This is a genomic window from Microbispora siamensis, assembly GCF_016863095.1.
GTDB lineage: Bacteria > Actinomycetota > Actinomycetes > Streptosporangiales > Streptosporangiaceae > Microbispora > Microbispora siamensis.
The window spans coordinates 112,913-160,081 of record NZ_BOOF01000032.1 but is presented as its reverse complement, the minus strand read 5'-3'; the positions used below and the strand labels follow the sequence as shown (position 1 = coordinate 160,081).

The window sequence follows — 47,169 nt, the reverse complement described above, 5'->3', positions numbered from 1 at the left end:
CGGCGTCCCGCAGGAACCCGCCGTGCCGCGTGTACGAGGTGCCGGGCCGCCCGGGGTCCGGGTCGAAGAGGGCGGCGAGGTCCCAGCCGCGGTCGGCGGGGAACTCGCCGATGGCGTCGACGCCGTTGGCGACCAGGTCCCACAGGTCCTCCGGCGAGGCGACCCCACCAGGGAACCGGCACCCCATCCCCACGATCACCACCGGATCGTCGTCCGCCGCCCGCACGGCCGCGGCGGGCGCGTCCGCGCGGGTGCCGCCGGCCAGGTGGCGGGCCAGGGCGGCGGGAGTGGGGTGGCTGAACAGCGCGGCGGCGGGGAGGTCGGCGCCGAAGGCGGCGTTCAGCCGGTCACGCAGTTCGACCAGGCCCAGCGAGTCGAGGCCGAGGTCCCGGAACGTCGCCTCGGGGTCGACGCGTCCCGGATCGGCGAACCCGAGCACCGCCGCCACTTCCTCGATGACGCGGCGCTCCCCGGCCCCGATGGAGGGTACGGCGGGAAGGGCGGTGGAAAGGGCGGGCGGCGCGGGAACCGGCGCAGGAGCCTGAACGGAGACCGGAGCGGGAGCAGCGACGGCCGGTACGTCCCCGCCCGGGGCCAGCCAGTGACGCTCGCGCTGGAAGGGATAGGTCGGCAACGGGACCCGGGGGCCGCCGGGCGGGAAGACGGCGTCCCAGTCGAGGCGCACCCCGGCGGTGAACAGTCTGCCGACGGCGGCTTCGACGTCGTCGTCCTTGCCGAGGACCGGCACGAACGTCGCCTCCGCCCCCAGGGTCTCCCGCCCGGCCGCGCTCAGTGCCGTCCCCGGTCCCGCCTCCACGAAGATCCCGGCCCCCAGCGCGCGCAGCCGGGTCAGGCCGTCGGCGAAGCGGACCGTACGGCGGGCGTGCTCCACCCAGTAGCCGGCCCAGTCGTCCGCGCCGGCGAGGTCGAGCGGTTCGCCGGTCACCGTCGACACGAACGGGATGCGGGCCGTGCCGTACGTGAGCCCGTCGAGCACCGCGCGGAACTCGCCGAGCGCGGGGTCCATCAGCGGCGAGTGGAAGGCGTGGCTCACCGGGAGCCGCCGGGTCCGGTGCCCGCGCGCGGCGGCGAGGGCGGCGACGGCGTCGAGCGCCGGGTCCTCCCCCGCGACCACGACCGACCGCGGGCCGTTCACGGCGGCGACGACCGCGAGGCCGTCCACCTCCGCGAGCAGCCCGGCCGCCTCGTCCTCCGGGACCCCGACGGCGAGCATCCCGCCGCCGGAGGGCAGCGCGTCCATCAGCCGCCCCCTGGCCGCGATCAACTCGGCGGCGGACGGCAGGTCGAGCACGCCCGCGACGTGCGCCGCGGCCACCTCTCCGATGGAGTGACCGGCGACGAAGGACGGCTCGACCCCGAGCGCCTCAAGCAGGCGGAAGGTCGCGACCTCGACCGCGAAGATCGCGGGCTGGGTGAAGGCCGTGCGGTCGAGGAGCCGGGCCTCCTCGCTGCCCGGCTCGGCCCAGACGACGTCCCGGAGCGGCCGGGGCAACCGCTCGCCGAGCGCCGCCGCGGCCTCGTCGAACGCGGCCCTCCAGGCGGGGTGGTCGCGGTGGGCCCGCCGTCCCATGCCGGGCCGCTGGCTGCCCTGCCCGGGGAACAGCACCGCGACGGGCGCGGTCCTGGCCCGGCCGGTGACGAGGCCGGCCGCCGGGCGTCCCTCCGCCAGCGCCGCCAGCCCCGCCGTCACGTCCCCCGTGATCGCCGCCCGGTGGTCGAAAGCGGTCCGGGTGGTCGCGAGGCTCCGCGCCAGGTCCGCGGCGCGCCGCCCGCCGAACGACCCGTGCCCGCGGGACGACTCCGACCCGCCGGAAGCATCGTTCGCGGTGGAAGCCGCGGCATCGCCGGAATCCTCACGCCCGGCGGACACCCCGTGCGCGGTCGAAATGTCAGGCGCGGCCGAGCTGTCCCGTCCGTCGACGAGGTCGTGCCCGGTCAGGAGGTCGCGCAGCCTCGCCGCCTGCTCGCGCAGCGCCGCGCCGGTGCGCGCGCTGAGCACGAGCGGGGCGTGCGCGAGCGAGTCGTGTGTGAGCGGGGCGGCCGCGCCCGGGGCTTGGGGGACGGCTCCCGGCGATCCGGCCTGCCGGGTGGAGGGTGCCTCGCTCTCCTGCCGGGGCGGTTCGGCAACCACGATGTGGCAGTTCGTGCCGCCCATGCCGAACGAGCTGACGCCCGCGACGAGCCGTTCGCCCTCGCGGGGCCACGCCCCGCCCGCGCTCCGGACGGACAGGCCCCAGCCGTCGAAGTCGATCTCCGGATTCGGTTCGGCGAAGTTGAGGCTCGCGGGCAGCCGCCGCCGGTCGACGCTCAGCACGGTCTTGATCAGCCCGGCGATGCCCGCCGCGCCCTCCAGGTGCCCGATGTTCGTCTTCACGGACCCGACCTGGAGAACCGGCCCGTCACCGAGGCGGGCCAGGCCCAGGCCACGCGCCTCCACCGGGTCGCCTACCCGGGTGCCGGTGCCGTGCAGTTCGACGTACTGCAGCTCCGAGGGCGCGACGCCGGCGGCCGCCCACGCCCGCCGGAGCACCTCTGCCTGGGCGCGCGCGCTGGGCGTGGTGAGGCCGTCGGTGCCGCCGTCGTTGTTGACCGCGCCGCCGAGCAGCACGGCGTAGATCCGGTCGCCGTCCTCGACGGCGTCGTCCAGCGCCTTGAGCAGCACCAGCCCGGCGCCCTCGCCCCGGACGTAGCCGTTGGCCCGGCGGTCGAAGGTGTGGCACCGGCCGTCCGGCGACAGCCCGCCGAACCGGGCCACCGCCGCCGTCCCGGCCGGGTCGACGATCAGGTTGACGCCGCCCGCGAGCGCGAGGCGCGACTCCCCTCGCCGCACGCTCTCCGCCGCGAGGTGGACGGCGACCAGCGATGACGACTGCGCGGTGTCGACCGCGACGCTCGGCCCGCGCAGCCCGAGCGTGTACGACACGCGGTTGGCGATGATGGCGCGGGTGGTGCCGGTGAGGGTGTGGCGGCCGATCGCGGATCCCCGCGACAGCACGGCGTACTCGTCGGCGATGGAGCCCACGAACACACCGGCAGGCGTGTCGCGCAGCGTGGCGGGCACCACCCCGGCGTCCTCCAGGGCCTCCCAGGCCAGTTCCAGGACGAGCCGCTGCTGAGGGTCCATGGCCGCGGCCTCGCGCGGGGAGATCCCGAAGAACTCCGCGTCGAATCCGGCGATGTCGTCGAGGTAGCCGCCGTACCGTACGCCGGGGTGCTCGCGGGCGAGGTCGTCCAGCAGCGCGGACCGCGCCCGTCCCTCGGGCACCTCGCGGACGGCCGTCCGGCCCTCCTCCAGCAGCCGCCACAGCGCGCCGGGACCGGACGCACCGGGCAGGCGACATGCCACTCCGACGACCGCGACGGGCCGGGACACCTGCTGGTCGGGGCTGATCACGTCGTGCCTCACTCTCAGTCGTGGTGCGGGCGGCCGGCGAGGGAGCTCAGACGGGTACGGCGAGCCCTCGCCGTACCGTCTCCGCGACGTCCTCCAGCCGCCGGGTCAGGTAGAAGTGATCTCCGGGCAGGACCGTGAGCCGGAAGGGGCCGGTGGTGTGCTCCCGCCACCGGTCGGCCTGGGCGATCGTCACCCGCGGGTCGCGGTCGCCGACCAGCGCGGTGATCGGGCAGCGGACCCGGGCGCCGGGTTCGGGCAGGTAGGCGCGCAGCGCCCGGTAGTCGCCGCGCAGCGCGGGCAGCACGAGCTCGCGCAGGTCCGGGCTCTCCAGCACCTGCCGGGAGGTGCCGCCGAGGAACAGCACCTCCTCCAGCAGGGAGCGGTCGTCCCGCAGGATCGCCGGGTCCACGCGGGTGAGGGCGGGGGCCCGCCCCCCGGAGACGAACAGCCGCTCCGGGGGCGTGCCGAGCCCCCGCTCGGCCAGCAGCGCCGTCTCGAACGCGACCAGGGAGCCCATGCTGTGCCCGAAGAACGCCGTGCGGGCGCCGTCCGGCTCCCCCGCGATCACCTCGGCCACCCGGCGGGCCAGCGCGCGCACGTCCTCCACGGCGGGCTCGCGCCGCCGGTCCAGGCGTCCGGGGTACTGCACGGCGAGCACGCGCACCGCCGGGGCGAGGGCCCGCGCGAGCGGGACGAAGAAGCCCGCCGAGCCTCCGGCGTGCGGGAACGCCACCAGGCAGGGGGCGTCCGGCGCGGCGGGGGCGTACTCGCGCAGCCAGTCGCCCCGGACCCACGCGGCGGCGGTCACCGGCCCGCCCCCGCACGGGCGGCCTCCAGGGCCGCGGTCAGCGCCGCGATCACCTCGGGATCGGCGTCGGGCCGCATCCGCTGCACGGCGAGCAGGCTCCACACCCGGGTCTCGGCGAGGTGGGAGGGGGCGCCGTGCACGTCGTCGTGCTCGACCAGCCGCAGGTCCCGTACGTGCCGTTTCAGGCGTTCGACGTCGCCGCGAGGGATGATCTCGTCGCGCCGGGCGGTCACCGCGGCGAGCGGCACGGTGAGTGCGGCCAGGTCGGCGTCGCTGAGGGCCCAGTCGCGCACATGGGCGAACACGGCCTCCGGCGGCACTCCGGTGAGATGCGCGAGGGTGTCGCGGGTGATCTTCGGCACCCGGGCCTGCCAGGCGGCGTCGGTGAAGAAGTCGTGGATCGGCGGCCCGTTGCCGACCACGCCCCGCACCCGCGGGTCGCGCAGCGCGGCGGTGATCGCCGCGTGGCCGCTGAAGCTCAGCGCGAGCAGGTACGTCTCGCTCACCCGGGCCCGGCCCTCCAGCGCGTCGAGGATAGCCGGGAACAGGGTCCAGGCGTCGGGGCCGTACCGGAGCGGGCTCTCGCCGACGCCGGGCAGGTCGGCCACGACGCCGGCCATGCCGAAGGACGCGATCTGCGGCAGCACCGCCCCCCACTGTTCCTTGGGGCTCACGATGCCGCCGGTCATCACCAGCAGCGGCCGGGGCCGCTCGGCCGACAGCCCCGCGGCCCACACCCGCACCGGGACCCCGCCGACCTCCACGACGACCGGTTCCAGGCCCGGCACGCCGCGCCGCCACCGGTCGAAGGCGTCCAGGCCGCGGGCGAGCGCCCGCTTGCGGCCCGGACCGTCGACGTACGGGAACCGGCCCATCGTGTAGTACTGGGCGGCGAGGGCCGTCTGTCCCGCCGCGTCCCACTCGTCGCCGGCGCGGATCCACTCGTACGGCCAGGAGCCCGGCTCGTCGCCCGCGTCCGTGGTGACGCGGTCCAGCAGGGCCGCGTAGTGGTCGGCGGGCAGACCCTGCGAGATCGCGTGCGCCACGACGAACCGCTTGAGCTCGGTCAGGTCGTTCATTCCTCGTACGCCTCCAGCGCGTCCTTGATCTCGGTGAGCACGTCGGCGGCCTCCGCGCCGTCGATCACGCGATGGTCGAAGGCCAGCGACAGGCGCATGACCGGGGCGATCACCACCGCCCCGCCCCTGGCCACCGGGCGGTCGGCGATCCGGCCCACCCCGAGGGTGATCGTGGTCCCGCCCACCGAGTGGAAGCCGTCGACCGCCCGGTGGCCGAGCGAGGTGACGCTGAAGGTGCCGGTGATCGCGGGCCGGCGGTCGAGCAGCCCGGCCGCCTCGCGGAACCGATCGAGCGCCTCCCCCCAGGGCAGCCGCCGCAGCGCGCGGATGCCGGCGAACTCCTCGGCGGTGCCGGGGTCGGCCGCCGCCGCCCGGTCCAGGTGGGCCTGCACGTCGGCGAGCGACGCCGACTCCAGCCCGGGGATCACGGTCGCGAGCACGACCCGGCGGCCCTCCCACGTCTTGTCGAGGGTGACCTTGGCCGCCACGGTGTCGTAGGACGCGACGACCGGGTCGAGCCCGCCGTGGATCGCGGCGTTGGCCTCCGGGTGCTTGGCCAGGACGCCGGCGGCCGCGTGCACGACATAGGAGACGACCGAGCGGCGTCGTCCCGCCCTGCGGGCCCGCTCGCGTCCGGCGACGATCGCGGTGGCGTCCACCTCCGTGTCGAGGAACACCGGCGAGAAGTCGCGGATCTGGTCGAGGAAGAACAGCGTGTGCCTGCGCTGCGGAGGGAACGGCCGCCCGGTCATCGGTTCACCAACTCGTAGATCGTCTCCAGGCTGGCCGCGTCGAGGAAGTCGGGCAGCGACAACGGACGGCTGACCCGCTTCTCCAGCAGCACGAGCATGGTCAGCAGGTGCAGCGAGTCCCAGCCCGGCACCTCGTCGAACGTCCGGCCCAGGTCCTCGGCGGCCACGGCGAGGCCGATCTCGTCCCGCAGCAGGTCCACGAACTCCGCCCGGCTGATCGCGGCCGTCATCACACACGCTCCAGGGCGAGACCGGACCTGATCCACTTGCTCGACTCGATCGCGACCGCGATCGCCCTCGACGGCCGCGCCATCGCGGGCAGCAGCCGGTCGAGCTGGAAGAACAGCAGGGCGTTGCCGTTGTTGCCGGTCTCGGCGACGCAGGAGACCTCCTCGGCCGCCGGGAAGGCGAGCCTCGCGGTGATCTTCGCGGTCATCGTGACGGACAACTGCGGCGGCAGGAGGTAGCCGACCTCCGCGCGATCCCAGCCGAGGTCGTCCAGCAGTTCGTCGGCCGTCTCCTCGGCGAGCAGCGGCACGTGCTCCTCGATCGCCTTGTAGTCCTCGCTGGCCGGGGCCTCGCCCGCGTCGCGGTCGGCCAGGCCGTACCAGCGCAGGGTCTGGCCGGGCGCGCGGCCGAGGCCGGACAGCCGGGTGAGCACCGACCGCAGCACCGGCGCCTCCGGGTGGTCGCCCGCGGCGAGTACGGCGGCGCCCGCGCCGTCGCCGAACAGCACGTAGTTGACGAGTTCGTCCGGCGGCAGCGCGGTCAGGTCCGCCTTGACGTCGTAGTGCTTGGCGATCACGTCGCCGCCGATCACCAGCGCCGTGCGGTACCGGCCGGTGGACAGCAGCGAGGCCGCGACGTCGAAGGTCTGCACCGCACCCGAGCAGCCCGACTGGAGCTGGAACGTCGGCACGCCGTCGATGCGGAGCCGGTCGGCGACGACGTTCACGGTCGCCGGCATGAGCGTGTCGGGAGTGGCGGTGCCGAACACGACCACGTCCACGTCCTCGGCGGACACGCCGGCCCGGGCGAGCGCCTGGGCCGCGGCGCGCTCACCGAGATCGGCCAGGCTCTCGCGCCGCTCGCCGGTGGACAGGTCGACCGCCAGGTGACGCGTCCGGGTCCCGATGAACGTGTCGACCCACTGCCGCCACACCTGGTCCATGCCGAACGCCGCGGCCAGGGCGGCGGTGTCGATGGGCGGGCCGGGCAGCGCCGTACCCACCGACAGAAGTCGTACCGGTATGTCCCCCATGCGCTCCTCCAACGAGTCGCGTCCGTGCCGCCCGCACACTGCGCGGCCATGGCCGGGATGGTGACCCGGATCTACTGATCACTGCTCAAACGCTAAGAGCGGCCACTAAAGCAGCCCTAAGCCCCGGATTTCGGGCACAGCAGTCACCGTGAGCGCAGTCACCGGAGCCTGGACCAGGGGGTGGAGAGTCGCGCGGCCCGCGCGCAGTGCCGCCCGCGCCGGGTCACCCTTCGGGCAGGATCCGCCTGATTACGGGACCGGCAGGATCTGCCGCGGGCGGCCCGGAGGGGTCGCCCGGAGCTTCCACTCGCGCGGGTATCCCACCGAGACCTCCTCGAAGCGGACCCCGTCGTGCCAGGTGGTCCTCGGGATGTGCAGGTGGCCGTACACGACCGTGGCCGCGCGGAAGCGCAGGTGCCAGTCGGCGGTGGCCTCGGTGCCGCACCAGATGGCGAACTGCGGGTACCGCAGGATCCGGGTCGGCTCGCGGACCAGGGGGTAGTGGTTGACCAGGATCGTGGGCAGCCCCTCCGGCAGGTCACGCAGCCGCCGCTCGGTCTCCTCCAGCCGCGCGGCGCACCACGCCTGGCGCGACGGGTACGGGTCGGGGTGCAGGAACCTCTCGTCGCTGCACACCACCCCGGTCTCGTACGCCAGGGCGAGCGCCTCCTCGGCGGTCCGCACGCCGGGGGTGCGGAAGGTGTAGTCGTACAGGACGAACAGCGGGGCGATGACGACGGGGCCGCCGGCGCCCTCCCAGACGGGATAGGGGTCCTCGGGGGTCGTCACCCCCAGCGAACGGCACACGTCGACCAGGCGGCGGTAGCGTGCCTCCCCTCGTAAGGTGACCGGGTCGCCGGGATGGGTCCACAACTCGTGGTTGCCGGGAGCCCACACGACCCTCGCCCAGCGTTCGGACAGCAGGCGCATCGCCCACTCGAAGTCGGCCAGGAACTCGCACACGTCGCCGGCCACCAGCAGCCAGTCGTCCGGCGAGGACGGCAGGAGGCCTTCCAGGATCGCCCGGTTCTCCGCGTAGCCGATGTGGAGGTCGCTGATGGCGAATAGCCGTGCGCTAGACAACGGCGGCCTCCGTGGACGCCCCCTCCGGCCGGTCGGCGCCGGTGACGTCGCGGGCGGTCAAGCCGGCCAGACCGGCCAGTGTGTACCGGAAGGCCAGTGTGTCCAGGAAGGCCAGGGCGTCCGGGAAGGCAGCCGGCCGCCGTCCGGGCGGCGCGCCGGGCCCGAGGGGAGACGGCCCGATGTCGATCGCCTCGCCGATCGCCACTTCCGCCTCCCGCCGTCGACGTTCGGACTGCCGGTCCGCATACTACTCGCCAAGATCGGACCAACGGTCCGATCATGCCTCGCGGTAGGCCTCCACGGCCTTCCGCACCGACGCCGGGCCGACGCGGCAGGTGGCGGCGAACGGCAGGCCGTGCGCCCCGTCCGCGCGAGGTCTGTCGGGCCGGCGGTCGGCTCGTCCCCTACGGCGGGTGAGGTGTCAGGGCTGGATGTTCTCCAGGTCCTCCAGGAGGCCGGGGTGCGTGGGCTGCCACCCGAGGACCTCCCGGGTGTGGGCGCTGGAGGCCGGCTGGTCCATGGCGAAGATCGGGCCGAATGGGCCGAAGTTCTCCTGCGGCACCGCCTCGACCGGCAGGCCGAGTCGCCGGCCGATGACGGCCGCGATGTCGCGTACCGCGTCGCCCTCGTCGGCCACGGCGTGCCAGACCGTCCCGGCGGGCGCCGACTCGAGAGCCAGCCGGAACAGGACCGCCGCGTCGAGCGCGTGTACGGCCGGCCAGCGCTGGGTGCCGTCGCCGGGGTAGCCGGACACGCCGGTGCGGCGCGCCTGATCCGTCAACAGGCCGGCGAATCCGCCCTTGCCCTCGTTGTGGACCGTGCGCGGCATGCGGACCGCCGTGGCGCGGACACCGCGCGAGGCCAGCTCCAGCAGCGCGTTGACCGAACGGCCGCGACCGCCCACCGGTCCCTCGGTCGGCGCGGGGTCGGCCTCGGTGGAGAGGCGGCCCGGCACCCAGGGCGTGCCCGAAACCGTGACGATCGGACGATCGCTGCCGAGCAGTTCCTCGCCCAGAGCGGCGAGAGCGGCACCCTCCTCGGCGATCGACTGCGCGACGGCCTCGTCAGTGCTGTAGTCGCCGCCGAACGCCAGGCTGATCACGCCGTCGCACTGTGCGGCGCCGGCCCGCAGGACGTCGAGGTCGGCCAGCTGCCCGCGCAGCACCTGGGCGCCGGCGTCCGTGAGGGCCTGCGCGGACTTGTCCGAGCGGGCCAGCGCGAGAACGGTGTGACCGTTGGCGAGCAGCTCGGCGACGACGGCGGAGCCGATGGTGCCGGTGCCGCCGGTGACGAAAACGTGCATGGAACTCTCCCGAAGTGACGAGACCTTTGTCCCATCACTCTACACACCGACGGGACACATGTCCCATCACCTATGATGTCCTCCATGGCCCGATGGCAACCGGAGACGACCCAGCGACTCGTGTTCGCGGCCGTCGACCTGTTCACCGAGCAGGGGTACGACGCCACCACGGTGGCGCAGATCGCCGAGCGCGCAGGCGTAACCAAGAGCACCTTCTTCCGGCACTTCGCCGACAAGCGCGAGGTGCTGGTCGCCGGCCAGGAGACCCTGAGCCGGTTGCTCGCCGAGGGGATCGCCGAGGCGCCCGCGAACGCCAGCCCGCTCGAGGCGGTCGCAGCCGGTCTCGAACGCGCGTCCAGCGTCATGGGGCTGGCGAACCGCGAACTCGGCCCCCGCCTGAAAGCAGCCGTAGCGGCCAGCGCCGAGCTCCAGGAGCGAGACGCCCTCAAGAGCGTCGGTCTCGCTGCCGCCATGACCGCCGCGCTCATCGCCCGCGGCGTCCCGGACCCGACCGCGCACCTCGCGGCCGAGCTGGGAGTCCTTGCCTTCAAGCGCGGGTACGCCCAGTGGTCCGAAGGCGATCGTGATGACGCACGAGGGCTCGCCCACCATGCGTTGGCCGCCCTGCAGGATCTGCGCGCGGCAACGGCGTCGCTGGGTTGATCAACGTCGTGCCGACCAGGAACCGGTGTAGACAGAGTTGGTGGCGATGACGCGGCGGCGGACCGCGTAGCCGTACCGGCTCGACCCCGCCGGGCGCCGAGGCGGCTCGCGGAGCCAGGCGGTAGTGGTTCTGTTCGCGGGAAGTGACCGCACCTGGCCGGTTACCGTTGCTTCGCATGACGCACACGGAGATCGAGATCACCGCGGAGCTGGTGCGGGATCTGCTGCGCGACCAGCACCCCGACCTGGCTGATCGCCCATTGCGTCTCGGCGCGCGTGGCTGGGACAACCAGCTGTGGCGGCTCGGTGACGACCTCGCCGTCCGGTTGCCCTGGGCGACGCGGTCCGCGGACGCGCTGCTGCGCAAGGAGTACGCCTGGCTGCCCGCCCTCGCCCCGCGCCTCCCGCTGCCGGTTCCCGTTCCGCAGCGCCTCGGCGAGCCCTCCGCTCTGTTTCCTCGTCCCTGGATCGTCACCACCTGGGTGCCGGGCGAGCCCGCCGACCGCGCCCCCGTCACGCGTGCCGCGGAGGCGGCCGGCACCTTGGCCGCCTTCCTGACGGCTCTGCACCGACCCGCCCCCGGCGATGCGCCGGCCGACCGCTTCGGCCGCGGCGGGCCGCTGGCCGATCACGCCGAGGGTTTCGCCAAACAGCTCGCCTCGGCCGCCGAGATGGGGCTCATCCCCGACACGGACGCCGTCCGCGCGGTCTGGGAAGAGGCCGCCGCCGCGCCGAACTGGGCAGGCCCGGCGCTATGGCTCCACGGCGACCTGCATCCCGCCAACATCCTCACCGCGGACGGCACCTTCTGCGGCGTGATCGACTTCGGCGACCTCTGTGCGGGCGATCCGGCCTGCGACCTCGCCGCCGCCTGGATTCTGCTGCCGGACGGCGCCGCCGACCGCTTCCATGACGCCTACCAACCGGCCCCGGACGCCGCGACCCTGCGCCGCGCCCGCGGCTGGGCGATGCTGCGAGCGCTCAGCGGCATCCTCATCGGCGAAGCCGGCGTACGCGGCCGCCCGGGCGGCAAGGCCACGTGGGGCCCACCCGCCCACGCGGCACTGCGACGCCTCGTCGCAACAGCCCATCGCTGATCGATGAAGTCTCTCGGGGCTTGATGACGAGACTCCTCCACCGAACCTTCGGGAGTGGAGAGGAGTCGAAGAAGACAGGGCGCAGCCGCGCCTTTTCCGATCGCCTTCGCCAAAGGAGCCTGTGACTGATGGCTCGGTGGTTGTCCCGGCGTTCCCACGCTTTGCAGGGTGTCGGGTCGGTCGCGTTCTTCACGGCCTGGTTCGGCATCCTGATCTCGATGCTCGTTGCTCAGGTCTTCGGCATCGTGTCGGCCCTGGACCTCGGGCGTCACGGCGTCCACACCACCGGCGTCGCGCTCTCCACCCGCTCGGAGACATGGAACGACGCCGACGGCGACCCCGTCACCGTCCACTACACGAAGATCGGTTTCACGGTGGGCACGGAACGGCACGTCGAGGAGATCTCCGGCCGGTACACGACCGGGGAGAAGGTGCGGATCGTCTACGACCCCCAGAGCGTGAACGTCGTCAGGAGCGAGGAGGACACCGGCCTCGGCGGACTGGTCGGGGATTTCGTAGGGGTTGCCGTCCTGCTCGCCATGCTCGTCTTCGGCGTCAGCTTCGCCATCTCCTGGTACCGGGAGTGACGATTCGTCAGCAAGCCCGGCCGGAGATCCGGCCGACCAGGTCGACGCTCACGACGGGCCCGGTCTCGTACTGCTCAACCTATGGGGACGCACATCGCGTAAAGTTCGACGCTGATCTTCTCGCTCATAGGGTTCACCACGACGAAGTCCCAGGCGTTCTGGACGGCACCGGGAGTGTCGCTCGTGCTGCCGGGCGCGCTAACCGGGAACGCCACCGGCTTGCTCACGTCATGGGCTCCGCGAAAAGCATGACCTCCGCCCACGGCCCGCAGACCCTTTCCGCACACGACGTTCGTCGACAGGATCCCCCTGCCGCTGACCCCTCGCGTCTCCTTCACCACGGTCACGTCCGACCCGTCGGACTGGTTCGCCGCAGCGATGCCGCCCAACGCGAGCCCCACTAGAGCCAGTGCTCCGACCCCGGCCAGTGCGATCTTCCCGCCCAGCTCTCCGTGAGATGCCATGACGCTCCCCCTGTCGTCCATTCCGTTGATCAAATCACACAAGGCGGGGATAGACACGGGCCGGACAGGACGGTTGTTGTGATCGTTAACATGGCCGAGGGCTCTCAGCCCTTAACATGGACATCCCTCGCATTGGTATCGTTCACATCGGCAGGGTCGGTGGGGAAAGGGTGTCTTGTGGCAGGTAGCCGTCGCTCGGGGCGTCCAGCGGTGATCGGGGACGTCGCACGACTGGCCGGGGTCTCCAACCAGACCGTCTCCCGGGTGCTGAACGAGCATCCGAATGTCCGGCAGGACACCCGCGATCGGGTCCTGGACGCGATGCGGAGGCTCGATTATCGCCCCAACCTGATGGCCCGCGGTCTGGTCCGGCAGAAATCACACATGCTGGGTGTGATCAGCTTCGACTCGGTGCTGTTCGGACCGGCCACGACCCTGCTCGGCATCGGGCGCGCGGCCCGGGCCCGCGGGTATGGGGTGACGATACTCACTCCGGAGAGCGGCGACCGGTCCAGCATCGTCGACACGGCCGCCTCGCTGGCGAGCCAGGCGGTCGCCGGGGTGGTCGTCGTCTTCCCGTCCCAGGCGGCCACGACGACCGCGCTGCTCAGCCTCCCCGCGGGGCTGCCCGCCGTCGCCGTCGAGGCGGCCCCGGACGACGCGATCCCGGCCGTGCGGATCGACCAGTTGACAGGGGCTCGGATCGCCGTCCAGCACCTGCTGGAACTCGGCCACGAGACGGTGTGGCACGTCTCCGGCCCCCGCGACAGGCTGGATGCCCAGGCCCGGGTCGACGGATGGCGCGCCACGCTCGAGGAGGCCGGCCGTACGACACCTCCGGTCGTCGTGGGCGACTGGAGCGCGGAGTCGGGCTATCGGGCCGGCCTCGAACTCGCCGAACGGCCGGGCATCACGGCCGTCTTCGCCGCGAACGACCACATGGCGCTCGGCCTGCTGCGCGCGTTCCACGAGCGGGGCATCCGGGTCCCTGAGGACGTGAGCGTCGTGGGCTTCGACGACATCCCGGAGGCGGGTTACCTGATTCCCCCGCTGACGACCATACGGCCCGATCACGAGGAGGTCGGGCGCCTGGCCGTGACGACCCTGCTCGGTCTCGTCGACGAGACCGAGCAGGACGCCACCGCTCCCCCGTACGTCGTCCCTACGCTGGTGCGACGCCGCAGCACCGCCGCACGCTGAGGGGCGTCACTGGATGCCTTCCTTCACGAGGGTCCACTGCTGGCAGGCGCAGCCGGTGTCGCCCCACTGGTCGGCGATGGCGCCGTCCGCCGTGGAGTTCTGGTAGATCTCCAGCAGCTTCCCGCTGTTGCGATTGGGGACCTTGTAGTAGCCGCTGTCGGTCGGCGTCAGCGACCAGTGCTGGTAGGTGGCGCCGTTGGAGGATCGCTGGTCGGCCTGGGTGCCGTTGGCGGTCGAGCCGGACGGGATCTCCAGCAGTTTGCCGCTGTTCTTGTTGGTGAAGGTGTAGTAGCCGGAGGTGCCCGCCGACGAGACCTTCCAGATCTGGGTCATGTGGTCGGTGTCGCCCCACTGCCCTGCCCCGGCCCCGTCCGTGGTCAGGGCGGACGCGATCTCGAGGTACTTGCCGCTGTTGCGGTTGACAATCTTGAACTCGCCCGGGACCGCGACTCCCGGCCGGTGGACGTCGATGAAGTCCAGCTCGGCGTAGGTGCCGTTGTAGGAGAACCGGATGGTGTTCGTGCCGGCGTTCAGGGCGGTGGTGAACTGCGCCCAGCGGAACCGGCCCCAGTCGTAGGTCGGCGGGTACGACAGGGTGAAGGCGGTGCCGCCGTTGACACTCACGAGGTGGCTGCTCGTCGCGCCCGTCCCGTTGTCGTAACGGACGTTGACCGTGTACGTCCCGGCGGCCGGCGCCTTCACGTCGAACTGCACGTAGCTGGTCGAGTAGTTGATGTTGCCGATCTTGGCGCCGTTCGAGGCGTCGGCGTGGGTGACGGTCGAGACGTTGTTCACCGTGGCCCGCTCGGCCTCATAGTGGTCGGCGTTCAGCGGGATCGTGCCGACCCGGATGTCGTTGTACGTCGTGGAGGCGTTCTCCACGTTGGTCGCCTGGTAGAGCGTCGTGCCGTCGGGGCTGACGTCGATGCCCTGGGCGAAACCGGAGAAGAAGCCGCCCTGGGTGTCGGAGGCGTCGTAGGTCACCGCGAACGGGAGCCGTTCCCAGTTGCCGAGCCCCAGGTTGTAGTTGACGAAGAAGTCCTGGCCGCCGTTGATGTTGCCCGAGCTGTCCAGGCCCCACTTCGACGCCACGACGATCATGCCGTTCGGGCCGCCGGCCGGCACCCAGCGCACGTACGGCGAGGACCCGATGCCCCGGCCATCGGCGAGCTTGATCTGCGTGCCCAGCCCGCTGGGCCAGGTGACGCCGTCGTCGGACAGCTTGTAGTAGACGGGGGCCGTGTTCAGCGTCTGGCTCGGCCGGTTGACCACCTCGTACGTGGCGATGTACTTGCCGTTCGGCAGCTTGGCCACAGTGATCATGCCCGGCCTGTCGCTCTTGTTGCCGACGGCGGCCACGTTCACGACCGGGCCCCAGGTCAGCCCGCCGTCGGTCGACTTGCGGTAGACGACCGCCTGCAGCACCCCGGACGCCTTCTGCCGCTCGTCGGAGAAGTAGCAGACGAGGTTGCCCGACGCGTCGATGTTGAACGACGGCTCCCACACGGTGGTGGTCGTCGACGTCGGGCTCGGGTCGTAGACGGCGGGACCGCCGGTGTCGACCGTGCTCAGGTACGTCCAGGTGGAGCCGCGGTCGGTGCTCTTGTAGAGCACGATCCTGCTGCTGGACCTGTCGGCCGGCATGAGGTTGCCGGCCAGCAGGACGGTGCCCGCCGCGAGGCCGCCCACGGCCTGCGGCAGCTCGTACAGGAACGGCTGCGAGGTCAGCGTGAGTGAGGGGAACGTCGAACTGGGGACGACGTCCGAGACGTGCGACCAGGTCGAGCCGCCGTCCGTGCTGCGGTAGATGGGGTAGACCTGGTGGCCGCTTACGTAGACGAGCTGGTCGTAGGTGACGAGCAGCTCGCCGTTGTGCGTCCCGTTGTTCTTCAGCGCGATGATCTTCGCGTACGTGGTGCCCGCCGCGTCGAAGGCGCTCCCCGCGGGCGGCGCGTAGACGAGGGAGCCGTTGCCGGTCGTCACGGCCTGCGCCGTGCCGACCGGCACCAGTAACGCGGCGAGCAGCACGAGCGTGGTGAGGATCGCTTTCACACTGTGTCCTTCCGTTCCATTCGAAGGGCGGTCCACGACTCGGGGGCGAGCCGCAGGATGGTGGCGCCGGCGTCGTCGGCGGCGTGAGCGGTGAAGGCCCCGGGTTCACCCGAGCCGGCGGCCGTGAGCGTCCAGCCGTCGAGCACGGCCAGCCGTCCCGGACCTGCCTGGGCCAGGCGCACCTCGGCGGGCTCATTCGAGCGGTTGGTGACGAAGACCGCCAGTTCCTCGGTCTCCTCGTCGTACGTGGCGGCGACGGCCACGGCCGGGACGTCCCCGTGCCGTACGGTCGCGACCTCGGGGCAGGAGACGACCGTACGCAGGCTCAGGCCGTGGGCGAGCCGGGCCGCCAGCGCCGTGGGGTAGAAGATGGTCTGCCGCCGGGCGGCCCCGCCCGCCTCGGTGAGGATCGGCGCGCTGACGTTGACCAGCAGGGACAGACAGCCGATCTTGACCCGGTCGGCGTTGTTCAGCAGGGCCACCAGCAGGTCGCCGACCACGACCGCGTCGAGCGGGGTGTAGACGTGCTCGGTGATCGGAACGGCCACGTCCAGTTCCCGGGCCGAGATGTCGACCACCGGGTCGCGGGTCCACACGTTCCACTCGTCGCAGGACAGGTTGATCTTCTTGCTCCGGCCGAGCCGCGCGCCGACCGCGTCGGCGGTCGCCACGACGTCCCGGATGAAACCGTCGAGGGCGGCGCCGGACCCGAGATACCCCGCGCGCTCCCCGTCGTTGAGGTAGTACGCGTGCAGGGAGACGTAGTCGGCGACGTCGTAGGCCTGCTCCAGGACGTCGGCCTCCCAGTAGCCGAACGTCGGCATGTGGCGGTGGCTGCTGCCGCAGACGACCACCTCGATCTCCGGGTCGATCATCTTCATGGCCTTGCCGGCCTCGCGGGCCAGCCGGCCGTACTCGGTGGCGCTGGTGTGCCCCGTCTGCCAGGGACCGTCCATCTCGTTGCCGAGGCACCACAGCGGGACCCGGTGCGGCTCCGGCGTGCCGTACGATCTGCGCAGGTCGGACCAGCGGGTGCCGCCCTCGACGTTGCAGTACTCGACCAGGTTCGCGGCGTCCTGGACGCCCCGGGTGCCGAGGTTCACCGCCATCATCGGGATCAGGCCGCCGCGCCGCGCCCAGCCGAGGAACTCGTCGGTGCCCACCTCGTTGGGCTCGATGCCACGCCAGGCCAGGTCGATGGTCCGGGGGCGGTCCGCGACCGGCCCGACCCCGTCCTCCCAGCGGTAGCCGGACACGAAGTTCCCACCGGGGTAGCGGACCAGCGTGGTCCCCAGCTCGCGGACCAGGTCGGCCACGTCGGTCCGGAATCCGTAGGGGTCGGCGCCGGGATGACCCGGCTCGTAGATCCCGGTGTAGACGCACCGGCCCATGTGTTCGACGAACGACCCGAACAGCCGCCGGTCGACCGGACCACGGTGGAACTGGGTGCTGATCGTGATGTCAGCGGTGAGCAATGAGACTCCCGGTTACTTGACGCTCCCGGCCAGCAGCCCCTTGATGAAGTGGCGCTGGACGAGCAGGAAGATGATCACGGTGGGGATCGTCGCGATGGTGCAGGCCGCCATGAGCTGGCCCCACAGGTCGAAGCCGCTGGAGGTGGACCCGCCGGTGACATTGGTGGCCAGGCCCGCCAGCAGCACCGACACCGTCTGCCGCGCCGGGTCGTTGACCGCGACGATGGGCCAGACCAGGTCGTTGTAGATGTTGAAGAAGGTCAGCACGGCGAGCGCGGCAAGGCCCGGCCGGATCACCGGGACCACGACCGACCAGAACGTCCGCAGCGTGCCCGCGGCGTCGATGGCGGCCGCGTCCAGCAGTTCGTCGGGCACCTGGCTGATCGTCTGCCGCATGTAGAAGACGCTGAAGGCGTCCACCGCGCCGGGCAGGATCAGCGCCTGATAGGTGTTGATCCAGCCGAGCTGCTTCATCTCCAGCAGCAGCGGGATGACCAGCGTCAGCGTCGGCAGCATGAGGGTCAGCAGGACGACGCCGAACAGCAGTTCCTTGAAACGGAAGCTGTACTTGGCGAAGCCGTACCCGGCGAGGGGGCACAGGACCATCGTGATGGCGCCCTTGACCGCGACGACCAGGACGGTGTTGCCCAGCGCCTGGCCGATCGGCACCGAGCCGAACATCGCGCGGAAGTTGTCCAGCGTGAAGGGGCCGACGCCGAGCGGGTCGTTCAGGATGCTCGCGCCCGGTTTGAGCGAGGAGACGACCATCCACCAGATCGGGTACAGGAAGACGACGACCGCCAGCGCGACGAGCAGGTAGCCGGCGCCCCGCCGCAGGCCGGTCATTTCGACTCCCGGAAGACGCGCACGGCCGCCAGCGAGAGGCCGAGCACCATGATCACCAGCAGGAAGGTGTTGGCCGCGCCGGTGCCGAGGTCCGAGGCGCCGATGTGCTGGAAGAGGTACAACCCGGTGGTCGTGCTGCTGTTGTAGGGGCCGCCCCCGGTCAGCACGTACGGTTCCAGGAACATCTGTGAGATCCCCAGGGTCGAGATGACCACGAAGAACGCGATCGCGTGCCGCATCAGCGGGACGGTGACGGACCAGAAGGTGCGGACGGGGCCCGCGCCGTCGAGCGCGGCCGCCTCGTAGACCTCGCCGGGGATGCCCTGGATCGCGGCGAGCATGATGATCAACGCGAACCCGCTGCTCTTCCACAGCACCAGCAGCGCGATGGTCACCTTGGACCAGCCGGTCGAGGTCAGCCACTCCACGGACGGCAGGCCGGCCATCCCCAACAGGTGGTTGACCACGCCGTAGTCCCGGTCGAAGATCAACACGAAGGCCTGGGCCATCGCCGCGAGCGGCGTCACGTACGGAATGATCACGGCGGTGCGCAGCAGCCGTTTGAACCGGAGCTTCGCCCTGGACAGCGCCCCGGCGGCCACGATCGCACCGATCGTCTGAGCCGGCACGATGAGCAGCCAGATGATCGCGCTGTTACCCAGTGCGCCCCAGAAGTCCGGATTGGTCAGCAGGTAGGTGTAGTTGCTCAGGCCCACCCACCTGTACGTGGCCCCGCCGTGCCAGTCGATGAAGCTGAGCTGGAGGGCGTAATAGAGGGGATAGGCGCCGAAGGCCGCGAAGAACACGAAGAACGGGGCCACGAGCAGCGGCCCCCTCCAGCCCGTACGCGGCCCGCGCCGGCCGCGCCGCTTGGACAGGGCGGCCACCTGTCGCGGGGCCGCGCGGTTCGCCAGGAGGGACACGGCCGGTCAGTTCCTGTCGATGAGGTTCTTCTTGATGTCGGCCGTGGATCTGGAGATCACCTCGTCGACCGACATCTTGCCGTCCATGAGCCGCTGGAGGTTCGCGCCCAGATACTTGGCGGCCTGGCCGTACCAAGTGGGGGCGGTGTAGCCGGCCGGGATGTCGAGCGCGGCCTTGGTGCTGATCGCCCAGTTGTCCACTCCCCCGAGCTGGGGGAGCCGCTCGACCAGCGGCTTGGCCGGGTCGAGGGCCGACTTGACGGACGGCACGACCGTGTTGAGGCCGGTGGGGTAGACCGAGTTCTTCGAGAACACCTTGCGGTAGCCCTCGGGGTCGTAGACGGCGAACTCGTAGAACAGCCAGGCGAGCTCGGGGTTCTTCGCCTTGGCCGGGATGACGAACGAGCTGCCGCCCATCAGCCCGGACCGCGCGCCGCCCTGGGTCCATGCCGGCAGGTTGGCCACCCGCCACTGCCCGGTGGTCTTCTTCAGTCCCGACTGGGGGATGAAGATGAACCAGATCGCCCAGGGGACGAGGGAGATGATCTGCTCGTCCAGCATGGTGATCTGGGCGGTGCTCGCGAACTTCTGCCGGGCGCCGAGTCCCTCGTCGACGACGGTCTTGATCCAGGTGAGGGCGCGCCGGGAGGCCTCCCCGTCCAGGGTCAGGTTGCCGGAGGGGTCGACCAGTCCGTGTCCCTGCTGCTGGTTCAGGAACATCGTGTACCACATCATGCCGAGCGTGTCGTCCTGCTCCAGCGGGATGGGGCGCGCCTTCGGGTTCTTCGCCTTGATCGCGCGTGCCGCGTCGAGCAGGGCGTCGTAGTCGGTCAGCGAGGCGGGGTCGACGCCGGCTCCGGACAGGACCGCGTCGTTGTAGTAGAGCAGACCGGGGTCGGTGTCCCACGGGACGCCGACGAGCCGTCCGCCCTGCGTGAGGACGTCGAGCTTGAACTGGATCGTGTCGTCCCGGTACTTGGCCATGAGGGCGGTCAGGTCGTAGAGGTGCTCGCCGTGCTGGCCGATCTGGTCGTCCTCCCAGAAGGACCCGTCGGGCAGCCCGGCGCCGCTGATCAGCGCCGGTGGGAGCTTGCTGTTGATGTCGACCCCCTTGAGGTCGACCTTCACATTCGGATATCTGGCGTTGAACGCGGGGACGACCGTGCGGAAGACCTTCAGCAGGTCGTCGTCGCGCATCCAGAGCGTCACCTGGCCGCGTACGTCGGCGCCGGCGGACGGGGCCGCCGACGAGCCGAGCGCGGCCGGCTTGTCCGATCCCGTCGGCACCCCGCAGGCCGCGAGCAGGCTCCCGGCCGTGAGGACGCCGAGGCCTCGCAGCACGTCCCGGCGAGACGTTAGCGATAACAATTGATCTTGAGGATAGGCCACGGCGATCTCCCTGATTACTGACGGGTGGCGAACCCGGCCTCTGTTCACAACGGCCCGACCCGGCCGTTGAGGCTCGATTGTTAACGATGCCAAACAGGAGCGTCAAGGGCTCGTTTCCTCAGGTTTACCGGGGTGCTCACCGTTGTTATCGTTATCAACCGTTGCCTTGACCCCGGGATGTCCCCGCTCGATGCTGGCGGGCGTGACGTCCGTGTCCCCTCTGGAGCGCAAGTGCTGGAAGCACGCCTCACGATCGACCCCGCATTCCGCGTCGCCCCCGTCCGGCGGCGGACGTTCGGCACGTTCGTCGAACATCTCGGCCGCTGCGTCTACACCGGCATCTACGAACCGGGCCACCCCACCGCCGACGAGGACGGCTTGCGCACCGACGTCCTCGCCCTGACCCGCGAACTCGGCGTGACCACGGTCCGCTACCCCGGCGGCAACTTCGTCTCCGGCCACCGCTGGGAGGACGCCGTCGGCCCGGTCGAGCGGCGCCCGGCCCGGCTCGACCTCGCCTGGCACAGCACCGAGCCCAACCGCGTCGGCGTCGACGAGTTCATGCGCTGGTGCCGCAAGGCCGGCCTCGAACCGATGATGGCCGTCAACCTCGGCACCCGCGGCGTGGGCGAGGCTCTCGCCCTGCTCGAATACTGCAACCACCCGAACGGCACCGCCTGGTCGGACCTGCGCGTGGCCAACGGCGCGAAGCGTCCGTACGACGTGCGTATGTGGTGCCTGGGCAACGAGATGGACGGCCCCTGGCAGATCGGCCACAAGAACGCGGCCGAGTACGGCCGCCTGGCCGCCGAGACCGCCCGCGCCATGCGGATGTACGACCCGGCCCTCGAACTGGTCGCCTGCGGCAGCTCCAGCTCGAGCATGCCCACCTTCGGCGCCTGGGAGGCCACCGTCCTGGAACACACCTACGACCTGGTGGACTACATCTCCTGCCACGCCTACTACGAGGAGAAGGACGGCGACCTCGGCTCGTTCCTCGCCTGCGCGACCGACATGCAGCACTTCATCGACTCGGTGACCGCGACCGCCGACGCCGTCGGCGCGAAGCTGAAGTCACGCAAGAAGATCAACCTGAGCTTCGACGAGTGGAACGTCTGGTACCAGTCCCGTTTCCAGAACGCGCCGGTTCCCGCCGACTGGCCCGTGGCACCCCGGTTGCTGGAGGACCACTACCACCTCGCCGACGCCGTGGCCGTCGGCTCGCTGCTGATCACCCTGCTCGCCAACAGCGACCGCGTCACCGCCGCCTGCCTCGCGCAGCTCGTCAACGTCATCGCCCCGATCATGACCGAGCCCGGCGGCCCCGCCTGGCGGCAGACCACCTTCCACCCCTTCGCCCAGGCCGCCCGCCACGCCACCGGCGACGTCCTGCGGGTCGAGACCGACAGCCCCACGTACGACACCGCCGACTACGGCGAGGTCCCGCTGCTGCACGCCACCGCCACCACCACCGGGGACCAGACCGTCGTCTTCGCCGTCAACCGATCCGTGGACCGGCCGCTCTCGGTCACCGTCGACGGCCCCGTCACGCGGGTCGTCGACGCCACCACCCTGACCGACCCCGACGTCTACGCCCGCAACAGCGCCGGCACCCCCGACCGGGTCACCCCCCGCCCCCTGCCGGCCGACGGTACGACCGTCACCCTGCCGCCCGTCTCCTGGAACGTCATCCGGTTCGCCTAGCGGGCGGGCCGGCCCTCGGCCGCACGGCTCCGATGCCGGAAGGGCTTTCGCGGCCGAACAGCGCCGTAGGAAGCCGCGAAACGAGGACGATGTCATGACGCCGATCGATCCCGAGCCCGCTCCACGATCCCGCGCCGCGGTGTTGGACGACGTGGCGGCCCTGGCCGGCGTGTCGGCGATGACGGTCTCGCGCGTGCTGAACTCCCCGCAGAAGGTGCGGCCCGAGACCCGGGCCCGGGTGCTCGCGGCCGTACGGGAGCTCGGCTACCTCCCCAACTTCGCGGCCCGCGTGCTGGCCACCGGCCGGTCCGGGATGCTGGGCGTGGTCAGCTTCGACACGACCCAGTACGGCCCGGCGTCCATCCTGCGCGCGATCGAACACGCCGCGATCGAACACGACTACCTGGTGAACATCGCCAGCCTCAGGGCGCTCACCCGCGGGTCGATCGAGGAGGGCGTGGAGCGGCTGCGCCGCCAGTCGGTCGACGGGATCGTCGTCATCGCACCGTACGAGTCTGCCGCCGAGGGCCTGCGGCACCTGCCTTCTGACCTGCCGGTGGTCAACGTCGGCGGCGGCGAGGAAGCTCCGGTTCCCACCGTCGCCGTCGACCAGCACACCGCGGCGGCGCGGGCCACCCGCCATCTGCTCGGCCTCGGCCACCACACGGTCTGGCACGTGGCCGGGCCGCCGAACTGGATCGACGCACGGGACCGGGCCGACGGCTGGCGGGCCACCCTGGAGGCCGAGGGGCGGGAGGTTCCCGAGCCACTGGTCGGCGACTGGAGCCCCGGAACCGGGTACGAGCTGGGCCGGCGCCTGGCCCGGCGCCCCGAGGTCACCGCGATCCTCGCCGCCAACGACGAGACGGCCATGGGCCTGCTGCGCGCGCTGCGGGAAGCCGGACGGCGGGTGCCCGGGGACGTCAGCGTCGCCGGCTTCGACGACATCCCCCAGGCCGCGTACTTCTGGCCCCCGCTCACCACCGTCCGACAGAACTTCGCCGACGTCGGCCGGCAGGCGTTCGCGCTCCTGCGCGAGCGCATCGCCGGCGGCCGGCCGGCCCGGCGACATCTGGTTCAGCCCGAGCTGGTCGTCCGGGAAAGCACCGGCCCAGCCACGTCTTGAGCTCCGGGTCGTCCGGTCTGAACGGCGTCCCGCGTTGAGCCGGCGGGTCTCGGAGATCAGGCGGGGGCGTCTTGTGCCAGCGCGTCGAAGGCGCTGGTCGCTTCCTGGTCCAGCTCGATCCGGGCGACTGCGACGTTGTCGGCCAGGTGTGCGAGGTTGCGGGTCCCGGGGATCAGCAGGGTGGCCGGGCTGTGCCCGAGCAGCCAGGCCAGTCCGGCCTGAGCCGGGGTGATGCCGAGGCGCTCGGCGTGCGCGATGACCACCGGGTTGCCGGTGACGCTGGGCAGCCAGTCGAAGGCTGATCCGAGCGGACAGTACGGCACCCAGGCGATGCCGTGCTCGGCGCACTCGGTCAGCACGTCCTCGTGGTCGCGGGTGAGGACGTTGTAGAGGTTCTGCACGCAGGCGATGCCGGCCGGGAGGGCCTGTCGCAGCTGGGCGAGGGTGACGTGGCTCAGGCCGATTCCGCCGATCTTGCCCTCGTCGCGCAGGGCGATCAGTTCGGCCAGTTGGCTGTCGAGGTCGACCACCTGGTCACCGGTGGCGGTGATGCCCGGCGGAGTGTCGGCCCGGCGAAGATTGACGACCGCGAGGTGTTCGGCGCCGAGGGTGCGCAGGTTCTCCTCGACCTGCGCCCGCAGTTGCGCCGGCTTCTGGGCGGCGACCAGTCGCTCGGTGGGATGGGTCACCGCGCCGACCTTTGTGACGATTTGCAGGCGGTCGGCGTACGGATGTAAGGCGGTCCTGATCAGTTCGTTGACCGGGCCGTAGAACTGGGCCGTGTCGATGTGGTCGACGCCGAGTTCGACCGCGCGGTGCAGAACCTTGACGGCGTCGGCGGGGTCGGCGTGTTCCAGTTGCATGGCACCGAAGCCGACCCGCAGGACATCGTGCTCGCCCAGCTTGCCGTACGCGTTCGCTTGGGATGTGGTCATGGTCGCGGCCCTCCGGATACGATGACCATAAGCGGAACCGATTCCGCTTGACTCAGGCCCACCCTAGCAGAACCGGAACCGATTCCGTTTGTGAGGTGATCGCAGTTTCCGAGCTCGAACGACGCCCCGGCGCGCGCAGGGACGCCCAGCGCAACCGGCAGCGCATCATCGACGCCGCCACCCGCGCGCTGACCGCCGGCGGTGCGGACCCCGTCAAGATCGAGACCATCGCCCAGGAGGCGGGAGTCGGCGTCGGCACTCTCTACCGCAACTTCCCGTCCCGCGAAGCCCTGGTCGAGGAGGTCTACCGCAGTGAACTCGCCCGTCTCTGCGCCATGGCCACGCGCCTGGTCGCCGAGCACTCGCCGGCCGACGCCATGCGCGAATGGATGCGCCGCTACCAGGACTTCGTCGCCACGAAACACGGCATGGCCGAGGCCCTGCGGGCGGTGATCGCCAGCGGTGCGATCAGCTCCGCCCAGACCCGCGAGCACCTCAACGGCGCCATCGCCGCCATCCTCGACGCCGGCCGAATCGACGGCAGCCTGCGTGCCGACGTCCAACCGGCCGACGTCTCGGCCAGCATGGCGGGCATCATGCTGACCGCCGCCGACAGCGACCAGGCCAGCCGAATGCTGCAACTCCTCGTCGACGGCCTGCTCGCCCGCGATCCCTCCTGAAGGAGCCGCGCCAGCCCGACCCCGACGAGCCACCCCTCTTCACGACGGTGGCCAGAACGGCACGGGAGAGATCTATGCCGACGTCCAGAGCGCCGGCGGCAAGCTGAGTTCGACGACCGTCCACCTCGAACAGCCGGACGGTGATGCTCTGCGTCCTGCCCCCATTACGGCCGATCCAGGCGGCGATGCTAGGTTTGCAAATGAAAACCGTTGTCATTACCGACAAGGATCGACATGTACGCCTCCCCCTTGCGTCGTCCCTCCGTGCTCGTCCTCGCCGGCCTGGCTTCTGTGCTGCTGACCGGGTGCGGGGGATCGTCCTCCCCCACGGGATCGGCCGAGCCGGACGCGAGCGGATCCGTCTCCCCCGCCGCGATCTCCGTGGTGACGTCCACCAACGTGTACGGCGACATCGTCCGGCAGATCGGCGGCGACAAGGTCGCGGTGACCTCGTTCATCGCCAGCCCCGACCAGGACCCGCACTCCTTCGAGGCCAATCCGCAGAACCAGCTGGCGCTGTCCAAGGCCAAGGTGATCGTCGAGAACGGCGGCGGCTACGACGACTTCATGGACACGATGCGCGACGCCGCCGGCAACACCTCCGCCCAGGTGCTGAACGCGGTCGAGCTCTCCGGGAAGACCGCGGCCGCCGGGGAGGAGCTCAACGAGCACGTCTGGTACGACTTCCCGTCCGTCGCGCGGCTGGCCGACTCCATCGCCGCCGCGCTGGGCAAGGCCGATCCCTCCGGAGCCGCCGCCTTCACCGCCGGAGCCGAGACCTTCAAGCAGAAGCTCAAGTCGCTGGAGGAGCAGGAGGCGGTCATCGCCCAGACCGCGAAGGGCACCGCCGTGGCGATCACCGAGCCGGTCCCGCTGTACATGATCGAGGCCTGTGGCCTGACCAACGCCGCCCCCGAGGAGTTCAGCGAGGCCATCGAGGAAGGCAACGACGTCTCCCCCCGCGTCCTGCGGGACACCCTCGCCCTGTTCACCGGCAAGAAGGTGCAGGCCCTGGTCTACAACTCCCAGACCGCCGGCCCGGAGACCGAGAAGGTCCGGGAAGCGGCGACCGGCAACGGCATCCCCGTCGTCCCGGTCACCGAGACCCTGCCCTCCGGGAAGGACTACATCGGCTGGATGACCGCCAACCTCGACGCGCTCGGCAAGGCCCTGGGCCGATGACCGAGCAGTCGGGCACCATCGCACCGCGGGCCGCCTCCACCGGCGGAACACCCGTCGTCCTCAGCCTGACCGATGCGGAACTGCGCCGTGGCGAGCGCGTGCTGTGGTCCGGGCTGGATCTGGAGCTGCGCCGCGGCGAGTTCGTCGCCGTGCTGGGGCCCAACGGATCGGGCAAGACCAGCCTGCTGCACGCCGTCCTGGGCCAGGTGCCTCTCTCCGCCGGGACCCTGCTGATCGACGGCCGCCCGCCCCGGCGGGGCGGCGATCTGATCGGCTACATCCCCCAGCAGCGCGCCGTCGCCCCGCACACGCCGCTGCGCGCCCGCGACCTCGTACGGCTCGGCGTCGACGGCCATCGCTGGGGCCTGCCCCTCGGCGGCAGAGGGCTGCGGCGTCGCATCGACGACCTGCTGACCGAGGTGGGCGCGCACGAGTACGCGGACATGCCCCTCGGCCTGCTGTCCGGCGGCGAGCAGCAGCGGGTGCGCATCGCCCAGGCCCTGGCCACCGATCCCGCGCTTCTGCTGTGCGACGAGCCGCTCCTCTCGCTCGACCCGCACCACCAGCACGCGATCGTCGACCTGCTCGACCGGCGGCGGCGCACCCGCGACACCGCCGTGCTCTTCGTCACCCACGAACTCAACCCGGTCCTGCCACTGGTCGACCGGGTTCTGTACCTGGCCGGGGGCCGATTCCGAGTCGGCACCCCCGACGAGGTGATGACGTCCGCCGTTCTGTCCGACCTGTACGGCGGCCCGGTCGAGGTGGTCCGGGCCCACGGCCGCTACCTGATCGCCGGCGCCCCCATCCCGCACCACGCCGATCCTGCTGGAGGCGTTCAGTCATGAGCACCGGCATCTGGCACCAGATCTTCAACTACGACGACTATGGACAGCTGCTGGCCCTCGTCGCCAACTCGATCATCGCCGCGGCCGTGCTCGGTGTGGTCGGCGGCCTGATCAGCACGTTCGTGATGATGCGGGACCTGGCCTTCGCCGTGCACGGGATCGCCGAGCTGTCCTTCGCCGGCGCGGCGGCCGCGCTCCTGCTCGGGGTGAACGTGGTGGCAGGATCCCTGGCCGGATCGATCCTCGCCGCCGCGGTCATCGGCGCCATGGGAGTACGCGTCCGGGACCGCAACTCCGCCATCGGCGTCCTGATGCCGTTCGGACTGGGACTCGGCGTGCTGTTCCTGTCGCTGTACAAAGGCCGCGCCGCCAACAAGTTCGGGCTGCTCACCGGACAGATCGTGGCCGTGGACACCCCGCAGACGGCCTGGCTGATCGGCGTGTCGGTCGTCGTCCTGCTCGCTCTGGCGGTCGTCTGGCGCCCGCTGACCTTCGCCAGCCTCGATCCGGACGTCGCCGCCGCCCGCGGCGTGCCCGTACGCGCTCTGTCCCCTGTCTTCACCCTGGTGCTGGGCCTCGCCGTGGCCACGACCATCCAGATCGTCGGCGCTCTGCTGGTGCTCGCCCTGGTGGTCACCCCTGCGGCCGCCGCCACCCGGGTGACCGCCTCCCCCCGCCTGATCCCCCTGCTCAGCGTCCTGTTCGCCGTCACGTCCGTGGTCGGCGGCATCCTCATCGCGTTGGGCAGCAGCATCCCGATCAGCCCGTACGTCACCACCATCGCCTTCGTCATCTACCTGGCCTGCCGCGCCGTCGGCGCCGTACGCGCCCGTACCGGCTGGTCACGCCGACGCGCGACTCCGGTTGCCGGTCTCGTGCGACCCTAGGATCACCGGGAAGTTCTGCCAGGATGAGGCGCATGTCAGACCGGGTCGCGGTGGAGTCGTCGACAGAGATACCACCCCCGGAATGGGGACGCAGATCGGCCGCACCTCCGGCGGCACCCCGGCTGTTCGCGCTGCTCGCCGCGCTTCTCGTCGTCGGCCGCCTGGTGCTGACCCCCCTGCTCACAGCCCCGGCGCTGCAGACCTGGGCGACCGTCTTCGTGGCGATCTGCGTGCAGGCGCTGCCGTTTCTCGTCTTCGGCGTGCTGCTGTCGGCGGCCATCGCGGCCTTCGTCCCGCCGTCGTTCTGGACGAAGGCCCTGCCCCGCAATCCCTACGCCGCCGTCCCTGTAGCGGGGGCGGCCGGAGCGGTGCTGCCGGGCTGCGAGTGCGCCTCGGTCCCGGTCGCCTCGGGGCTGATGTCGCGTGGGGTCACCCCGGCGGCCGCGCTGGCGTTCCTGTTGTCGTCGCCCGCCGTCAACCCCGTGGTCGTGGTCGCCACGGCCGTGGCGTTCCCCGGACAGCCGATGATGGCCGTGGCCCGGTTCGCCGCCTCGCTCCTGGTGGCGGTCGCGGCCGGCTGGCTGTGGCTGCGCTTCGGCCGGTCGTCGTGGCTGCGGGTGCCGTCCCGTACGGCCCGGGGCGGCTCGAAGTGGGCCGAGTTCCGCGATGCCATGCGGCATGACCTTCTCCACGCGGGCGGGTTCCTGGTGATCGGCGGGATCACCGCGGCCACGCTCAACGTGATCGTGCCCCGCACCTGGCTGGCCTCGGTGGCGGGCGTCCCGGTGCTGTCGGCGGTCGTGCTCGCGCTTCTCGCGGTCGTGCTGTCGATCTGCTCGGAGGCCGACGCGTTCGTCGCGGCCTCGCTGACCGCGTTCTCCCCCACGGCGAAGCTGGCGTTCCTGGTCGTCGGGCCGATGGTCGACCTGAAGCTCATCGCCCTGCAGGCGGGAACCTTCGGCCGGGCCTTCGCGATGCGGTTCGTCCCGCTGACGTTCCTGCTCGCCGTCATGGTCAGTTCGGCGCTCGGAGGAGTCCTCCTGTGAGCCGCATGTCCCAGAGTCTCGTGCTGACCCTGCTCGGCGGCGTCGTGCTCTGGATAACCGCCCTGACCAGGTCGTACCTCAACTACGTGAAACCCGGCTTCCGCCCCTTCCTGCTCGCCGCAGGGGTGGTCGTCCTCGCCCTCGGGATCATCGGCCTCGTCCAGGAGTGGCGGCGTCCGTACGCGAACGCTCACGACGAACACGTCCACGAACAGCGGGGGAAGCACGCCGAGGGCCACGACCACACGCAGGCGCCGAAGGTGGGCTGGCTGCTCTCCCTGCCCGTCTTCGCGATCATCCTGATCGCGCCTCCCGCGTTGGGCGCCTTCGCCGCTCGTGGCGAGGACGCGCCCATCCGGCCGCCGGCGACGGCCGGCTCCTACGTCCCGCTCTCCGGCGAGAAGATCACTCCGATGGCCGTGGGCGAGTTCATCGGCCGGGCCTGGGACTTCCGCAAGCGCACGCTCACCGGCAAGAAGGTCCGCCTGACCGGCTTCGTCGTACGGTCGAAGAAGAAAGACCGCTGGTACGTCACCCGCATGCAGATGAGCTGCTGCGCGGCCGACGCCATCGCCCTCAAGGTGGCCGTGCTCGGCGCCGCTCCACCGCCCGACGACACCTGGGTCGAGGTGACCGGCACCTGGGTCCCGCCACGATCCCGCAAGATCCCGAACGGTACCGTGCCCCCGGAGATGACCGCCGGCCGGGTGACGCAGATCCCGCAGCCGAGCGAGCCGTACGAGTAAGCCGACATCACGCCCGGTGGCTTGGCGCGCAGACGTGCCGTATTCGGACAGACCCTGGCCCGGGATGACCGCAATTACTGCGTACTGCGGTTAAAGCTGGCCGGAAAAATTGTCAGAATCGCCCAAAAAGCTATGGAAGCGCAGATACGGGACAACGCTCCGCAACTTCTCGCACGTCTCTTCGTATTCACGCTCAGGGGCGGACTGCCCCATCACTCCGGCTCCGGCACGAAGCCAGGTGCGCGCTCCCCGGCCGAGCAGCGTCCGCAGGACCAGCGCGGCATCGAGTGAGCCGTCCGTCCCCACCCGGAACACCGCTCCGCCGTAAAGCCCCCTGGGCTCCACCTCATGCCGGGCCAGGGCGGTGAGGGCGGCCGCTCTCGGCACACCGGTGGCCGTGATGGCCGGGAAGAGAGCCGCGAACGCCTGCCAAGTTCCGACGGCCTCCTCCAGGCTCCCGGCGACCCGGGAGGCGAGGTGCTGTACAGAACCACGCTCCTTGACCGTCATGAACTCCTCGACGATCACCGATCCTGGCCTGCAGATCGACTCCATCTGCTCGCAGGCGAGCCGTACGGAAATCGCGTGCTCGTGCACCTCCTTCGCATCCGTGAGGAGCTCACGGCGCAGACGCTCGTTCTCCTCCGGATCCGGCCCCAGAGCACGGGTCCCCGCGAGTGGCTGGGTGGAGACGCGCCCGCTCGGGTCGACCTCGACCACGGTCTCCGGACTGAAGCCGGCCGCCTGCCAGCCGCCGAGTTTCAGCAAGAAGGATCGCGCGGGGGTGTTCGCCCGGCGGCCCGCGAGGTAGGAGGCGGCGAAGTCCGGCACGCCGCCCGGAGGCAGAGGCACAGCCCGCGAGAGGACGGCCTTGCCGACGAGGCCCGCGTGAATGTCGGCGACGCCGCGGGCGACCGCCTGCCGGTAGGCGGGCCCGCCCACGGCGATGAGCTTCTCGGCGTCGGGCAGCGCCGGAAGGGCCACCGCCGCCTCGGCATCGGGCGCGGCCGCGTCCGCGAGGAGGGCGCAGACCTTCCTGGTCCAGGTGTCGCCGATCGAGCGCACCTCGGCCTTACCGGGGCGCAGCGCGACCTCGACGCTGGGCACGATGAGGTGCAGGAGCGGCTCGGTCCCCGCCTCGGCGGGGTCGCCATGGAGCATGTGGGCGAGTTCGAAGGCGGCCCACCCGTACAGGTCTGCCGCGCCGGACTGCCCCAGCGCCGCGACCGCATCGGCGACCAGGTCCAGCGGCGGGCCGTCAATAGGCACGGTCCAGGAGCGGCCCCGGGCACGGGCGACCACCCGCACCGCGTCCACGGTGAGCGTGACGGCGCTGCCCGCGGCGAAATACCAGATCCCGGCCTGCTCATAGACCACGTGTTCCTCGTCGAGCCCGGCCCGCGCGAGCCGTACCGCCGCGGCGGCCGGGTCGTCGGGGGCGTCGTGGACGACCGAGTGCCCGAGGGTGGGCACCGCTCGTGCCCAGTCCGCCCACATCGTGGCCGGTTCGATACTCATCGTCGTGCTCCTTGTCATGTGGACACCGTCGGCGCCACCGGTCGTCGTTGTCGGGGTGGGCAGGTTCATCGAGCGGGCTCCAACCGCCATCCCTCGGCCCTGCTGCGCTGGTCCCAGAAGGCGGCGTAGGTGCCGCCCAGGGCCATCAGCTCGTCGTGCACGCCGCGTTCGGTGATCCGCCCGCCTTCCATGACGAGCACCTGCTCGGCGGTGAGCACTGTGCTGAGCCGGTGTGTGATGACGAGCAGCGTCTTCTGCGAGGCCAGCGCCTGCAGGGTCGAGGTCAGCACCGCCTCGCTTTCGTGGTCGAGAGCGGCGGTCGCCTCGTCGAGCACGAGGATCGGCGCGTCCTTGAGGAGGGCCCGGGCGATGGCGACACGCTGGCGCTGGCCACCGGACAGGGCGGTTCCGCCTTCTCCGACCACTGTCGACCAGCCGTCGGGCAGCGTCCGGACCACTTGGTCCAGTCCGGCCAGGGTGGCCGCCCGGTGGAGTGTCTCCTCGCTCGCCTCCGGGTCGCCGATGCGCACGTTGTCTTCGATCGTGCCCTCGAAGAGGTAGACATCCTGGAAGACGATCGAGACCGACGCGGCCAGATCCTCGGGAGAGATGTCCCGCACGTCGACGCCGCCGATGCGTACTGTGCCACCCGTCGTGTCCCAGAAGCGGGCGAGCAGGCGGGCGACCGTGGTCTTCCCGGCTCCGGACGGGCCGATGAGCGCGGTCATGCTGCGCTCGGGGATGCGGAAGCTCACGTTGGCGAGCAACGGGTCCCGCCGCCCTGCGGACGGGCCCAGCCCCACCGGCGTGTTCTGCGGGTAGTCGAAGCTCACCTGATCGAATTCCACGTCGGCCCCGTCGGGCAGCCGGGGCTCGGCAGGCCGGGGAAAGGGGCGTGTGTCGAGCACGGCGCGCAGCCGCAGGAGACTGCCCCGCGCGATCCGCATCCCGGCACCGAGATCGGCCGCGGTGGACACGCTGTCAGTGAGCCTGCCGACGAGCACCAGCAGGGCGGGCATGGTCGCGACGTCCAGGGAGCCGTCCAGCGTCCATGACACCGACAGGGCCAGCAGCAGCGCGAAGACCATCCGGGCGGCGAAGGCGAAGGACACGAGGCCCGGGGTGCCGCGCTGGATGAGCCGGCGATCCCCCCGGGCCTCCCCCACCAGGGCGTCGTCGAGCGCGCCGTAGCCTTCGGCCGTCCTGCCGAACGCGCGCAGCACCGACTGGTTCCGCACGAACTCCAGGACGCGGTCGGCCGACTCCGCGATGGCGCCGTCGCGGCCGTCGTCCAGCCTGCGCACCACGGAGGTGCTCCACAGGTGGACGGCCAGCAGCACGGGCGCACATAGCACCAGCACGAGCGCGACCCGCATGTCGAGGAAGAGGCTCGCCACGACGATGGTGACCGGCGTCAGCACCGAGGTGATCAGCGGGCGCAACAGGTGGGCCGGCATGTTCATCACCTGGATGACGTCCTGCCCGGCCAGCCTGCTGAAGCCAGCGGCTCGCCCGGCCGTGAACCAGCCGAGAGGCAGGTTCAGGGCGTGCTCGGCGAGACGCCGGTGCAGCACGCGAGACAGCCGGGAGCCTGCGGTGAAGCCGCGGCTGAGACCGATCGCCTGCAAGATCGCATACCCGAGCGAACAGATCACGAAGGCGGTGAGCCACGGCCAGGCCTCGCCGGAAGCGTCACCGAGCAGGGCCCGCAGGAGAGGCACCAGGAGGGCGAAGGCGACGCCCTGAAGGGCGGCGGCACCGGCCTGCGTGACGAGAAGGCGGTTCAGCAGGCCCGATCCTTCGGATCCGAGCACACGGTGAAGATCACGGATCATCGCGGGGTTCCCTCTCGCGCGTCGTCGGATCGGCCGAGGCCGGCCGGAGACGGAACGGGCGCCTGTTCACCCGTCTCGTCTCGCCCGGTGGACTGTGCATTTCGTCCGGTGGACTGTGCCTTCCACAGGGAGGCGTAGCGCCCGCCCGCGACCAGCAACTCCTCGTGGCCGCCCCGCTCGGCGACGCGTCCGCCGTCGAGCACGACGATCTGGTCGGCCTGGCGGATCGTCGACAGCCGGTGCGCGATGACGAGGACCGTACGGCCGGCGGCCAGCGTAGACAGCGCGGTCTGGATCAGAGCCTCGGAGTGGGGGTCGGCATGCGCCGTCGCCTCGTCCAGGACGAGCACGGGCGCGTCGGCCAGCAGAGCGCGGGCGATGGAGACACGTTGCGCCTCCCCGCCGGAAAAGGTGACCCCGGTTCCGACCTCGGTGGCGTAGCCGTCGGGCAACGCGGCGATCCTGTCGTGGATCTGGGCGGCCCGTGCCGCCCGTTCGACCTCCTCATCGGTAGCTGTGGGACGGCCGAGACGGATGTTGTCGGCGACGGAGGCATGCAGCAGTCGCACGTCCTGGAGGACGAAGCCGACATTTTGGTAAAGGCAGGCGGATGACATGTGGCGGACGTCGACGCCCCCGATAGTCACGGCCCCGGCCGTGACGTCCTGGAAGCGGAGCAGCAGGGAGGCGAGGGTGGACTTCCCCGATCCGGAGGGTCCGACGAGCGCGGTGATCGTTCCGGGCTTGAGGTCGAGATCGACGCCGCTCAGCACGTCGATGTGCCCGTCGTAGGAGAAGGAGACTCCGCGCATCGACACGCGGGACCCCTTTGGGGTGAGGGGCTTGTCGGCCTGCGGCAGGGCCGGCCTGCCGAGCAGGGCGGAGATCCGAGCCGCCGCCGCCTGGCCGGCCCTGATCTGCTGGACCCGGGTGCCGACCACGCTCATCGGGGCGGCGACAGCGGGCCCCAGCAGCATGAACGGGACGAGGTCCGCGCCGGTCATCCACCCGTTGGCCACGAGCACGGTCCCGGCAGTGGCCAGCAGGAGCAGCACGAGAACCGGGGAGACGACGAGCAGGGCTCCGGTGGAGGTGACCAGCGTGGTCCGGACCCAGGTGGTGAAGAAGTCGGCGAAACCGTCGGTCGCCGTGAGGAACCGATCGTGGCCCTTGCGTCCTCGGCCGAAGGTCTTCAGCACAGCGATGCCGGTGACGTACTCGACGGCGGTCGAGGAAATCCGGCCGAGTGCCGCGCCGTACTCGGCCATCTGGGCCGCCGCCCCGGACATCGCCCGGCCGAACAGGTATGCGCCAAGGGCGAGCGGCAGGATGCTGAGCAGCGCGAGACGCCAGTCGACGGCGAACAGATAAACCAGCGCCGCGGCGGGCGCGACGAGCAAGGCCGTAACGTCGAGCAGGGTGTGGGCGACGAGCGTGTGAAGTGCGCGGACGTCGTCCTGTACGGCTCGCTTGATCTGACTCGCGCCTCCGGCGCTGATCCAGCCCAGCGGCAGGCCGCCGGTGTGGGCGGCCAGCCGCCGGCGGAGGGCGAGTTGCAGGTCGTTGTCGGCGATGTGGCTGACGAACCCCGCCGCCGAGCCCAGCACGAGGGCGGTGAGCCCGGAGACACAGGCCACGGTGACCAGGGGCCACAGGTCGTCGGCCTGGGGACGGGAGTCGCCGGTGAGGTGGACGGCGATCCGCGCCACGGCGACGAAGGGAGTGACACCGGCCACCGCCGCGGCGGCTTGGAGGACGACGGCCGTGATGAGGCGGCCCCGAACTTGGCGGAGAATGCCGCGCAACGGAGGCGGCGGAGTGTCGTCCGGCGGGGAGGGCCGGTTCGCGACCGGATGTGACGGCTTTCGCATCACTTGACGAGAACTCCGATCTCGGGAATGGCCTGCCCGGCCGCCTCGGTGATGCGGCGGCTGGTCATCCCGGCCTCACGGGCGAGGCGGGCGACATCGAAGGTGTGCCAGATGTAGTCGTCGGCGACCTCGCGTACGGTCCGGCCGTCCCGGAGCACCTTCCAGGTGGTGGTGAAGCGCATGGCGTCTCCGTGCGCGGGCTCGCCGCCGATCCACCACTCGTAGGTCTGGCGGCCGATGGTCTCCCGCAGGGACATCACGGGCGGAATGACACGCGGCGAGGACACGCCCATGAGCTCGACGACGATGAGGCCGCCGTCGGGCAGCCTGTCGGACAGCCGCCGCCACAGCGAGCCCCGCTCGGCGGGGGTCAGGTGCCCCGCCACCCCGAAGATCACAACCGCCGAGAGCCGTTCGGGCAGTTCCATGTCCTGCGCCGAGCCGTCGACGACGGTGACACGGCGGCGCAGGTCCGGATCGCGCGCGATCCGTGAGGTGAGCACGGCGCGCATGGTGGCGGACGGCTCGGCGGCGACGATGTCCGCCTCGGGCAGCGCGGAGGCGATGACCTCGGTGATCCGGCCGGTGCCGGCGCCGATCTCCAGCACGGGCCCGTGCGAGACATCGACGTCGGCGAGCACTCGGGTGAGGGGCGGCCCGCTGCTGGCCGTGTGGCGTGTGGCGACCATTTCATAGAACTCGGCGGACGGCGAGTAGTAGTCGATCACGGTTGCTCCTGGTCGTGGCGGACGGTCACGGGGTGCTCGGCCAGGTCTGACCGTTCGGTGCAAGCGATGGGTCCAACCGGCGCAGGACCGACGCGACCACCTCTCGTCGCCGGCGGTTGAGGTAGAAGTGGTCCCCCGGGAACACGCGCGTCTCGGTGCCCGCGGTGGTCAGGTCCGCCCACCCTCCGGCCCGCTCGTTCACTGTCTCGGGCGGCAGCTCCGGGTCCGCGTCCCCGGTGAACACGTCGATCGGGCAGTGCAGCGGAGTGTGGCGCTCAGGACGGTAGGTCTCGATGAGGCGGTAGTCGTTGCGCACGCACCCGAGCACCACCGCGCGCAGGCCGGGATCGGCCAGCACCTCCCCTGTGGTGCCGCCGAGCCGCTCGAGTTCCCTGTGAAGGGCCTCGTCCGGCTGCCGGTGGACCTCGCCCGTGGTCGCGGTCCCCGGAGCCGCGCGGCCCGAGGCGAACATCCGGCGCGGCTCGGAAGCCCCGCGCCGGCGCAGCTCTAGGGCAAGCTCCCAGCCGACGGCCGAACCCATGCTGTGACCGAACAGCGCATATGGACGGTCGAGAACCGGCCGCAGGTCGTCGGCGATCCCCGCGACCAGATCCGCCATGTCGTCCACCATGGGGTCGTCGAAGCGGTCCTCCCGCCCCGGGTACTGGACGACGAGGAGCTCGACCTGCGGCGGCAGCAGTGCCGCCCACGGCCGGTAGGAGCTGGCGCCGCCTCCGGCGTGCGGAAGGCAGACCAGGCGCAGACGGGCGGTGGGGCGGGGGCTCCAGCACCGGAGCCATGGCCCGAGCCGCCCCGTGCCCGCTCGTGCGTCCCGGTCTTCCCGGGAGATCCAGACGTTCACCATGTCACCGGCATCCGTTCGATGCCGAACGTCGCCGACTCGTGCTTGAACTCGACCTCCTCGTAGGGCACCGCCAGGCGGAGCGTCGGAATGCGGCGGATCAGCGTCCCCAGGGCGACTTCCATCTCCAGCCTGGCCAGGTGCTGGCCGATGCACTGGTGCATCCCGTAGCCGAAGGCGACATGGTGGTTGTCCGGGCGGTGGAAGTCGACGCGGCCGGGGTCGGGGAACTGCTCGGGGTCGTGGTTGGCCCCGGCGAGCAGGCCGATGACGCCGTCGTCCGCGGGGATGACGTGGCCGGAGATCTCGATGTCCCGGGCGGCGACCCGCAGCGGGATGGAGTCGGCGATCGACAGCACCCTCAGGAGCTCGTCGACGGCAGCCGGCATGAGGGAGGGATCGGCGCGCAGTTCCTGCGCCAGTTCCGGGCGCCGGATGAGCAGGAGTGCGCTCAAGGCCAGCATGTTCGTGCTGGTCTCGCGGCCGGCGTTGATGGTGATGCCGACGGTGGACAGCAGCTCGTTCAGGGTGATGTCACCGGTCTGCAGGTGGTCGACGACGAGCTTGGACAGCAGGTCGTCGCGGGGCTGTTCCTGGCGCTGCGCCACCAGGTCGGAGATCAGTGTGAACAGGCCGCCGAGCGCTTCGGCGACCTGCTCGGCGGTGCTGCTGCGGGAGCCGGAGATGCGGGTGACGTCGCGGAAGAACTCGAGGTTCTCCTTGGGGATGCCCAGCAGCTCGCAGATGACCGAGGTGGAGACGGCGTTGGCGTAGGCGGGCACGAAGTCGACAGGTCCCCCGGACGCGAGCATGGCGTCGATGAGGTCGTCCACGATGGCCTGGACGGCGGGCCGCATCGCGCGGGTCTTGCGTACGGTGAATTCGGGGAGCAGCATCCGGCGGTAGCGCGTGTGCTCCGGGGCGTCGGTGCGGATGAAGGGCCGCAGTCGCGCCCCGATCTCCTGTTCGCCCTCGCCGAGCGCGGGGAAGTTGGCGCGGCGGATGTCGGCGCTGATGCGGGGATCCGCCAGGAGTTCTCGCACGTCCTCGTAGCGGGTGACCACCCAGGCCTCGCGTCCCGTGGGCAGGGTGACCCGGGCGACGGGCTCCTCGGTGCGCAGGCGCGCGTAGTCCTCGGGCGGAGCAAATGGGCAACCCCGCCGTATGGGGAAGTCGCGGGGCCGGGCCATACAGGGCGCGGAGTCCTCGTGGTTTCCCGAGCCGGAAGGACCGGTAGGGATGGTCGTGCTCATGGGTTGTCCTTTGCCGTAGACAGGCGGGAGGGTCATCGGGAGGTCGTGGCCGGCGCGCGGGTGAGTACTGCGAGCGGCGGCATACCAGGCCGGGTGGACAGGGGCCGGGCGTGGAGCCCGGACTCCGCCGCGACCTGGCTCAGCCCGAAGGGGATCCAGTGATAGGAGTCGTGCACCTCGCGCAAGGGCCGTTCGTCGTGGTCCCGGTCGTCGTGGTGGCGGTACACCCGCCAGGCGCTGTGCAGCCGCATCCTCGTGGTGTCGGCGCCGTCGGGTGCGCCCGACAACCACCATTCGTAGCGGTGGTGTCCGGCCCTGGCGGTGGCCAGCCGGGTCTCGGGGAGGACCAGGGGGTGGTCCACTCCCATGAGTTCGACGACCACGACTCCGGAGGGGGACAGCCGGGGCAGGATCCGCTCCCAGAGCCGCCGGCGCTGATCGGCGTCCAGGTGACCGAGCACGCCGCACAGCAGGACGGCGCCGATCCGGTCGGGGAGCTCCAATTCGGGGGCCGCGTCCGCGGTGATCGTCACCCGGGAGCGCAGGTACGGGTCGCTGAAGACGCGGCTGGTGAGTACGGCTCTCATGGCGACGGCCGGCTCGCAGGCGAGGATCTCCACGCCGGGCAGGGCCCGGGCGACGGCCTCGGTGACCAGGCCGGTGCCGGCGCCGATGTCGACCACCGGCCCGTCGGACGGGTCCACGTCGGACAGCGCGTCCGCGACGGCCGCCGCGCTCGCGGTGGCGGTGTGCTCGGCGGCCACGAGGTCGAAGAACTCGGCGGACGGCGTGTAGGGGGCCGGCGTGTCGCCGTCCGCCGGCCGCGTCGATCCTGATGAGGCGGCGGGTCCCCGGCCGTTCGGCAGGGTATCGGGAAACAGCTCCCCGGCTGGAAGAGGGCGGGGCGCGGGCGGGCGGACGACGTCGGGCGGCCCGAGCCGTGCGGCCAGGTCCGACCAGATGCGGCACACCGCGAGGTCGTACTGCGCGGCGCCCAGCGCGTCCCGCCCTTCGGCCACCGCGTCCTTGAACCCATCGAGGGCACGGGCGATGGCCTGCGGCCACAGCTGCGCGAACACGTCGCGGAACGTCCCGGTATGGCCGATCACCGAGGTCGTGGTGAGGTCAAGGTGGTCGGCGTCGGGTGCGTCGAGCACGAACCGGTGGTCGGCGTCTCGTCCGACATGCAACCGGGGGCTCCACAGCACGGGTCCGTGGGTGTCGGCGAGTGTGAGCACTCCCCCTTCGGTGCCGATGGAGACCCGATGCCAGTGCAGGGCGTGGTTGTCCCGGTCCGCCGGATCCATCTGATGATGCACGCGCAGCGTCAGAGGCACGCCGCCGAGCGTGCCCTGCACCGTGCGGAACGGCTGCGGGCCGAGCCGGTCGGGCACGACGGGCGGGTCGGCGAACCCCCATGGCCGCAGCGAGCCGAGCGCCCGGCCGAGGATGTCCATCATCGGCTGCATCAGGTGAACGGGGGTGGCGGCGTCCACGAACAGGGGCCGCTGCCTGCCGGCGAGCCTGCGGGCCGCCTCGCTGAACGCGCGCACCGGTTCCACATGCGGATAGTGCGTGTTGACGCGGTACTGCACCCCGTGGCGGCGGGCGAGCTTCAGGCACGCCGTCATCTCGGCGAGATGGACGGGATGCTCCTGCAGGACGTGGATGCCGCGCCCGATCAAGGACATCGCCAGTTCGGTGCCGGCCCCGCCCGAGATCGACGAGCCGACCACGACGCACGCGACGTCCACGTCGTCCGGCAGCTCATCGACATGGGTGTAGTGCGGCACGCCGAGACGGCGTGCGTGGTCGCGGGAGGCGGCCGATCCGCGGCTGACGATCCCGGCGAGGACGTAGCCGGGATGGCACAGGACGGCCTCGGCGTAGAAGCGGCCGAAGTTGGTGCCGCACACGACCACTCGCAGGGCCCGGCTCACAGCACACCTTCCTCAGCCAGGGCACCGGCCAGTTCCCCCTGGAAAGCACCGGAGAACAGCTCGAACCTCTCGCCGACGTCGGCGCGGAGTCGGGCGACGACGGCCTCGGGGTCGAGCACGTCGCAGGCGAAGTGCACACCGGGTGGCACGATTCCGCGCGTCACCGCGTCCACCGCCAGCGCCCCGACGGCCGCCGTGAGCCGGTAACTGCTCCCGGTGCGCACGGTCAGGCGGCGCTGCGCCGGTCCACCCGCCTCCGTCCCGGTCATGCGGAAGTCGAGCGCGTAGAAGGGCGTGCGTCCGGCGAGGTCGAGATCGGCCGCGAGGATGAGCCGGTCGGCCAGCTCGTCGAGCCCCGCGCCCGCGGCCAGGCGGGCAGGCAGAAGGTTGAGCACGGCGTGGACCTGGGGACCCGGGTGGACGTTGAACCAGTCCACCCGGGCCAGCCCGAGACGCGTGGCGAGGCGCTCGGTCTCGCCGCTGAGATACGGCTGTACGGCCACGCGACCGGGAAAACCGTCGAGCACCGTGTCCTCGACGGCCCGCAGGGCCCGCGAGACCCGCCGGCCCCCGCGGATGGCCGCCAGAGCCTCACCGTAGGCGGCGCCGTCCGCGCCTCCGGCGGTGAGCGAAAGCATCAGGTCCACTGCCACGGTCGGGGAGCAGGGCTCCAGCCCGCCGCAGTAGGCGACCAGCCCGGACACGCTGTCGAATCCCTGCCGGGCAAGCCATCGGGGCAGGATGGCAGACAGTCCGGGCAGCGCACCCGCGGACAGGACCACGGTCCTGCCGTCCTCGGCGGGGTCGCCCGCGGCGAGGAGGTCCTCCGCAGCGGGGTCGTCGCCGGCGACGTCGACGCAGTGCGCTCCGGCGGCCAGCGCTGCGGAGGCCACGGTGGCCCTCAGCCGGTAGGTCGGGCCCGCGCAGTTGAGCAGGACGTCGCATCCTTCGGCGAAGGCGGCCAGGCTCCGGGGGTCTTCCAGATCCGTCCGCACGATGTCGCCGACGGGGCCGTCGTGGTCGTTCACCTCCCGCAGCGCGTCCACGCGGCGGCCGCCGAGACGCAGCGCGGTGTGGCCGAGGTCCCGGAGTTCGCGCACGGCGGCCCGGCCCACCGCTCCGGAGGCGCCCAGCACCCCTACGACACGCTGCCCCGTCATCGGATCACCGCCCCGCCGGTCAGCTCGCCGAGGATCTTCAGGATCGCGGGGGCGTGTTCGACCGACAGGCAGCTGAAGTGGTCGCCGCCGATGTCGACGATCTCCAGGTTGCCGAGCGTCAGCTCATCCCAGTACTCGGTGACGGCGGCCTTGCTGCCGGGGAAGGGATACGCCCCGTCGTGCCGGAGGAAGGTGATGTCACCCGCGTACGGCTCGGCGTTGTAGCGGGTGATGGCGAAGACGCTCTGGCGGAAGGCGGAGAACAGCCGGGTCATGTGGTCCGGCTCGTAATTCCCGGCGGACGCGGGCACTGCTTCGCACATCCGGGCGATGCGGGTGGCGCGCGGCACTTCGGCGAGAGCGCGGAACCGCTCGGCGACGTCGGAGAATTCACCGGTGAGGGCGGCGAGCCCGCCGTCGGGCAGGACACCGGGGCTATCGGCGAGAACGGCGTCCGCGGCGGCGGCCACCCGGTGCTGGTCACCGGGGAAACCGAGGTCGGCCGGATCGATGCCCATCATGACGGCGAACGCGTACTCCGACAGTAGCTCGTCGTCGAGGCGGAATCGGGGGCTGTGGCTGCTGATCACCGTCAGGGTCTCCACCTGCGCGCCCGACTCGGCCAGGTTGCGGGCGACCTCGGTCGCGATCAGGCCGCCGAGGCAGTAGCCGACGACGTGGAAGCGGCTGCCGCCGGCCACTTTGAGCGCGCGGGCGTAGTCGGCGGCGAGCCGCTCGATGAGTCCCTCGGGCGGGGCGGCCAGGTAGCCGTCGAGCTCGGGCACCTCCACACCCACGACGTTCGCGACGCCCGGGGAGCGGCGCCTGATCTCCGTGATCAGCGCCCGGTACGGCATGATCGTCCCGGTGCCCGCGTGGACCAGGACCGTGGTGGTTTCGTCGGCCGAGCGGGCGCCGTGCAGGTGGATGACGGGGTCGCGCGGTCCCTCGGACCCGGCAGCCGGGGATTCGCCGGTCAGGCCGCGCAGGAACGCGGCGAGCCCGGCCACCGTGGGCTGTCGCAGCATGTGGCGGAGCACGAGCTCCCACTCCAGTTCGGCGGCCTGAGGGATGCGCTCCCGCAGCCGGCCGACCATGCGGGCGACGAGCAGGGAGTCCCCGCCCAGCGCGAAGAAGTCGTCGGTGCGGCCGACGTGCTCCGTCGCGAGCAGCTCCGCCCACAGCTCGGCGAGCCTGCTCTCCAGCTCGTCCATCGGCCGGTCGTCGGCGGGCGGAGCGGCCTGAGCGGCGTCGCGGGGCAGCCAGGAGCGCAGCAGGGCCCGGTCGGTCTTGCCGTTGGCGGTGCGGGGAAGCGCGTCGACGATCTGCCACACCGAGGGGACCATGTACTCGGGCAACCGGGTCGACGCGCCGCGGGCGAGTTCTCCGATGGTCGTATGGACGCGGTCGGTCTTCATCCGGGCCAGGAACAGCTCCTGGCCCGTCGCGATCAGCGGGTCGCCCGGCTCCGGGAGCGAGACGACGTCCGCGGCGCCGTGGCGGGCCAGCACATCCCTCCACTGCGAGGCGGTGAGGAAGGACTGCCCGGTGTGCTCGCGGAGGTCCGTCCAGGTGCGCCCCGCGACCTCCAGGAACTCCATGGACACCAGCAGCGGCGCGTGGTCGTCCTTGGTGTTCTCAACGAACACCAGATACCCTCCGGGCACCAGCAGCTCACGCAGCCGCGACATCGCCGCCTCCGCGTCGGACGCCGCGTGCAGCGTGTTGGCGCACACCACGACGTCGAAGGAGTTCGGCGCGAATCCCTGTTCGCGGATGTCCTCGTCGACGTCGAAGCGTTCGTAGCGCACCCAGGGATGGTCAGCGAACCGTTCCCGCGCCTCGCTGAGGAAGAACGCCGAGGAGTCGGTGAACAGATAGTCGACGCCGAACTCCGCGAGCGCCGGCACGAGCTCGCCGGTCGTGCCACCGACGCCGCCGCCCACCTCCAGGACGCGCAGCCGCTCCTCCCCCGCGTGGCCCGCGGCGATCTGCCGGACGGCGGCCACGACGGCCTGGTTGAGGTGCCTGATGGCCAGGTTGTCGCGGTAGGCCGCGTCGGCCGCGTCCGTGCCGGCCCCGGGGAAGAGCAGCGTGCGGATGTCGACGTCGCCGGCCACCAGGTCGGCGAGCCGATCGGCACAGGTGCGCATCACCTCGAGCAACTCGGTGCTCCAGCCCACCTCGCGTTCCAGGTCGGCCGCCCGCCGCCAGGCCTCGTCCAGCTCCTCGGCGGAGGCGACATGTAAGAGGCCGAAGGCTCCGGTGCCAGTGTCGAATTTCAGGCGGCTCCGGCCGGCGAGCACACGCAGCCAGCGGCGCACGATGTGCCGGTGACGGGGAGTCGAGCGCAAAGCCGCGCACACCTCGTCGGCCGTGTGCGCGGCGCCGTCGGCGAACAGCCCGGCCCCGACGAGCACCCGGGTCATCACCGAGAGCGCGACCTCGTCGAGCGCGTCGAGGAAGGCGGCGAGTCGTTCGGCGTCGACCTCCGCGGAGGCGCGCCGTACGGCGTCGGCCGCGGCCTCGTGGACTCGGGCGGCGGCCCGGGATCCGGAGGCGCCGGGGTCGCGGCGCGCGGTCTCGACGAACGCCGCCAAGCGGCGTCCACCGGCGGCCGAGTCGTCGACGACGACCGCCCCGGCGGCGACCGCCGGGTGTGCCTGCACGGCCGCCTCCACCTCGGCCAGCTCGATCCGGTAGCCGCGAATCTTCACCTGGGCGTCCTCGCGGCCCAGGAACTCGATGGTCCCGTCCGGAAGGTAACGTCCGAGGTCGCCGGTGCGGTAGATCCGCGCACCGCCGGCGGGGTCGGTGACGAAGCGCTCGGCCGTACGGAGGTCGTCGTTGAGGTAGCCCATGGCCACTCCGGCGCCGCCGATGTACAGCTCCCCGGTGACCCAGTCGGGCCGGGGCCGCATGGCGTGGTCGAGCACCGTGAAGTACTGGTTGGTCAGGGGCTTGCCGTACGGGATGCTGGGCCTGGCGGTGTCCACCTCGTCGACGGGGTGGGCGATCGACCAGATGGAGCCTTCGGTGGCGCCGCCGAGCGAGACGACCCGCAGGCCGGGGAGGAGCGCGCGCGCCTCGTCGGGCAGGCTCACCGGGATCCAGTCCCCGGACAGCATGGCCAGGCGCAGCGTCTGGCCGTCGCTCGGGGGCTCGGAGCGCAGCCAGTCGCAGAGCATCTGCATCTGGCCGGGGACCGAGTTCCATACCGTGATGTCCCGGTCGGAGATGAGCTCCGCCCAGTGAGAGGGGTCGCCGCGGCGTGCCGCGTCCGGCAGCACGAGGACGCCCCCGGCCGACAGCGGGCCGAAGATGTCGTAGACCGACAGGTCGAAGCCGAGACCGGCGATGCCGAGCACGCGGTCGTCGGCGTTGACGCCGTAGCGGCGGTTGATGTCCTCGACGGTGTTCAGCGCGGCCCGGTGGCTGATCATCACCCCCTTCGGCGTGCCGGTGGAGCCGGAGGTGTAGATGACGTAGGCGAGGTCGTCGGGTGCCACGCGGCGTACGGGCGCGGTGTGGGACAGGGCGCCTTCCGGCAGCCCGTCCACGACAACGGCCGACACGCCGGCGGGCAGGTCGCCGAGCTCGGCCAGCCACGACTGGGTGAGCACGATCCGCACCGCGGCGTCGGCGAGGATGGTGTCGCGGCGGGCAGCGGGCTGCGCGGTGTCGACGGGCAGGTAGGCGCCGCCCGCCAGCAGGGTGCCGAGCACGGCGACGATCTGCTCCCAGCCCTTGTCCATCCACACGGCCACCGGTTCGGCGGGGCGCAGGCCCGCCGCGGCCAGCTGATCCGCGACCACCGCCGCCCGCCCGAGGAGCTGGCCGTAGGTCAGCGTGCGGTTCGGCGTCTCCACGGCGGTCGCGCCGGGGGCGGACACCGCCCGGGCGAGGAAGGCTTCGTGGAGCAGCGCCTCCGGCAGCGGACCATCGGTGGCGTTCACCTCGGCCCGCCGCGCGACCTGGGCCGGGGGCAGCTCGACGCGGGCCGGGGCCCGCCACGCGTCGACCGCCTCGCCGCCCTCCGCGCCCAGGAGCTCCACCAGGGCGACGTAGCTCTCGAACATGTCGTCCGCGAGACCGTCGGGCAGGACGCCGTCGCGGAGGTCCCAGGACAGGACGAGGGTGTCGCCCCGCTCCATGACCTGGCAGTCCAGCCACACCTGTGGGGTCTGGGTGATCGCGTAGGAGACCTCCGGCGGCTTCCCGGCCGGTGCGGCCGTCCCGAGGGCGCTGGTGAAGACGACCGGCATCAGCACCGGCGCGCCGGCCCGGCGGGACAGCTCAGCCAGCACCTCGGAGCCGGTGAACAGGGTGTGCTCCAGATCTTCGAGCAGGCGGGCGCCGACGGCCCGCACCCGCTCGGCGAAGGCGACGGGCTCGGTCAGGTCCACTTCGAGCAGTTCGAGCGTGGTGAAGTCGCCGACGATCCGGTCGATGTCCTCATGCAGCGGCGGGCGGTCGACCGTCGGGACGTTGAGGGTGAACCTGGCGCCTCGCGACCAGCGGCCGACGACTTCGGCGTACGCGGTGAGGAGCACCGTCGGCAGGGTCAGGCCGTGCTCGGCGGCGCGCCGGATCAGGCGTTGCCGGGCGGCCGCAGGCAGCCGGCGTTCCAGACGGCGGAACCGGACACTGCCATCGGCGGGCCGGTCGGCGGCGGCCCAGGGCTCGGCGAGCGGCAGTTCCGGAGCGGGCGGGAGAGACTCCAGCCGTCCGGTCCAGTACTCCCGGTCGCGGGCGTACGCGGGAGTGTCGGCGAGGGCCCGCCGGGCGAGCACAACGTCGCGGAAGGTCACGGCGAGCGGCGCCGGCTCGTCGGCGCTCCCCTCGTACAGGGCGTGGAACTCGGCGAGGAGGATCCGCACGCTGGCATGGTCGACGGCGAGCATGTCGAACGACAGGTGCAGGACCGCCCCATCGGGTCCGCGCGTGATGTGCACGTCGAACAGCGGCCACCGGTCGGCCGGGCTCCGGCGTGTCGACATCCTGGCACGGGTCTGCCTACGGGCCGCCTCGGCCTGCGACGCTTCGGCCGTGTGCGTGGTGGTGACGATCAGGTCGGGCACCTCGGGCAGGACCCGCTGGTAGCCGTCGGTGTGGACGACCGCGCGCAGCATGTCGTGTCGTGCGATGAGGCTCCGCCAGACCGCGGCGACCCGCTCCTCGTCGAGTTCGGGGTAATCCAGCTCGACGTAGGCGTGGCAGGCGACGCCGCCGTACGCGTAGGCGTCAGCCCGGCCGATCAGGTAGGCGGCCTGGACGCTCGTCAGGGGGAAGGCGTCGTGACGCGTGGCCTTGTCGTGGCGAAGCGTGGCGGCTTCCTCCGTCTCGGCCAGGTGGCGGAGAATCGCGTCCTTGTGCGAGCGCAGCTCCGCGCGCCGTTCCTCGGTCAGGTAACCCTTCGGCGCACGGAACCGCAGTTGGCCGTCCTGCGCCCACAGGTCAACGCCGTCACGTGCGTACCGGGCCAGCAGCTCGGTGATGGTCACAGCTCCCCGCTTTCGGTCTCGGCCGCGCCGGCGGCCAGGGTCTTGGTGATCTCGGCGCCCAGGGCGGCGATGGTCGGTGCCGCGAGGAACCTGCGGATCGGGACGCCGGCCCCGAACCGTCGTTCCACGGCGGCGAGAAGGCGGATCGCGGACAGGCTGTCCCCGCCGATGGTGAAGAAGTTGGCGTTCCGGTCTCGTGCCGCGCCGGGCAGCCGGGCCTCCCACAGCTCGGCCAGAGCGGTTTCGACCTCTCCTTGGGGAGGTTCGGCGCCAGTGGACCGCGCCTCCTGCACGGCCAGGGCAGTCAGGGCGTTGCGGTCGACCTTGCCGTTGGCCGTCAGTGGCAGGGCGGGCAGCGTCAGCACCTGGGAGGGGACGGCGTAGGCGGGCAGGTGCTCGCCGAACCAGGCGTACAGCCCGTCGGCAAGGGCAGCTGAGCCGTCCCGGTCCGGAGCACCGTCCGCATCGTCGCGGACGACGGCGAAGGCGACCATCCGCCGGGCGGTGCGTTCCCCCACGGCCACCACCGCGGCACGTGAGACGTCCGGGTGGGCTTCGGCGACCGCCTCGACCTCGCCGGCCTCGATCCGATGCCCGGCGATCTTCAGCTGGGTGTCCATCCGGCCGAGGAACTCGATGAGCCCGTCCGGCCGGAAACGGCCGAGGTCTCCCGTGCGGTACCAGCGCTCCTCGTCCCGCACGACGAACTTCTCCGCCGTTCGCCGTGGGTCGCCCTGATATCCGTCGGCGAGTCCGGCGCCGCCGATCCAGAGTTCCCCTGCCGTCCAGTCGGGGCAGTCGCGGCCGCCGCCGTCGACGACCCGGTAACGCTGCCCTGTCAGCGGGCGCCCGTACGGGATGGACGCCCAGCTCGGGTCCACCTCCTCCACAGTGAAGGTGTTGGACCAGATGGACGCCTCGGTCGCGCCTCCCATCGCGACGAACCG

Annotated in this window: 38 protein-coding genes (1 of these 38 running past the window's edge); 12 read left to right on the top strand and 26 right to left on the bottom strand. The window is 71.7% G+C overall.

Annotated elements, in window-relative coordinates; all coding sequences use genetic code 11:
• The 9 genes from Msi02_RS26760 to Msi02_RS26720 all read right to left on the bottom strand — a co-directional run.
• Positions 1–3,415, bottom strand: a 3,415-nt coding sequence (locus Msi02_RS26760; protein WP_204050814.1) for a type I polyketide synthase, incomplete at its 3' end; no start/stop codon positions are given.
• A gap of 46 nt (positions 3,416–3,461) precedes the next feature.
• Positions 3,462–4,223, bottom strand: a complete 762-nt coding sequence (locus tag Msi02_RS26755) for a thioesterase II family protein (RefSeq protein WP_079314735.1) — start codon at positions 4,221–4,223, stop codon at positions 3,462–3,464.
• A complete protein-coding gene (locus tag Msi02_RS26750) occupies positions 4,220–5,302 on the bottom strand; it encodes an alpha/beta hydrolase (protein ID WP_204050813.1) in 1,083 nt (360 codons plus the stop codon). Before Msi02_RS26750 ends, Msi02_RS26755 begins: the two co-directional genes overlap by 4 nt.
• Positions 5,299–6,054 (bottom strand): 2-oxo acid dehydrogenase subunit E2, encoded by a 756-nt coding sequence (locus Msi02_RS26745; protein ID WP_204050812.1) that lies wholly within the window; start codon positions 6,052–6,054, stop codon positions 5,299–5,301. Before Msi02_RS26745 ends, Msi02_RS26750 begins: the two co-directional genes overlap by 4 nt.
• The gene (locus tag Msi02_RS26740) at positions 6,051–6,284 is read right to left on the bottom strand and encodes a phosphopantetheine-binding protein (RefSeq protein ID WP_079314737.1); all 234 of its coding nucleotides are present in this window, start codon (positions 6,282–6,284) and stop codon (positions 6,051–6,053) included. Before Msi02_RS26740 ends, Msi02_RS26745 begins: the two co-directional genes overlap by 4 nt.
• Complete coding sequence (locus tag Msi02_RS26735; RefSeq protein WP_204050811.1) at positions 6,284–7,315, bottom strand: 3-oxoacyl-ACP synthase III family protein; 1,032 nt, start codon at positions 7,313–7,315, stop codon at positions 6,284–6,286. The genes Msi02_RS26740 and Msi02_RS26735 overlap by 1 nt, the downstream gene beginning before the upstream one ends.
• 249 nt (positions 7,316–7,564) lie before the next feature.
• Complete coding sequence (locus Msi02_RS26730) at positions 7,565–8,398, bottom strand: metallophosphoesterase family protein (protein ID WP_204050810.1); 834 nt, start codon at positions 8,396–8,398, stop codon at positions 7,565–7,567.
• Complete coding sequence (locus Msi02_RS26725; protein ID WP_204050809.1) at positions 8,391–8,603, bottom strand: hypothetical protein; 213 nt, start codon at positions 8,601–8,603, stop codon at positions 8,391–8,393. Before Msi02_RS26725 ends, Msi02_RS26730 begins: the two co-directional genes overlap by 8 nt.
• Positions 8,604–8,819: 216 nt before the next feature.
• Positions 8,820–9,701, bottom strand: coding sequence for an SDR family oxidoreductase (locus Msi02_RS26720; RefSeq protein ID WP_204050808.1), 882 nt, complete (start codon positions 9,699–9,701; stop codon positions 8,820–8,822).
• An 84-nt stretch (positions 9,702–9,785) separates the two neighbouring features.
• Between Msi02_RS26720 and Msi02_RS26715 the strand changes: the two genes are divergently transcribed.
• The 3 genes from Msi02_RS26715 to Msi02_RS26705 all read left to right on the top strand — a co-directional run bounded on the left by Msi02_RS26715 (position 9,786) and on the right by Msi02_RS26705 (position 12,048).
• Positions 9,786–10,364, top strand: a complete 579-nt coding sequence (locus Msi02_RS26715; protein ID WP_204050807.1) for a TetR/AcrR family transcriptional regulator — start codon at positions 9,786–9,788, stop codon at positions 10,362–10,364.
• 176 nt (positions 10,365–10,540) lie between these two features.
• The gene (locus Msi02_RS26710) at positions 10,541–11,461 is read left to right on the top strand and encodes an aminoglycoside phosphotransferase family protein (RefSeq protein WP_204050806.1); all 921 of its coding nucleotides are present in this window, start codon (positions 10,541–10,543) and stop codon (positions 11,459–11,461) included.
• A 128-nt stretch (positions 11,462–11,589) separates the two neighbouring features.
• Positions 11,590–12,048, top strand: a complete 459-nt coding sequence (locus Msi02_RS26705) for a hypothetical protein (protein ID WP_204050805.1) — start codon at positions 11,590–11,592, stop codon at positions 12,046–12,048.
• A 74-nt stretch (positions 12,049–12,122) separates the two neighbouring features.
• Here Msi02_RS26705 and Msi02_RS26700 read toward each other — a convergent pair whose 3' ends face one another.
• Complete coding sequence (locus Msi02_RS26700; protein ID WP_204050804.1) at positions 12,123–12,512, bottom strand: hypothetical protein; 390 nt, start codon at positions 12,510–12,512, stop codon at positions 12,123–12,125.
• A gap of 210 nt (positions 12,513–12,722) precedes the next feature.
• On the opposite strand from Msi02_RS26700, the gene Msi02_RS26695 reads away from it, so the two are divergent.
• Positions 12,723–13,712 carry a LacI family DNA-binding transcriptional regulator gene (locus tag Msi02_RS26695; RefSeq protein WP_239108727.1) on the top strand — a complete coding sequence of 330 codons (990 nt, stop codon included), beginning with the start codon at positions 12,723–12,725 and terminating at the stop codon, positions 13,710–13,712.
• A gap of 6 nt (positions 13,713–13,718) precedes the next feature.
• Here the strand turns inward: Msi02_RS26695 and Msi02_RS26690 are convergent, their stop codons facing one another.
• From Msi02_RS26690 to Msi02_RS26670, 5 genes are read right to left on the bottom strand one after another with little or no spacing between them, the layout of a single operon-like run.
• A complete protein-coding gene (locus tag Msi02_RS26690; protein ID WP_204050803.1) occupies positions 13,719–15,764 on the bottom strand; it encodes an RICIN domain-containing protein in 2,046 nt (681 codons plus the stop codon).
• Positions 15,761–17,239 carry an alpha-N-arabinofuranosidase gene (locus Msi02_RS26685; RefSeq protein ID WP_239108726.1) on the bottom strand — a complete coding sequence of 493 codons (1,479 nt, stop codon included), beginning with the start codon at positions 17,237–17,239 and terminating at the stop codon, positions 15,761–15,763. Before Msi02_RS26685 ends, Msi02_RS26690 begins: the two co-directional genes overlap by 4 nt.
• A 12-nt stretch (positions 17,240–17,251) precedes the next feature.
• The gene (locus Msi02_RS26680) at positions 17,252–18,085 is read right to left on the bottom strand and encodes a carbohydrate ABC transporter permease (RefSeq protein WP_204050802.1); all 834 of its coding nucleotides are present in this window, start codon (positions 18,083–18,085) and stop codon (positions 17,252–17,254) included.
• Positions 18,082–19,008 carry a carbohydrate ABC transporter permease gene (locus Msi02_RS26675; protein ID WP_204050801.1) on the bottom strand — a complete coding sequence of 309 codons (927 nt, stop codon included), beginning with the start codon at positions 19,006–19,008 and terminating at the stop codon, positions 18,082–18,084. Before Msi02_RS26675 ends, Msi02_RS26680 begins: the two co-directional genes overlap by 4 nt.
• Positions 19,009–19,014: 6 nt before the next feature.
• Complete coding sequence (locus Msi02_RS26670) at positions 19,015–20,349, bottom strand: ABC transporter substrate-binding protein (protein ID WP_204050800.1); 1,335 nt, start codon at positions 20,347–20,349, stop codon at positions 19,015–19,017.
• Positions 20,350–20,628: 279 nt separating this feature from the next.
• Between Msi02_RS26670 and arfA the strand changes: the two genes are divergently transcribed.
• Together arfA and Msi02_RS26660 are read left to right on the top strand one after the other, a co-directional pair.
• Positions 20,629–22,101, top strand: coding sequence for an arabinosylfuranosidase ArfA (gene arfA / locus Msi02_RS26665; RefSeq protein WP_204050799.1), 1,473 nt, complete (start codon positions 20,629–20,631; stop codon positions 22,099–22,101).
• Positions 22,102–22,195: 94 nt separating this feature from the next.
• Positions 22,196–23,227 carry a LacI family DNA-binding transcriptional regulator gene (locus tag Msi02_RS26660; RefSeq protein WP_204050798.1) on the top strand — a complete coding sequence of 344 codons (1,032 nt, stop codon included), beginning with the start codon at positions 22,196–22,198 and terminating at the stop codon, positions 23,225–23,227.
• A gap of 56 nt (positions 23,228–23,283) precedes the next feature.
• Here Msi02_RS26660 and Msi02_RS26655 read toward each other — a convergent pair whose 3' ends face one another.
• Positions 23,284–24,162, bottom strand: a complete 879-nt coding sequence (locus Msi02_RS26655) for an aldo/keto reductase (RefSeq protein ID WP_204050797.1) — start codon at positions 24,160–24,162, stop codon at positions 23,284–23,286.
• A 95-nt stretch (positions 24,163–24,257) separates the two neighbouring features.
• Here Msi02_RS26655 and Msi02_RS26650 point away from each other — a divergent pair, with 95 nt between their 5' ends.
• From Msi02_RS26650 to Msi02_RS26625, 6 genes are all read left to right on the top strand, one after another.
• Positions 24,258–24,842, top strand: a complete 585-nt coding sequence (locus Msi02_RS26650) for a TetR/AcrR family transcriptional regulator (RefSeq protein ID WP_204050796.1) — start codon at positions 24,258–24,260, stop codon at positions 24,840–24,842.
• Between the two features lie 234 nt (positions 24,843–25,076).
• Positions 25,077–26,024: a metal ABC transporter solute-binding protein, Zn/Mn family gene (locus tag Msi02_RS26645; RefSeq protein WP_204050795.1), complete on the top strand. Its 948-nt coding sequence runs from the start codon at positions 25,077–25,079 to the stop codon at positions 26,022–26,024.
• The gene (locus Msi02_RS26640) at positions 26,021–26,872 is read left to right on the top strand and encodes a metal ABC transporter ATP-binding protein (RefSeq protein ID WP_204050794.1); all 852 of its coding nucleotides are present in this window, start codon (positions 26,021–26,023) and stop codon (positions 26,870–26,872) included. Before Msi02_RS26645 ends, Msi02_RS26640 begins: the two co-directional genes overlap by 4 nt.
• Positions 26,869–27,759, top strand: coding sequence for a metal ABC transporter permease (locus Msi02_RS26635; RefSeq protein ID WP_204050793.1), 891 nt, complete (start codon positions 26,869–26,871; stop codon positions 27,757–27,759). Before Msi02_RS26640 ends, Msi02_RS26635 begins: the two co-directional genes overlap by 4 nt.
• Before the next feature lie 23 nt (positions 27,760–27,782).
• Positions 27,783–28,805, top strand: a complete 1,023-nt coding sequence (locus tag Msi02_RS26630; protein ID WP_204050792.1) for a permease — start codon at positions 27,783–27,785, stop codon at positions 28,803–28,805.
• Positions 28,806–28,810: 5 nt separating this feature from the next.
• The gene (locus tag Msi02_RS26625; protein ID WP_239108733.1) at positions 28,811–29,551 is read left to right on the top strand and encodes a TIGR03943 family putative permease subunit; all 741 of its coding nucleotides are present in this window, start codon (positions 28,811–28,813) and stop codon (positions 29,549–29,551) included.
• A 90-nt stretch (positions 29,552–29,641) separates the two neighbouring features.
• Here the strand turns inward: Msi02_RS26625 and Msi02_RS26620 are convergent, their stop codons facing one another.
• The 10 genes from Msi02_RS26620 to Msi02_RS26575 all read right to left on the bottom strand — a co-directional run.
• Positions 29,642–31,069: a salicylate synthase gene (locus tag Msi02_RS26620; RefSeq protein WP_204050790.1), complete on the bottom strand. Its 1,428-nt coding sequence runs from the start codon at positions 31,067–31,069 to the stop codon at positions 29,642–29,644.
• A gap of 65 nt (positions 31,070–31,134) precedes the next feature.
• Positions 31,135–32,883, bottom strand: coding sequence for an ABC transporter ATP-binding protein (locus Msi02_RS26615; protein ID WP_239108725.1), 1,749 nt, complete (start codon positions 32,881–32,883; stop codon positions 31,135–31,137).
• A 17-nt stretch (positions 32,884–32,900) separates the two neighbouring features.
• Positions 32,901–34,775, bottom strand: a complete 1,875-nt coding sequence (locus tag Msi02_RS26610) for an ABC transporter ATP-binding protein (protein ID WP_204050788.1) — start codon at positions 34,773–34,775, stop codon at positions 32,901–32,903.
• Entirely contained in the window at positions 34,775–35,503 is a 729-nt protein-coding gene (locus Msi02_RS26605; RefSeq protein WP_239108724.1) for a class I SAM-dependent methyltransferase, read from the bottom strand. Before Msi02_RS26605 ends, Msi02_RS26610 begins: the two co-directional genes overlap by 1 nt.
• Positions 35,504–35,528: 25 nt before the next feature.
• Positions 35,529–36,368: a thioesterase II family protein gene (locus Msi02_RS26600; protein ID WP_204050787.1), complete on the bottom strand. Its 840-nt coding sequence runs from the start codon at positions 36,366–36,368 to the stop codon at positions 35,529–35,531.
• Positions 36,362–37,618 (bottom strand): cytochrome P450, encoded by a 1,257-nt coding sequence (locus Msi02_RS26595; RefSeq protein ID WP_239108723.1) that lies wholly within the window; start codon positions 37,616–37,618, stop codon positions 36,362–36,364. Before Msi02_RS26595 ends, Msi02_RS26600 begins: the two co-directional genes overlap by 7 nt.
• 32 nt (positions 37,619–37,650) lie before the next feature.
• Positions 37,651–39,558, bottom strand: coding sequence for a Gfo/Idh/MocA family oxidoreductase (locus Msi02_RS26590; protein ID WP_204050786.1), 1,908 nt, complete (start codon positions 39,556–39,558; stop codon positions 37,651–37,653).
• Complete coding sequence (locus tag Msi02_RS26585) at positions 39,555–40,718, bottom strand: saccharopine dehydrogenase NADP-binding domain-containing protein (protein ID WP_204050785.1); 1,164 nt, start codon at positions 40,716–40,718, stop codon at positions 39,555–39,557. Before Msi02_RS26585 ends, Msi02_RS26590 begins: the two co-directional genes overlap by 4 nt.
• Positions 40,715–46,222: a non-ribosomal peptide synthetase gene (locus tag Msi02_RS26580; RefSeq protein ID WP_204050784.1), complete on the bottom strand. Its 5,508-nt coding sequence runs from the start codon at positions 46,220–46,222 to the stop codon at positions 40,715–40,717. The genes Msi02_RS26585 and Msi02_RS26580 overlap by 4 nt, the downstream gene beginning before the upstream one ends.
• Positions 46,219–47,169 carry the 3' portion of a non-ribosomal peptide synthetase gene (locus Msi02_RS26575; protein ID WP_239108722.1) on the bottom strand. Its footprint extends 5,760 nt past the window's final position, so the window shows 951 of its 6,711 coding nt (coding positions 5,761–6,711); the start codon falls outside the window, past its right edge; its stop codon occupies positions 46,219–46,221. Before Msi02_RS26575 ends, Msi02_RS26580 begins: the two co-directional genes overlap by 4 nt.

Coding starts and splice junctions, on each gene's coding strand:
- Msi02_RS26750 (WP_204050813.1), bottom strand. CDS start 5,302: ATGAACGACCTGACCGAGCTCAAGCGGTTCGTCGTGGCGCACGCGATC.
- Msi02_RS26745 (WP_204050812.1), bottom strand. CDS start 6,054: ATGACCGGGCGGCCGTTCCCTCCGCAGCGCAGGCACACGCTGTTCTTC.
- Msi02_RS26740 (WP_079314737.1), bottom strand. CDS start 6,284: ATGACGGCCGCGATCAGCCGGGCGGAGTTCGTGGACCTGCTGCGGGAC.
- Msi02_RS26735 (WP_204050811.1), bottom strand. CDS start 7,315: ATGGGGGACATACCGGTACGACTTCTGTCGGTGGGTACGGCGCTGCCC.
- Msi02_RS26720 (WP_204050808.1), bottom strand. CDS start 9,701: ATGCACGTTTTCGTCACCGGCGGCACCGGCACCATCGGCTCCGCCGTC.
- Msi02_RS26715 (WP_204050807.1), top strand. CDS start 9,786: ATGGCCCGATGGCAACCGGAGACGACCCAGCGACTCGTGTTCGCGGCC.
- Msi02_RS26710 (WP_204050806.1), top strand. CDS start 10,541: ATGACGCACACGGAGATCGAGATCACCGCGGAGCTGGTGCGGGATCTG.
- Msi02_RS26705 (WP_204050805.1), top strand. CDS start 11,590: ATGGCTCGGTGGTTGTCCCGGCGTTCCCACGCTTTGCAGGGTGTCGGG.
- Msi02_RS26700 (WP_204050804.1), bottom strand. CDS start 12,512: ATGGCATCTCACGGAGAGCTGGGCGGGAAGATCGCACTGGCCGGGGTC.
- Msi02_RS26680 (WP_204050802.1), bottom strand. CDS start 18,085: ATGACCGGCCTGCGGCGGGGCGCCGGCTACCTGCTCGTCGCGCTGGCG.
- Msi02_RS26660 (WP_204050798.1), top strand. CDS start 22,196: ATGACGCCGATCGATCCCGAGCCCGCTCCACGATCCCGCGCCGCGGTG.
- Msi02_RS26655 (WP_204050797.1), bottom strand. CDS start 24,162: ATGACCACATCCCAAGCGAACGCGTACGGCAAGCTGGGCGAGCACGAT.
- Msi02_RS26645 (WP_204050795.1), top strand. CDS start 25,077: ATGTACGCCTCCCCCTTGCGTCGTCCCTCCGTGCTCGTCCTCGCCGGC.
- Msi02_RS26640 (WP_204050794.1), top strand. CDS start 26,021: ATGACCGAGCAGTCGGGCACCATCGCACCGCGGGCCGCCTCCACCGGC.
- Msi02_RS26635 (WP_204050793.1), top strand. CDS start 26,869: ATGAGCACCGGCATCTGGCACCAGATCTTCAACTACGACGACTATGGA.
- Msi02_RS26630 (WP_204050792.1), top strand. CDS start 27,783: ATGAGGCGCATGTCAGACCGGGTCGCGGTGGAGTCGTCGACAGAGATA.
- Msi02_RS26625 (WP_239108733.1), top strand. CDS start 28,811: ATGTCCCAGAGTCTCGTGCTGACCCTGCTCGGCGGCGTCGTGCTCTGG.
- Msi02_RS26620 (WP_204050790.1), bottom strand. CDS start 31,069: ATGAGTATCGAACCGGCCACGATGTGGGCGGACTGGGCACGAGCGGTG.
- Msi02_RS26610 (WP_204050788.1), bottom strand. CDS start 34,775: ATGCGAAAGCCGTCACATCCGGTCGCGAACCGGCCCTCCCCGCCGGAC.
- Msi02_RS26600 (WP_204050787.1), bottom strand. CDS start 36,368: ATGGTGAACGTCTGGATCTCCCGGGAAGACCGGGACGCACGAGCGGGC.
- Msi02_RS26595 (WP_239108723.1), bottom strand. CDS start 37,618: ATGAGCACGACCATCCCTACCGGTCCTTCCGGCTCGGGAAACCACGAG.
- Msi02_RS26585 (WP_204050785.1), bottom strand. CDS start 40,718: ATGACGGGGCAGCGTGTCGTAGGGGTGCTGGGCGCCTCCGGAGCGGTG.